General features: G+C 37.2%; 44 protein-coding genes and 1 tRNA gene (2 of these 45 cut by a window edge). 6 read left to right on the top strand and 39 right to left on the bottom strand.

Annotation, left to right across the window (positions count from 1 at the left end):
• The 11 genes from ACXAGJ_RS20075 to cyoE form a co-directional block, all read right to left on the bottom strand.
• Positions 1-525 carry the start of an ABC transporter permease gene (locus tag ACXAGJ_RS20075; protein WP_073315619.1) on the bottom strand. The gene continues 741 nt to the left of window position 1, outside the view, so only the first 525 of its 1,266 coding nucleotides appear in the window; it begins with the start codon at positions 523-525; the stop codon falls past the left edge of the window.
• 1 nt (position 526) lies between these two features.
• Entirely contained in the window at positions 527-1,774 is a 1,248-nt protein-coding gene (locus ACXAGJ_RS20070; protein ID WP_474842337.1) for an ABC transporter permease, read from the bottom strand.
• Positions 1,767-2,468 carry an ABC transporter ATP-binding protein gene (locus ACXAGJ_RS20065; protein ID WP_474842335.1) on the bottom strand — a complete coding sequence of 234 codons (702 nt, stop codon included), beginning with the start codon at positions 2,466-2,468 and terminating at the stop codon, positions 1,767-1,769. Before ACXAGJ_RS20065 ends, ACXAGJ_RS20070 begins: the two co-directional genes overlap by 8 nt.
• Positions 2,469-2,681: 213 nt before the next feature.
• A complete protein-coding gene (locus tag ACXAGJ_RS20060) occupies positions 2,682-2,912 on the bottom strand; it encodes a hypothetical protein (protein ID WP_073315622.1) in 231 nt (76 codons plus the stop codon).
• Between the two features lie 14 nt (positions 2,913-2,926).
• On the bottom strand, positions 2,927-3,469 hold the full coding sequence (locus tag ACXAGJ_RS20055) for a DUF420 domain-containing protein (protein WP_474842333.1): 543 nt from the start codon (positions 3,467-3,469) through the stop codon (positions 2,927-2,929).
• Complete coding sequence (locus ACXAGJ_RS20050; RefSeq protein ID WP_474842332.1) at positions 3,469-4,197, bottom strand: SCO family protein; 729 nt, start codon at positions 4,195-4,197, stop codon at positions 3,469-3,471. The genes ACXAGJ_RS20055 and ACXAGJ_RS20050 overlap by 1 nt, the downstream gene beginning before the upstream one ends.
• A 2-nt stretch (positions 4,198-4,199) precedes the next feature.
• Positions 4,200-4,853 carry a hypothetical protein gene (locus ACXAGJ_RS20045; RefSeq protein ID WP_474842330.1) on the bottom strand — a complete coding sequence of 218 codons (654 nt, stop codon included), beginning with the start codon at positions 4,851-4,853 and terminating at the stop codon, positions 4,200-4,202.
• A gap of 104 nt (positions 4,854-4,957) precedes the next feature.
• The gene (locus ACXAGJ_RS20040; protein ID WP_073315626.1) at positions 4,958-5,317 is read right to left on the bottom strand and encodes a cytochrome C oxidase subunit IV family protein; all 360 of its coding nucleotides are present in this window, start codon (positions 5,315-5,317) and stop codon (positions 4,958-4,960) included.
• Positions 5,318-5,340: 23 nt separating this feature from the next.
• Positions 5,341-6,324 (bottom strand): cytochrome c oxidase subunit 3, encoded by a 984-nt coding sequence (locus ACXAGJ_RS20035; protein ID WP_474842328.1) that lies wholly within the window; start codon positions 6,322-6,324, stop codon positions 5,341-5,343.
• Between the two features lie 139 nt (positions 6,325-6,463).
• Positions 6,464-7,045, bottom strand: a complete 582-nt coding sequence (locus tag ACXAGJ_RS20030; protein ID WP_073315628.1) for a cytochrome c oxidase subunit 3 — start codon at positions 7,043-7,045, stop codon at positions 6,464-6,466.
• Positions 7,036-7,938, bottom strand: coding sequence for a heme o synthase (cyoE, locus tag ACXAGJ_RS20025; protein WP_073315825.1), 903 nt, complete (start codon positions 7,936-7,938; stop codon positions 7,036-7,038). The genes ACXAGJ_RS20030 and cyoE overlap by 10 nt, the downstream gene beginning before the upstream one ends.
• Positions 7,939-8,143: 205 nt before the next feature.
• On the opposite strand from cyoE, the gene ACXAGJ_RS20020 reads away from it, so the two are divergent.
• Positions 8,144-9,013, top strand: a complete 870-nt coding sequence (locus ACXAGJ_RS20020; protein WP_474842326.1) for an MBL fold metallo-hydrolase — start codon at positions 8,144-8,146, stop codon at positions 9,011-9,013.
• 81 nt (positions 9,014-9,094) lie between these two features.
• Here ACXAGJ_RS20020 and ACXAGJ_RS20015 read toward each other — a convergent pair whose 3' ends face one another.
• The 10 genes from ACXAGJ_RS20015 to ACXAGJ_RS19970 all read right to left on the bottom strand — a co-directional run bounded on the left by ACXAGJ_RS20015 (position 9,095) and on the right by ACXAGJ_RS19970 (position 27,956).
• Positions 9,095-9,847 carry an energy transducer TonB gene (locus ACXAGJ_RS20015; protein WP_474842324.1) on the bottom strand — a complete coding sequence of 251 codons (753 nt, stop codon included), beginning with the start codon at positions 9,845-9,847 and terminating at the stop codon, positions 9,095-9,097.
• Positions 9,848-9,953: 106 nt separating this feature from the next.
• On the bottom strand, positions 9,954-10,679 hold the full coding sequence (locus ACXAGJ_RS20010; protein ID WP_473285335.1) for an energy transducer TonB: 726 nt from the start codon (positions 10,677-10,679) through the stop codon (positions 9,954-9,956).
• A gap of 154 nt (positions 10,680-10,833) precedes the next feature.
• On the bottom strand, positions 10,834-11,229 hold the full coding sequence (locus ACXAGJ_RS20005) for a VanZ family protein (RefSeq protein WP_170864575.1): 396 nt from the start codon (positions 11,227-11,229) through the stop codon (positions 10,834-10,836).
• Positions 11,219-11,599 (bottom strand): glycine cleavage system protein GcvH, encoded by a 381-nt coding sequence (gene gcvH / locus ACXAGJ_RS20000; protein ID WP_073315632.1) that lies wholly within the window; start codon positions 11,597-11,599, stop codon positions 11,219-11,221. The genes ACXAGJ_RS20005 and gcvH overlap by 11 nt, the downstream gene beginning before the upstream one ends.
• 132 nt (positions 11,600-11,731) lie before the next feature.
• Positions 11,732-18,898: a T9SS outer membrane translocon Sov/SprA gene (sov, locus tag ACXAGJ_RS19995; RefSeq protein WP_474842321.1), complete on the bottom strand. Its 7,167-nt coding sequence runs from the start codon at positions 18,896-18,898 to the stop codon at positions 11,732-11,734.
• Between the two features lie 56 nt (positions 18,899-18,954).
• Positions 18,955-19,536: a Holliday junction branch migration protein RuvA gene (ruvA, locus tag ACXAGJ_RS19990; protein ID WP_474842319.1), complete on the bottom strand. Its 582-nt coding sequence runs from the start codon at positions 19,534-19,536 to the stop codon at positions 18,955-18,957.
• Positions 19,537-19,652: 116 nt separating this feature from the next.
• Positions 19,653-21,977 (bottom strand): NADP-dependent malic enzyme, encoded by a 2,325-nt coding sequence (locus ACXAGJ_RS19985; protein WP_474842318.1) that lies wholly within the window; start codon positions 21,975-21,977, stop codon positions 19,653-19,655.
• Positions 21,978-22,127: 150 nt separating this feature from the next.
• On the bottom strand, positions 22,128-23,975 hold the full coding sequence (locus tag ACXAGJ_RS19980) for a trehalase family glycosidase (protein ID WP_474842316.1): 1,848 nt from the start codon (positions 23,973-23,975) through the stop codon (positions 22,128-22,130).
• A complete protein-coding gene (locus ACXAGJ_RS19975) occupies positions 23,965-25,185 on the bottom strand; it encodes an MFS transporter (protein WP_474842314.1) in 1,221 nt (406 codons plus the stop codon). Before ACXAGJ_RS19975 ends, ACXAGJ_RS19980 begins: the two co-directional genes overlap by 11 nt.
• A 140-nt stretch (positions 25,186-25,325) precedes the next feature.
• A complete protein-coding gene (locus ACXAGJ_RS19970) occupies positions 25,326-27,956 on the bottom strand; it encodes a TonB-dependent receptor (protein WP_474842312.1) in 2,631 nt (876 codons plus the stop codon).
• A 345-nt stretch (positions 27,957-28,301) separates the two neighbouring features.
• Here ACXAGJ_RS19970 and ACXAGJ_RS19965 point away from each other — a divergent pair, with 345 nt between their 5' ends.
• Positions 28,302-29,321 carry a LacI family DNA-binding transcriptional regulator gene (locus tag ACXAGJ_RS19965; protein WP_474842311.1) on the top strand — a complete coding sequence of 340 codons (1,020 nt, stop codon included), beginning with the start codon at positions 28,302-28,304 and terminating at the stop codon, positions 29,319-29,321.
• A gap of 2 nt (positions 29,322-29,323) precedes the next feature.
• On the opposite strand, the gene ACXAGJ_RS19960 is transcribed toward ACXAGJ_RS19965, so the two are convergent.
• The 13 genes from ACXAGJ_RS19960 to ACXAGJ_RS19900 all read right to left on the bottom strand — a co-directional run bounded on the left by ACXAGJ_RS19960 (position 29,324) and on the right by ACXAGJ_RS19900 (position 47,196).
• A complete protein-coding gene (locus ACXAGJ_RS19960) occupies positions 29,324-31,042 on the bottom strand; it encodes a sodium:solute symporter (RefSeq protein WP_474842309.1) in 1,719 nt (572 codons plus the stop codon).
• Between the two features lie 216 nt (positions 31,043-31,258).
• Positions 31,259-32,188, bottom strand: coding sequence for a tRNA epoxyqueuosine(34) reductase QueG (gene queG, locus ACXAGJ_RS19955; RefSeq protein ID WP_474842421.1), 930 nt, complete (start codon positions 32,186-32,188; stop codon positions 31,259-31,261).
• A gap of 341 nt (positions 32,189-32,529) precedes the next feature.
• Entirely contained in the window at positions 32,530-32,733 is a 204-nt protein-coding gene (locus ACXAGJ_RS19950; protein ID WP_474842307.1) for a hypothetical protein, read from the bottom strand.
• Positions 32,734-32,893: 160 nt separating this feature from the next.
• Entirely contained in the window at positions 32,894-34,228 is a 1,335-nt protein-coding gene (locus ACXAGJ_RS19945; protein WP_474842306.1) for a cytochrome P450, read from the bottom strand.
• A gap of 44 nt (positions 34,229-34,272) precedes the next feature.
• Positions 34,273-35,295, bottom strand: coding sequence for a Holliday junction branch migration DNA helicase RuvB (ruvB, locus tag ACXAGJ_RS19940; protein ID WP_474842304.1), 1,023 nt, complete (start codon positions 35,293-35,295; stop codon positions 34,273-34,275).
• A gap of 120 nt (positions 35,296-35,415) precedes the next feature.
• Complete coding sequence (locus ACXAGJ_RS19935; protein WP_474842302.1) at positions 35,416-37,227, bottom strand: cytochrome c oxidase subunit I; 1,812 nt, start codon at positions 37,225-37,227, stop codon at positions 35,416-35,418.
• A 45-nt stretch (positions 37,228-37,272) separates the two neighbouring features.
• Entirely contained in the window at positions 37,273-38,349 is a 1,077-nt protein-coding gene (locus ACXAGJ_RS19930; protein ID WP_474842300.1) for a cytochrome c oxidase subunit II, read from the bottom strand.
• A 33-nt stretch (positions 38,350-38,382) separates the two neighbouring features.
• Positions 38,383-39,699, bottom strand: coding sequence for a quinol:cytochrome C oxidoreductase (locus ACXAGJ_RS19925; RefSeq protein ID WP_473285305.1), 1,317 nt, complete (start codon positions 39,697-39,699; stop codon positions 38,383-38,385).
• Positions 39,700-39,735: 36 nt separating this feature from the next.
• The gene (locus ACXAGJ_RS19920) at positions 39,736-40,386 is read right to left on the bottom strand and encodes a c-type cytochrome (RefSeq protein ID WP_474842298.1); all 651 of its coding nucleotides are present in this window, start codon (positions 40,384-40,386) and stop codon (positions 39,736-39,738) included.
• A gap of 5 nt (positions 40,387-40,391) precedes the next feature.
• Positions 40,392-40,931: a DUF3341 domain-containing protein gene (locus ACXAGJ_RS19915; RefSeq protein WP_073315649.1), complete on the bottom strand. Its 540-nt coding sequence runs from the start codon at positions 40,929-40,931 to the stop codon at positions 40,392-40,394.
• Positions 40,932-40,935: 4 nt separating this feature from the next.
• Positions 40,936-42,666 carry an NrfD/PsrC family molybdoenzyme membrane anchor subunit gene (gene nrfD, locus ACXAGJ_RS19910; RefSeq protein WP_474842420.1) on the bottom strand — a complete coding sequence of 577 codons (1,731 nt, stop codon included), beginning with the start codon at positions 42,664-42,666 and terminating at the stop codon, positions 40,936-40,938.
• Positions 42,667-42,701: 35 nt separating this feature from the next.
• Positions 42,702-45,821: a TAT-variant-translocated molybdopterin oxidoreductase gene (locus ACXAGJ_RS19905; protein ID WP_474842296.1), complete on the bottom strand. Its 3,120-nt coding sequence runs from the start codon at positions 45,819-45,821 to the stop codon at positions 42,702-42,704.
• Positions 45,822-45,873: 52 nt separating this feature from the next.
• Positions 45,874-47,196: a c-type cytochrome gene (locus ACXAGJ_RS19900; protein WP_474842294.1), complete on the bottom strand. Its 1,323-nt coding sequence runs from the start codon at positions 47,194-47,196 to the stop codon at positions 45,874-45,876.
• Between the two features lie 224 nt (positions 47,197-47,420).
• Between ACXAGJ_RS19900 and ACXAGJ_RS19895 the strand changes: the two genes are divergently transcribed.
• A complete protein-coding gene (locus tag ACXAGJ_RS19895) occupies positions 47,421-47,903 on the top strand; it encodes an SPOR domain-containing protein (RefSeq protein ID WP_474842292.1) in 483 nt (160 codons plus the stop codon).
• A 74-nt stretch (positions 47,904-47,977) separates the two neighbouring features.
• Here the strand turns inward: ACXAGJ_RS19895 and infB are convergent, their stop codons facing one another.
• From infB to rimP, 3 genes are read right to left on the bottom strand one after another with little or no spacing between them, the layout of a single operon-like run.
• Complete coding sequence (gene infB, locus ACXAGJ_RS19890) at positions 47,978-50,746, bottom strand: translation initiation factor IF-2 (protein ID WP_474842290.1); 2,769 nt, start codon at positions 50,744-50,746, stop codon at positions 47,978-47,980.
• A gap of 44 nt (positions 50,747-50,790) precedes the next feature.
• Positions 50,791-52,023, bottom strand: a complete 1,233-nt coding sequence (gene nusA, locus ACXAGJ_RS19885) for a transcription termination factor NusA (protein WP_474842288.1) — start codon at positions 52,021-52,023, stop codon at positions 50,791-50,793.
• A gap of 13 nt (positions 52,024-52,036) precedes the next feature.
• Entirely contained in the window at positions 52,037-52,501 is a 465-nt protein-coding gene (gene rimP / locus ACXAGJ_RS19880) for a ribosome assembly cofactor RimP (protein WP_474842286.1), read from the bottom strand.
• A gap of 263 nt (positions 52,502-52,764) precedes the next feature.
• On the opposite strand from rimP, the gene ACXAGJ_RS19875 reads away from it, so the two are divergent.
• Both ACXAGJ_RS19875 and ACXAGJ_RS19870 read left to right on the top strand, forming a co-directional pair.
• The gene (locus ACXAGJ_RS19875) at positions 52,765-53,604 is read left to right on the top strand and encodes a universal stress protein (protein WP_474842284.1); all 840 of its coding nucleotides are present in this window, start codon (positions 52,765-52,767) and stop codon (positions 53,602-53,604) included.
• Positions 53,605-53,860: 256 nt separating this feature from the next.
• Entirely contained in the window at positions 53,861-55,237 is a 1,377-nt protein-coding gene (locus ACXAGJ_RS19870) for a DUF4230 domain-containing protein (protein WP_474842282.1), read from the top strand.
• An 81-nt stretch (positions 55,238-55,318) separates the two neighbouring features.
• On the opposite strand, the gene ACXAGJ_RS19865 is transcribed toward ACXAGJ_RS19870, so the two are convergent.
• Both ACXAGJ_RS19865 and ACXAGJ_RS19860 read right to left on the bottom strand, forming a co-directional pair.
• On the bottom strand, positions 55,319-55,522 hold the full coding sequence (locus tag ACXAGJ_RS19865) for a hypothetical protein (protein ID WP_474842280.1): 204 nt from the start codon (positions 55,520-55,522) through the stop codon (positions 55,319-55,321).
• A 265-nt stretch (positions 55,523-55,787) separates the two neighbouring features.
• Positions 55,788-55,860: transfer RNA gene (locus tag ACXAGJ_RS19860), tRNA-Gln, on the bottom strand.
• A gap of 200 nt (positions 55,861-56,060) precedes the next feature.
• Here ACXAGJ_RS19860 and ACXAGJ_RS19855 point away from each other — a divergent pair.
• Positions 56,061-57,671, top strand: the 5' portion of a protein-coding gene (locus ACXAGJ_RS19855; RefSeq protein WP_474842278.1) for a glycosyltransferase family 117 protein. 1,653 nt of this gene lie beyond the right edge of the window; only the first 1,611 of its 3,264 coding nucleotides appear in the window; it begins with the start codon at positions 56,061-56,063; its stop codon lies off the right edge, out of view.

The following is a 57,671-nucleotide window of genomic DNA, read 5'->3' as shown; positions in this document are numbered from 1 at the left end:
TTCGCCATCTGTAAACAATTCTTTCACTACTCCTCCTCCAATCACTGCTACTTTTCGTTTACTTTCTATATCTCCATAATTCACAAAGCGCCCAGAGGTGATGTTAATGGGGTCTTGCTTAATAATTTCTGGATAATCTCCATATACGTTAAAAGCTCCCGTATTTAACCCTCTAGTTACATTATTTGAACCTCTAAACCCTCCTAATTGATTTCTTGGAGAAATATATAATAGTCCTGGCACCTGATCCCTTATGGATTGTACATCCGATATTTTAAAGTTATATCTTCTCCCTTTTGGCAGTCCTTTATACGGTTTTGAAACCGTTTGTGTCCACATAAACATGGTATTGGTAGCAATATCTCCAAACCCTTGTTTAACTCCGTTTTCTAGTCCTTTTCCAGCGGCTAATAAAATAACCAGTATAAATATTCCCCAAAACACACCAAAAGCGGTTAATACGGTTCTAAACCAATTGGCTGTAAGTGCTTGAAGTATTTCGTCCCATCGATCTCTATTAAACATATTATTCGTCTCTAAGTGCTACAATAGGTTTTATTCTTACGGCTCTCCATGCAGGAAAAAAACCTGCAAGAGCTCCAGCAAAAATCAAAATAAAAACAGTGGTCAAGGCCACATTAAAATCTACCGAAGGGTTTAATATAAATTCGGTTTGTACCAATGGTCCCGCAAACTCTAAAAGTGCTAATCCCAAAATGAGTCCTACAAAACCGGCTAATGCGGTTACAAAAATAGCTTCTTGTAAAATAAGACCAATAATTGAAGCGGGTTGTGCCCCTATAGCTTTACGAATACCAATTTCTTTGGTACGTTCTTTTACAATAATCAACATAATATTGCTAACCCCTACAATTCCGGCAATGATGGTACATATTCCCACCCACCAGAAAAAGGCTTTGATCATAAAGATCAAATTATAAAAGCGTTTTGCATTTTCGAGATTGTTGTTAACCCCGATAGCACGATCATCCTCGGGAGCTATAATATGCTTTGCTTTGAGATAAGACGTCATAGCCTCCACAAATTGCTCTGATTTTTGAACTGCAGTATCAAAGTTTTCTTCGGGCTCCAAGGTAAAGGCTAAACCATTAATGTTGGTTCCTAATCCAAAAATTTGCTGTGCAATTGGAGAAGGAATAAACACTCGATCTTCTTCACGCTCTCCCGCCTTATCAGAATACACCCCTATCACTTTAAATGGAATTCCATTAATCTCGATATATTCTCCTACAGCTTCTTCATCCTTTTTGAATAAGTCTCTTTTAATTTTGTTTCCAATTACGGCAACTTTATTTTGCTCGTCGATATCACTTTGGTTTACAAACCGACCACTAATCATCTCTTCATTTTCGATAATCTGAAAATCAGGGTAAATCCCTTCGATACCATAACTACCAGATTCTTTACCATAGGTGACCAAAATACCCCAACGTCTAGCTCTAGAAGAACTATGCTCTAAAGTACTTGCATTACTTTTATTGATAAAAGCGTAGTCTTCGTTGGTAAGATTAATTCTTCTTCCTGGATTTAATCCTTTATATTCTACGGAAGTAGTACGTGTCCATACCCAGATACTACTGGATGCATCTCCTTCAAATTCTTTGGCAATTCCATTTTGCATACCCTGACCTACTCCCAATAAAAGAACAAGAATAAAAATCCCAGATGCAACAGATACTCCGGTAAGGAAGGTACGTAGTTTATTTTTGGAGATTGTTTCGAAAATTTCTTGCCATCGTTCTATACTAAACATGAGCTACGGCTTTTACCTGTTCTACTATAGTATCATCAATGATCACCCCATCTTTAAGATTAACAATCCGCTTGGTCATGTTGGCAATATCGGGTTCGTGTGTAACGATAAGAATTGTTTTACCTTCGTCGTTAATCCCTTGGATCAGCTCCATAACTTCATACGAGGTTTTGGTATCCAAAGCTCCTGTAGGCTCATCTGCCAACAGTACTTTTGGTTCTGATGCTAAAGCCCTGGCTATAGCGACTCTTTGCTTTTGACCCCCTGAAAGTTCATTAGGAAGGTGCGAGGCCCAATCTGCCAGTCCAACTTTTGAAAGATAATGTAAGGCTTTTTCTAAACGTTCTTTCCGTTTTACTCCTTGATAATACAAAGGCATGGCTACATTATCCAATGCGCTTTTGTAGGTAATAAGATTGAAGGACTGAAAAATAAATCCTAAAAACTTATTGCGGTATTTGGCCGCTACTTTTTCGTTTAAATTTTTGATGGGCATCCCATCGAGAAAATAGCTTCCACTATCTGCTTCATCCAACATTCCTAAAATATTAAGTAATGTGGACTTTCCGGAACCCGAAGATCCCATAATAGAAACCAGTTCTCCTTCTTTAACGCTAAAATCTATTCCTTTAAGTACGTGAAGCGAATTGCTCCCCATTTGGTAAGATTTATGCAAGTCTTTGATTTCAATCATAACTTTTCGCTTGATTAGATGAATGAATAGGGCACAAAAAATGTACCTTATTTTTGATTAAGACTCACAAAACAGTTTTATATGAAACTTTTTACAGCAAACAGCTAGTTTTCCCTGCTAGTAATTTGTTGATGGGTTAGTGTAGTCTTGTTACATAAGACTAGCTAGTTACGAGCTTTGTTACACTTATTCCTGTTATGAAAATGTTAAATATTAATTTTCGACAGGTTTTATTTTTTTCTTGTTTCGGAAAATAAAATATCCTACCACGCCTATCAAAACATAAGGAATGATCATCAAATACACTATCCCGTCATTGATTCCTTTTGCTGTTTCTTGCCCCTCTTCACTTTCCAAAACAGCTCTACACATTGAGCATTGTGCTTCTGTAGGAAGAGCAATTAAAAATAAAAGAATCGTTATATAGAAAATTTTTGTCTTCAAGGAAATTGTATTAGTTACGCATAATAAGGGGATATCATCAAATACACAATAACACCAGTTACTGCGACATATAACCAAATAGGAAACGTAATTCTTGCTATTTTTTTGTGACGATCGAATCGTTTTGCCAATGCACGAACATAGGTAACCAACACAAACGGAATAACTACAATAGATAATATGATGTGAGTAATTAAAATAAAGTAATACACATATTTTATAATTCCTTCTCCTCCAAATTTGGTAGAGTCACTAGTCATATGATAGGCTACATACATTCCCAGAAATAGCACAGAACAAACAATCGCAGTTTTCATCAAGCCCTCATGCAATTTGATGTTTTTATTCTTAATCGCCCAAAGTGCAGCTACCAACAAAATTGCAGTCAACCCATTGATCGAAGCATAAATTGGAGGCAAAAACGTAAGTGGCTCCACATCGTATCCCATTTTTCTAAGGTTTACTCCAAAAAGCCCAGCTACGACAACAGGTATCGCTATTGATAAAATAACAATCCACTTATTGTATTTCTTTTCTATGGCAGCGCTATCACTCATTATTCTTCTAATAATTTTTTAATATCTTCTAACAAAACAGTAATCTGCTCTTCTTCTCCATTTTCATCCATCTTTTCTTCAACTCCTATAGTACCTCTATAATAGATGATTGGATTTCCGGATTGATCATATCTTGAACGCATATACCCGTCTTTATCAATCAATGCAAAATATCCATTATGTTCAAATCCACCGGGAACTTCTGGGTTTTCTGCTGCATAAATATTAAATCCTGCATTGGCCAAATCGTATATATCCTCTCGATCTCCAGTTAGAAAATGCCAATCGGGATCAGTAACCTTGTAGTTCTCTGCATATTTCTTCAATCGGGTCGGTGTATCAAACTTTGGGTTAATGGTGAATGAAGCAATTCCAAAGTCGGGATACTCTTTCAACTCATTCTGAAGATAGACCAAATTGCGGTTCATTCTAGGACAGATCGTAGGACAACTGGTAAAGAAAAACTCGGCTACAAATACCTTCCCTTTATAATCATGATTGGTAATTAATATACTATCCTGATCAAGAAAAGCAAATTCAGGTACTTTCCTTGGTTCTCCATTAATTTTCAGATAAGCTAGCTTTTCATTTGCGTAGGGGTTATCAGCACTCATTCTATCATTCTTCACCACTGATGTATCTTTTACTCTATTTACAATTCTTGGAATAAATATGATCCCAAAAATTAAAACAATAAAGGAAATTCCTACGTAAGAATATTTTTTCATAGTTATTTGTCTTTACGGTCTGCCTTATACTTTTTTAATGCCAATCGATATTCTGCCAAAACCACTTTAATATCGTCTACCATTACATTAGACAAATCGGCCACAGAACTTGCATCATATCCATATACTGCGGGCTCATCTTTCTTGACACTTCCATCTCTCCCTCTAAGACTACTATCTTTATCAATGATATACACATAATTGGTTGCATAATTGGCATCGAGTTGGTGCGGTGTTTTTAAGGATGCAAACAAACTTTCTATTTGTTCTGGTGTGCCGAAAAGAAATTTCCACTGTACTACATCAGTAATAACGCCTAACTCTTCTAATAGTTTTTTTGCAGCCTGTTCACTACCATATGGCAATACCATAACAAACTGAAAGTCCCTAAAGCCGTAATTTTTTTTGTAAATCTTTTGATTAAGATTAAAAGCATTCCCCTGCTTATTGTGGATTTCCTTTCCTAAAAAACCGAGTACTGTAATTTTATCATCAAGAGTGATTTCTTCTGAAGTTAAAGGCTCAAAGTCTGTCAAAGTGCCGACTTCAGTATTTAAAACGGGGAGTTTTGCAAAATTATGTACTCCAGAAGCAAAAAATAGGTATGCCACCAACGGCAATACAAACAAAGTACCTAAAACTAGTATTTTCTTCATTTATGTAAATAGTAGATTATCTACCAAAATAGGTTGTGCAAAAATAAAAAAGACGGCTCAAAAAACCGTCTTTTTACAATGCTTTTAACTATATATTTTAGGATTTAGAAATCCCAGCTTTTGTGTCCTGCTTTGAAAACTTCATACACATAATCTCCTTCTGTCAATAGAATAAAGATCAGGTAACAAATCAAGAAAATAGCAGTCCATACTACAGATCTTCTAAGTCCTTTAGTTTCTCCTTCCATGTGCATAAAAGCCCATGTAATGTAGTATGCTTTCCAGATCGTAAGAATGATAAAGATCCAGTTTAACAACTTCATACTTATTAAAGTAGTTTCTATAAGAAACGGAGGCTTAATAATACCTAAAATAACTTCAACAATAGTAATCACAGAAAGTAGGAAAAACACTTTCCATATTCTTGATATATTTGATTCGTGATGTGCTGTATCGTGTGCCATATTATCTATCTACTATTTTTTTATTAAACCAGGTAAAAGAATGTAAATACAAATACCCAAACTAAATCTACAAAGTGCCAGTACAAACCGACTTTCTCTACCATCTCGTAATTCTTTCTTCTCTCATAAGTCCCTAGAATTACATTGATAAAAATGATGATATTGATAATCACCCCAGAAAATACGTGGAATCCGTGGAATCCTGTGATAAAGAAAAAGAAGTTTGCAAACAATGGAGTTCCATACTCATTATGGATAAGGTTTGCTCCTTCTACAATCCCAATAGCATCAGCTTGTAACCTTCTTAGGGATTCTTCTCTGGATAAAATTGTCTTTTCTCCTTCTTCGGTCAACACTTGAGTACGAATCAAAAGATCTTTTCTCTTTGCAAATCCAGCACGGATCTCATCGATCGTATAGGTTGGAAGGGCAGATTCTTTATCATACCATACACCCAATTTACTTTCGTGCTGTGTTCTTTCTTTATGAGTATCCAAAATAGCGATCTCTTTCAACCCTACGCGGTGACCTTCTGCATCAACAAATTGTAAAATTTGACCTCCTCTAGTTTCTACTGCTCCGTATTCTCCTTTGATGAAGTTTTTCCACTCCCAAGCCTGAGAACCTACGAAAATCAAACCACCAATAATGGTCAAGAACATGTAAAGAATTACCTTCTTCTGTTTCATGTGATGACCAGCATCTACAGCAAGTACCATAGTTACAGAAGAGAAAATTAATATAAAAGTCATTAACGCCACATAGTACATAGGAGCGTCTACTCCATGTAAAAATGGAAAGTGATTAAAAACTTCGTCGGCTATAGGCCAAGAATCTATAAACTTAAATCTTGAAAAACCATATGCGGCAAGAAAACCTGAGAATGTAAGTGCATCAGAAAGGATAAAAAACCACATCATCATCTTACCGTAACTCGCTTTCAGTGGCTCGTTACCACCTCCCCAGATTTTACCCTCTGTACCTGTTTTAGTAACAGCTGTTTCCATATAAAGAATTTGGTATTGTTAAATTTTCCACAAAAATAATCAATTTTATCATTTCACCTCCTTAAATCCATTTTTTAATTTGGTCAAATATCATCGTGTAAGATAATCTATTTTATTGGCGCAAAATCCGCATTATTACTTATTTCACGAAATACAAGAACAAGAAGAGATAAACCCACAGAAAATCAACAAAGTGCCAATACATTGCACCTAGTTCAAGCCCTAAAGTTTGTCCCTTTTTATACTTTTGTTTAAAATGATTATAAATTACAACCAAAAGAACCAGCAACCCTCCTACAATATGGGCTAAGTGCGTTACCACAATGATAAACATGAATGTAGACACAATATTAGAAGTTGGTCCTGTAAAATGATATCCTTGATTAATAATATCGTTAAAACCTTGAAATTGTAAGTTTACAAATAATGCTCCCAAACCTAAGGTAGCCAATAATAGTCCGGTAGCTAACCCCCTATTATTTTGATCTATTGCTTTTTTGACAAAATGAAAAGTAGCACTACTCAAAAGAATAACCAGAATACTAATCACAAAAGCCTGAGGGAACTCCAAATCTGTTGCCCAGTCCTTTCTAGATTTACTCACTACATAAGCACTGGTAAGTCCAGCAAAAACCATTGCCATACTGATCATGGCAAACCACATCATGGTCTTTTTGGATCTATTGATCTTTTCTTGCGTAGTTCCTTGGGTTAAATCCATACTCTAATAAATTTATCTGCCACATAAATGATTTGCAAAAGTGTAATATATAAAACACTCATTAGCATCAATTGCTTAGCAGTTTTGGCATCTCTATTTTTATATAATCGAATTGCTGATCTGAGTAAAACCAATCCTAATATCAGGATAATAACACCTGAAACCGGTGTAAGATAAAGCCTTCCTGTAACTCCAAAAACAGGTACGATAGATGTGACTACCGTCCATAGTGTGTAAATCACCACCTGAGTTGCTGTCCCTTTATCTCTCTTTCCTGTAGGAAGCATAAAAAACCCTCCTTTTTTATAATCATCAAACAAGAACCATCCTATCGCCCAGAAGTGCGGAAACTGCCAAAAAAACTGCACCATAAACAGTGTTCCTGGCTCAATCCCAAAATCATTGGTAGCAGCTACCCATCCTAGCATAAAAGGGATAGCACCAGGGATAGCACCTACAAAAACAGAAAGTGGTGTTTTTGTTTTCAAAGGAGTATATAAACTCACATAAAAAAAGATGGAAATTGCCCCAAACATTGCCGTTTGCGGATTGATTACATACAATACTGTAATTCCTGCTATAGTAAAAAGAGTAGCAATGGCTAAAGCGGTATTGACAGACATTCGACCAGATGGTACCGGACGATTTTTAGTACGATCCATTAATTTATCAAGATCTCTTTCTATAACTTGATTGAAAGCATTAGACGCTCCCACCATCAAATATCCACCGATCGCCAAAAGAATCAAAGTGGTCCATGAAACTGTCTCAACACCCAATAAATATCCGGCTACCGAAGAGAAAACCACACTTAATGCCAAACGCATTTTTGTTATCTCTTTAAAATCCTGAACAACAGAAACTTTAATTGTATCGACTTGGGTTACGCTCAAATCTTGCACGTTTTATATATCGCTTTTGTAAAAGTGGTGCAAAGATATATCTTAAAAGCCTTTTAGACAACTTATAACTCCTTATAATTCACCTTTTAACACCTGTTGATTACTTTACCCAAAGATTTTGAGCACCTTACACCCTTAGAAACGTAATTTTTACATCATCCTTGCGACCAACAGGGATAAATCATACTACAAACTTATGAAACGATTATTTCTACTCACTCAACTTTTAACGGCTTTACTCGTCAGTGCACAAAACAAAGAAGTCACTATAACTATTGATCCTGTAGCTCAAAATATCTATATGCTTACCGGACAAGGAGGGAACATCGGAGTATTTAAAAATGAAAAAGGCCTCTTTATTATCGATGATCAATTTGCGCGATTATCAGAAAAAATTTTTACAGGTCTTAAAACCATTAGTGATCAACCCGTAACTATGGTGATCAACACCCATTATCACGGAGATCATACCGGGGGTAACGAAAATATGGCAAAAAAAGGCGCTACGATCTTTGCTCAAAAAAATGTACGTTCTAGAATGGAACGTAATCAAAAGGAAAAAGGGAATGTAATAGCCAATTCATTACCAGTAATTACTTTTGATGAAGGGCTACAACTTTACTTTGACGCAGAAAGTATTCAAGCGTTTCATGTACACAACGCGCATACCGATGGTGACGCTTTGATTTATTTTGCCAAAGGAAATGTATTACACATGGGAGACACTTTTTTTAACGGTCGCTACCCCTACATTGATTTAAACTCCGGTGGAAGTATTAAAGGTTACATCAAAGCTTCTGAAAAAGCATTACTTCTCGCAAATGATGACACCAAAATTATTCCCGGGCATGGAGCTTTGGCTACCAAAAAAGACCTTCAAGATTTCTTGAAAATGCTAAAAGACATCACAGCAAACATCCAAAAAGAAATTGACGCTGGTAAATCTGAAGAGGATATTATAAAAAACGAAACATTAACTTCCAATTACGACAGCAAAGGCTACGGAAGTGGTTTTATCAACTCTGAACGTATGCGTAAAACTATTTATGTAAGTCTTACAAAGTAAACACAATCCCCATATTATGTACAAAAAGCCTGTTAGCATAGACGCTACAGGCTTTTTTAAACTATGTGATGTTCAAAAAGTTTAATTCTGAATTTTAAATTTTATTGGCAAACTATACCTAACCTTTACAGGAGTACCTCTTTGTTTTCCCGGAGTCATTTTTGGAAACAAATCAATCACTCTCTCTGTTTCTTCTTGCAATTTGGGATGTGGTGCACGAACCCTTACATTTTTAATAATCCCATCTACATCAATTTCAAACTGAGCATATATTCTTTGCTCCCCTTTTAACCCATATCTCTCACCAAGACCAGTATTAAATTTTTTAGAAACAATTCTTCTAATTTTTTTAGAAAAACATGCCGCCTTTTCTTCTTTCGTACCCAAAGTCTCACAACCAGGAAATATAGGAGCTTCTTCAACTGCAATAAAACTATGAATTACAATCTCCTCATCTTTATCCACATCATCAAAAGAATCAACAGTTGGAGCTCCTTTTGAAGCAGCCTCCGCAGAAGGCTCATTCACAAATTCTTTTTCAAATTTTTCTAGCACCTCATCATCTTTCTTTTGAATAAACTCTGTAGGAATGACCTTAGGCTTTACTTTGACCGCTAATTCTTTGGGAGCTGGCTTCTTTTCAATCACAAAAGTATCCATACTAAAATTAACCTCTTCAGGAAAATCATCAACAGGAGACTCTACCGCAACATCAGGTAGCGCTACGGTATACACTTCAAACATCACATAGGTAAATAATAGACTTGCTACAAGTCCAATCTGAAAATTGACAAACGTACTTTTTCGTACATTTACATCGTGCTTGTTACTCATAATATTTAGTTTTAACGTTACAATTAAAACCTGAATCAACAAGCATACCAAAAAAGAACCCCGTTACAGCTGTAACGGGGTTTTATATAACTAAAAAAGTATTTTCTTAATCTTGTACCTGGAATACAATCGGAAGTGAGTATAATACCCCTACTGCCTTTCCTCTCTGCTTACCAGGAGTCATTTTTGGCAATAACTTAATTACACGTCCAGCTTCTTTTTCTAATCTTGGGTGCGGCCCTCTAGCCTGTACACCTACGATGTTTCCAGATCTGTCGATCTTAAATCTTACGTAAATTCTATTTACTCCTGTAAGACCAAGCTCACTACCTAGTTCTGTATTAAACTTACGGTTAACAAATTTCTTAACCTTATCACTCATACACTTTTTCTTTGCAGCATTTCCTCCAGCATTTTCACATCCAGGGAAAATTGGCACGTTTTCAATCACTGCAAACGGTACGTCAGCGATTTCCTCTTCTTCTTCAACATCTTCTACCTCTTCTACTTCAACGATCTCTTCTTCCTGATTGGTTTCTGTAGATTCGATAATAGTTTCTTCTACCTCTTCTTCATCTTCTACTACGTCTATAACTTCTGGAGCTGGTGGTGGAGGTGGAGGTGGAGGTGGCGTGTTCAAGTTTTGTGTAATTGGCACATCCTCTTCTTCTAATTCATCAAGGTTTACCTGACCAATATCAATATTACTTCTATCATAAGTTTTCCACTCAATTGCTGCCCAAGTAAAAAACAGTACTGCAATCAGTCCTAGCTGAAGGAATAAAGTACTTTTTCTACTTAAATCTGCTTTAGGATTTTTCTTCGGTTCCATAATTATATCACGTTATAGGATTGCTAAAATAGCTATTTTCTTTTGTAATTTCCAACTAAAGATAAAAATGTAAATCAAAAAAGTAGATTTTTTAACTTTTATCTTGTTCTAAAACAAACACTAAATCATCTTTAGAAGGATTAGTGCTATCTTTTTAAGTTCTGCTTGATTTAAACTTAATCAATTTGTTTTCAAATACTTTCAATAAAATCACCACAAAAATTATACCGCTTGTATTGGCTAAAACATCTTTCCAATCAAAACTTCTATAATTGGTTAATGTAGCCTGAGCAATCTCCATCGCTAAACCATACAAAAAACAAATAAGTGACGATTTGATCAAACTCTGATTAAAACCTTCTGTTCTTTTTTGAGAAAAGAAGAAGAACAGAAACCAAATAAAGGCAAAAACAAAATAGGCACCAAAATGCGCAATTTTATCCGAGTCTTTTACATCTACTTGTATTGGATTAACAAATTTAGCTAATGAGGCCCAGGTGATCAACCCGGTATACAAAATTGCTTGTAGTAAAAGGTAGTTATGCCCCAATAATTTCCTTATAACCATCTGCCGATAAAAGATCATCGATTTGAGACGTATCAGAAATTTTGATTTTGATCATCCACCCTTCTCCATAAGGATCTGAATTCACTACTTCTGGGTCGCTTTCGAGAGCTTCATTGAACTCAACAATTTCGCCAGATAATGGCAAAAATAAGTCTGAAACCGTTTTTACAGCTTCTACAGTACCAAAAACTTCCTCTCTATCCAGTTCCTCATCAAGAGTTTCAACTTCTACATATACGATATCCCCAAGTTCGCCTTGTGCAAAATCTGTGATACCTACTGTAGCAATATCGCCATCAATTTTTACCCATTCGTGGTCTTTTGTGTATTTTAATTCTGAAGGAATGTTCATCCGAAAAGTATTTACGAGTTTTTACTATTTGCGACGAAAATAATTCTAATTTATTAGATTTTAGAAAAACCTATGTAAAAATTATCAAAAAACAATTGTCAATAACCTTTTCCCCGTAAAAGTTCATTTTTCTTAATTCCCAAAATTATATCTCAACGTAAAACCACCCCTGATGGTTGTCTGCGGAAAAGCTGTAGAAATTGAATACTCAGAAAACGTATGATCATAGAAAAACAACGCAGTTAGATTCTTACTTAACGCATAATCTGCAGTAAGTTTAAAACCATAAATATCTTGTCCTGCGGTTACTTGAGTATTATCCAGATCCAAATAACGTATCAAAGTTTCATTTTGACGTAAAGACAAATCTGCCCTGATATTCAAATCACTTTTAATTACTTGCTTTCTTCCTGAAATCCTTGTAGCAAAGCTTAGGTCTTGTAATCGATACCCCAGACCAATAATATATTCGTTTCCTTGGATTTCGGTAAGTAAATTATTATCAAAACTTAATGATAACGCTCTATCTTTTTTCCACTCGGCCAAAATCTTGACAGAGTTCTTCATCTCCATATCTAATCTGAAAAGCGGGCTAAATTGTTCTGTAAGATTAATATTTGAATACAATATTGGGTTTCTGAAATTCCCTGCCTGATCTACGTCATTAGCATTATTAAACTCCAGATTGGTTCTAAATTGATTAATCGTATAATTAGCTCGATACCCATGAGCTACCGAAAAACGTTTAAATCGTTTCTTGAACCACTTCAAATTCATCAAACCGGTGTATTTTACATCCCAATTTGGAAGAGGCACATCTCTGAATGCTCCTTTTTGCACTTTATCAGGATTAGATCCCGAATAGGCCGACAAAAAGGCTGGCAACAACACCGCTTGATTTGTTCTACCAAAACCAACAGGATAACGATACCCATTAGGTTCTTCTTCTGTGCTTCTCGGAAAAGAAGTTGTACCGTAGAATTCTGTTGCCAAACGATCTGCGATGATCTCTCTATTCTGCCTAAAGTCATCAAAAGCTTTTGAATTAAATTCATCACTTTTTTGAAATGAAGTTTTAATTAACAAGGTAGAAATTGTAAAATTACCAAAGACATTTGGTGATAATGAAGAGTATGGATTATCTGTATCGATATTACCATCGGTATCCAGGTTCACTCTAAAGTTCTCTGTATAAGTTTCAGAAAAGTTTCTGTTTGCACTAATATCCACCTTAAGATCCTTAAGCAATCCTAATGACGCCTGTACATTAAGCTGACGGCCTTCTACTTCTTGATACTGTTGGTTAAAATCCTGAAAAAGAGTCAGCCACCCATTACGCGCAGCAATATCTCTAATTTCAGATTGGCTACCAAAGGTAAATCCTACAGTAGGTTTTAAGGTCCCCACAAAACCGGGCTCTCGAACATATCCCGGAAGAAATATTCCATTATCTTGTTGATAATTTACATTGATCTTTTTCACCGCAGTAACCAAACCAATTAAGGTGTTATATGCCTTATCTCCAACAGTAAGTTTAGTTTTTGTTGGTTTTACCTTTTTCTTTTTCTTTCCATCCTTACCTTCTAGCGCTGGTCCTTCTTGATCTTTTGGCCCTCTCTTTAAAGTGGATGATTTCTTCTTTTTCCCTGGCTTTATCTTTGTCAACCCTACATATTTATATAGAGTATTCATATCTAATGAACCATTCAGAGTATGCACATTGGCATTTTGTACGGTATTACCCAGATCAGGAATACCTTCTAAGGTTTTTAAAGCTTCACTTCCTTTTACCCATTGGAAGTCTGCATTATAGGTATATGTACCTCGCATAAACTTCAACAGCGGAATTTTCTTGAAAGGTATTTCGTAATTTACCTGTAGTTGTTGGCTATGTGTATTCGCATCACCAATATCAAAGAAACCACTCCAAACACCTATCGTATTATCCACCTCATTATTCTCATCAATAAAATTCTTTACGATTCTATTGTTGGCCGAAGTAAAACTAAAATTCAAAGACTTGGTAATTTGATGGTTAATCCCATATTGCCAATCAAAAAGGAAATTTCTTTGAAACAGTGCAGGAAGCCTAATATCATCCGGCCCGAGGGTAATATCCCTAAACACCTGTTCATTATACTGACGATTGATATTAGAATTCACAGAAATACTTGTTGGCAAAGGATTGAAATTAAAATCTTTTAATAGATCAAAATATCTGCTTTTACCCAGAAACTTTATTTTCTTGAAAGGCTCAATCTCTTTTGGCTTAAAGCTAAAGTCATAGGTAGCTCCTACCCTTACATTCTGGTCAAGGGATTTCTCTATCTCAAAATCCCGATGATCTGTTTGATTATAAGTTCCTGAAAAAGTAAAATTCTCTACATCATAAGGCATCGGTTTTTTACCCCCGGTGCGTTCTTTACGAAGCCCAATTACATTAAAACTTTGTCGTTTGGTATAATCAGTAGATTGTCGTTCTACTCGTTCTTTTTCCTCGGGATCGGTAATATTATCTAATCGATCCTGCAACTCCAAATCTTGAAACTCTGGATCAAACTGAGGAGTAATCAATTCTTCACCTCTACTATAGTTAAACGGGATTTGAACTCCCCATTTTTTTGGTAAAAGTTGTCCAAGATTTACATTTGTAGTAAGGTCATATTGTCTAAAATCCTCCTGGCTTCTTTCGTTAGGCCCTTGCTCAATACCCCCAAAACCAATAGTGCTAATTCTACCAGAAGCACTGATGTTTGCAAAATCAGCAATATTAGCATCCATATTTGCCACAGCTGCCCAACCTCCTCTGTTTTTAAGATCAGAAAGTCGCATTTCATTAAACCAAACAAAACCAGATTGAGTACTTCCACTATCATTCTTTACCCCTACCATCATGAACCTTACATCACCAAAGTTTGGATTTCCTTTGATTCCTACTCGTAAATTATTAGGCCCATCAAAGAAATTAAGATCATTAACACTAAGAGCATCATTACCCAATACGGTAGATTTTATTTCCTGTAGAAACTCCAACGGAAGGCTTAACCGGTTAGCAGAAGGCCAAACACCTTCTGGCGAACTATCTCCTAGATCGGAGACTTCTAAGGGTAATTCTATTTGATAGAAATTATTTGTAAAATCATTACCCATTCTAATGAATGCCTTCAGTTCTCCATCTTCCAAAGAGGTGTTTCCTGGTAAGTTTTCTGCATGTAAGAACATTTCGAGGTTTTCATACTGCCTCATATCCACATTAAAGTTCTTATAAACACCGCGCGCATCACCCGATTGTAGATCTGTCACCCCCAAGGCGAGGGACCTTTCATCTTCACGAATGATATTGTTATTATTATTTAACTGCTCTCGCACTACTCCAGGAGGCGTGGTATAGTTATTAGTTTCCTCAGCACTTACCGAAGTTACAATCACTTCGCTATCCCCAAATACGTTAAGACCACTGGTTGGGTCATTGGTTTCATTACCTTCAACAATATATCTTCTATAGTCACCTCTTACCAGATCCATGGTTCCAAAACGTAATAATGCAGGCTGGTCAAAATCGGTAAGGTACATTCGCATAAAGCGAATAGACCTAAAGTCGCTAATATTAATAGCATTGGTAGGTTCGTAAATAGGCACTTTAAATCGCACCCATCTGGTCTCGATAATGCGGCCTCCTACTTCAGACTCCACAATATCAGGAACATCAGAAATATATCCTGTATTACCGTCATTCCCTATATCCATCCCTTCAAAAATCGGAATCTCATACTCAAAATAACTATTAATGGTATTCATTGTATTATCCCGATTCACATCCTCTGCAGTAGGAAAAGTAGTATTTCCTCGATCTGTGTTACCTACGTCGGTTGGTGAGTTTCCTTGAGTACCATTATAATTTCGATAACGCTCAACGATACCTCCTTCTCCTTGTAAGAAAAATCTATAGTTATCCCCTGACGGATCATCAAGAGATTGGAATAAAGCAAACTCTGGTTTTGCCCTCTCTTCGGCATCACTCAATCCATCAAAACCTGTATCCTGATCTACTCTAGCTTGCCCTTCGGTATCAAAAGCATAAATCAACGATTGATTTACTGGTACTCTCGCATATTCTGTCTCTACAGTTGCTCCATCGGTTCCTTGAGCGGGAAGTCCATTTTCGTACTGTTTTCTTCCATCCTTAAGTACGTCTTCACTAATGTTACCCAGATTAAAAACAATAGTACCATTTGTAGTTTCTGTCAAAGGCTCTTGTGTTCCATTAGTTCCTCTGAAAAAAGGATCCATCAACCAAAACTCTATGAATTCTACGTTGGACTGTTCAAAGTTAGTAGAGGTTAATTGCCTCGTAATTCCACCAAAGTTTTCTTCAGGATCTGGTGCTGGTAAAGTACTGCCCGGAGCATAAGCAGGGTTGAAATTATACTGTCCTCTAACTCCTGGTTCGTAGTTTAAATCCAGTGTAAAAAGTGCCAATGATTGTCCTTGCGGAATATCAGTATTTGGAAAAATCTCATCGATAAAAGTTCTTCTGGTTCTATTAGATGCCAGATCTTCGTCAGTAATCCCACTAGGTCGGCTAGCACTATAGAAGATAGGGTCTATCGAGTACCAGGACAACTTTGCTCGCTTGTACCCAGACTCCAAACCATCGACTACAATTTGACTTGTTGGATTATTCGGATCCCCAAAACCAATCGGCACACTCGATAGCTCCCAAGACAACGGAGAAGACACATCGATTCGAGTTTGCGCCCCTTCAAAGTCATCGATATATGTAGTCACTCTACCGTCAAAATCAGCTCCTTTTGGTGCTCCTGCAATTAAATATGCCCCTTCGGCTCTTACGGATACATTTGATGGTACATCGGTGTCGATATTAGGTAATTTATTTACTAATCTGGTTAACAAAGGAACTTCTGTAGAATAGCTAAGATTGAATCCTAAAATTGTGTTATTAATGGGTTCAAAATCATAGCTCGATTTTTGTGTAATCGGTCGTTCATTCAAATTCAAAAACGTACCTCCAACAATGAAATCATCATTAAACTTATGTTCAACATTAATCCCTGTAAATCGTTTTGTCTGCTGACCAAACACCGCATTATTTTCTGTTGAAACCTGAATTGGGGTATTCGATGATAACAAAGCTTCGTCTAAAATGTTCACCCTTCCCAACTGGTAATTTACGGTATAATCCACACCTTCCTGAAGCACTCTACCCCCAGCGGTCACTGTAACTGATCCTTGCGGGACATTAAATGCTCCCAAAGGAATACCATCCTGACCAGAAGATTTGTACCGTCCTTTCAACTGAAAATAATTTCTATCTGCAGACTGCTGTTCTGCAACCACTTTGGTCTGCGTATACAGATCTCTAAATACATATTCTGCCTGGTTTGGATTATAAGTAGTTGGATCTATATAATTAGCTCCCGCAGGACCATTGTCTAATTTATCAAAGAGATGCTCTCCGAAAGGTTCAATTGTGGTAAAAATAATTCTTCCATTTTCTGTATCCACCGTTATTCCAGGGACATAGTCAAAGAAACCATCTCCTCCCGACACCGGGTCATTGTTAGGATTCAAACGATCCATATTGAACACCTGCAATAAGGTAGTTTGTTCTACATCGTCCGGTAGAGGTACTGCAGAACCTTCGGCTGCTACAATATAATTTAAGGGTGATGGGTTGGTATATAATATGTTTAATCTGAAATCATTTTGCTCTAATCGAAATGCACCTGTGCTATAGATATTCTTCATCATCAGGTCCCATATCGGAAGGTTTACATTAGTAATTGGGCTTTTCAACATTTTAACTACTAAACTCTGACTAGAACCAACTTCTACTCCTGTACCTGTCCCCGTATCTACATTATCACCTATGGTAGCATCTACGCCATCATTAGCAAACTCACCAACCTGGAAAACTCGACCTCCAACGGTATATTGAAAGGCTACAGCGAGCACCTCATCGTTATTTAACCGCTGATTTAAGGAGATATATCCTAATTGTGTGTTTAAGGTATATTCTGATGGCAATAATTTTCTAGCATTTTCCAAAATGGCGTAATCGAAACCTTCTGCAAAATTCGAGATTGGGCCAATAAAACCTTGTTGAACAGTAGGTATTTGCCGTACCGCATCCGTAATTGGCCCTGCAGGTCCAATAGCTGTTGGATCCAAATCATTATTTGGGTTATCCGGAAATGCTCCTGGGCCTGTATTAAATAGTGTTCCGGGAATAGTAAAGTTTCCAGGGTCTGGAGCTTCTCCCAAATCCTGAAGCGCAACAATATTACGTGCATTGGTTAGGGTTTGAGCACTAGTAGCTCTGTTTGTTACCCAAACCTCAAGTCGAGTGATCTGAACATTGTTATTGATAAACGGATAATTAGTTAATGCTGCGTCATAATTATCCCTGAAATAGTGCGCCAAGAAAAAGTGGCGATTTTCGTCATAATCCCATGCAAAAAGTTCGAAGTCCTCTACAGTTCCCCCTCCTTGCACATTTACAGATCTAGTTTCTGATCTTTGCTCAGAGAACACTCCAGTAATGGTTGTTCGTCCAAATTGCAGCCCCATCTTTACTCCAAAAAGACTTTGCGCTCCCTGAATCAATGAACTATTAAGAGGCATACTCACATTACCCACTTCTATACTTTGAATAATATCATCTTCTGTAGGTGTATATTCTAATTTTAACTGGTTCTGGAAATCAAAAGTAGATTCGGTGTCGTAATTAGCTGTTATTTGTAATCGCGTACCGATTTTACCTAAAAGACTTAGGCTAATACGCTGATCAAAATCAAACGTAAAATTGCTCCGGTTACGTGGAGAAAAAGCCGGATTATCTTGTTTTGTATACAATAACCCGAGGTCCATTTCTACAGATCCTTGTGGGATAATCTCAATTTCATTTCCTCCAAATACGGACTCAAAAAAGCTCGAATTCACATAGAAAATAGGTAGTAAGTTCTTACGCTTTTCTTCACTTCCATCTTTCTTACCACTAAACGCTTCGATTTTTTCCTTAAAATATGCTCTCCGTTGCTCTTCTGCTACCAAAGCTTCATACTCCTCCGGAGTCAAAAAAAGTGGATATCTCACATTAAAATCACCCAGCATCTCTCGATAAATATATCTATTGGTAATGGGATCATATTCATATTTTGCAACAATGCTGTTAGGATCTGGTAGTGAGAGTTCCCCTAAAGAATATGTAGTACTGGTAGAATCGCGTACGGTCTCATTTTCCTGTCCGTACAACACCCCACTATAAAGTGTTATCAAACATACTAGTATTCTAAAAAAATTAAAGCGTAAGTAATATAACGAACTCAAAGTTTTTATAAATTTTTTAGTGCTTGTTTAATAATATTTTCAACTGTTTCGTTTGGGGTGTTTTTAAGAATTCTATCAACAACTTTGGTGGCGAGCTTTCGATTAAATCCTAGGGTTTCTAATGCAGATAACGCTTCATCCTTGTTCGTATTGCTTTGAGACACCGAAACTTCATCAATATTATAAACTTTAAGAATTTTGTCTTTTAGGTCGATAATAACCCTTTGCGCGGTTTTGGCTCCAATACCTTTTATGGACTGAATGGTAGCCACATCATTTGATGCGATTGCTTCTTTAATTTGATCCGGGTGCAATGATGACAACATGGTCCGAGCGGTACTTGCTCCAATTCCAGAAACTGAAATTAGTAGTCTAAAAATTTCTCGCTCTGATTTTTCAACAAAACCAAATAGGGTATGCGAATCTTCTTTAACCTGCAAATGTGTATAAAGCTGTAGTACTTCTTCATCGGGTAGTAATGAAAAAGTATGTAATGAAATATGTAACAAATACCCTACTCCACCACAATCTATTACTACATCAGTTGGATTTTTTTCAACAAGCCTCCCCTTGATATGTGTGATCATGTGTTAAGTTGATGTTAAGCAACCAAATGTAATAAAATTATACTACATAAAATGCTAAAAAAATAAGCTTTAAAAAATTCAATTTTTAAAGCTTATCTATTCTTGTTTTTTTAGGTTTACTTCAACTCTTCCAGCACTCCTTTTGCAATACTGGATAAATCTCGATCTCTCTTTTCTTTCTCTTGCGCATCAATCACGGCAACTGCAGCCATATTGATCATCTCATCAACACTTGCTCCAAGTTGTAGAATATGTACAGGCTTATTCATTCCCATCATAATAGGTCCAATCGACTCTGCACTATTTAACTCACTCAAAAGCTTGTAGTTACTATTGGCAGAATCCAAACTAGGAAATACCAATGTATTTACTTTTTCGCCATTAATTTTGGAGAAAGGAAACTTATCTTTTCGCATTTTTCTATTGAGTGCAAAATTCATTTGCAGTCCTCCATCCACAATCAGGCTAGGATAATAACGATGCAGATACGCCACTGCATCTTGAACTTTTTCTGCACTTGGGTGATTCGACGATCCGAAATTGGCATATGAAATCATTGCCACAACAGGTTTTACGCCAAACATTTCTACCGTTCTTGCGGTCATTTGAGCAATTTTGGCTAGTTCTTTTGATGTAGGATCAATGTTAATAGAGGTATCACTGATAAACAATGGCCCTTTATTGGTCATCATTACATTCATAGTGGCAATACGCGCGGCTCCCTTTGCCAAACCAATAAGGTCTAACATCGGTTTCACCACTGTAGGATAACTACGAGAGTACCCAGAAAGTAACGCATCTGCATCACCTTCGTTAACCATCATTGCTGCAAAGTAATTTCGTTCTCTTAATAATCTTTGCGCATCATATAAGGTAATTCCTTTGCGCTTATTTGCCTCCCAATATTTACGAGCGTAGTGATTCTTACGCTCTATTTCTTCATCTGCTTTGGGATCTATGATATCGATTCCTTCAGGGTCAAAATCAATCTCATTCATCAGTTCGATGATAATATCTTTACGTCCTAATAAAATAGGATAAGCAATTCTTTCCTCTTTAACAGCCTGAGCAGCTTTCAGCACATCCAAGTGATCTGCTTCAGCAAAAACAACACGCTTAGGATTGGTTCTAGCGCGATCCAAAAGCAACCTAACTAACTTATTATCATTACCCATGCGTTCTAACAATTCGTCCTCGTACTTTTGCCAGTCGGTTATAGGCGCTGTAGCAATTCCACTATCCATCGCGGCTTTTGCCACTGCAGGAGGTACTTTTGCGATCAACCTTGGATCAAAAGGTTTTGGAATGATATATTCTTTACCAAAATTAAGCCGTGTTTCTCCATAAGCAATATTTACCTGTTCAGGAACTGGTTCTTTGGCCAACTCTGCCAAAGCTTTTACCGCTGCCATTTTCATTTCTTCATTAATTCCCGTAGCACGCACATCCATCGCACCTCTAAAGATAAATGGAAATCCTAATACATTATTTACCTGGTTAGGATGATCGCTTCTCCCTGTAGCCATAATCACATCCTCCCTTGTTTTGATCGCTAGATCATAGCTAATTTCAGGATCTGGATTTGCCATAGCGAATACGATTGGATCATCATTCATAGACAACAACATCTCTGGTGTCACCAAATTTGCCATAGACAATCCTATAAATACATCTGCGCCTTCCATGGCATCTTTAAGTTCGTGCAAATCTCGATCTGTAGCAAACTCTGCCTTTTCTTTGGTGAGATTATCTCTATCCTTTCTTATAACTCCTTTACTATCTGTCATAACGATATTTTCGGATCTGGCACCAAAGGCTTTGTATAGCCTTGTACAGGAAACAGCTGCTGCTCCTGCTCCACTAACTACTATTTTGACATCTTCAATATTTTTCTCTGCTATTTCGAGTGCATTTAATAAGGCCGCTGCAGAAATGATTGCTGTTCCGTGTTGATCGTCGTGCATCACGGGGATATCCAGTTCTTCCTTTAATCGTCTTTCGATCTCAAAAGCTTCTGGCGCTTTAATATCTTCTAAATTGATCCCTCCAAAAGTGGGAGCAATATTTTTTACCGTCTCGATAAAAGCATCTACATCTTTGGTATCTACTTCGATATCAAATACATCTATTCCTGCAAAAATCTTAAACAGCAGTCCTTTCCCTTCCATAACCGGTTTGGATGCCTCGGGTCCAATATCCCCAAGACCTAGTACTGCTGTTCCATTGGATATTACCGCCACCAAATTTCCTTTGGCTGTATATTTGTATACGTTAAAAACATCCTTTTCTATTTCTAAACAAGGCTCAGCAACTCCTGGAGAGTACGCTAAAGACAGGTCTCTCTGAGTATTATATTTCTTGGTAGGTACTACTTTGATTTTACCGGGGGTGGGCTTGGCATGATAAATTAATGCCTCTCTTCTTTTACTTTCGATACTCATACTAAATCAAGATAAATGTGAGAATACTAAGTATACAAAGGTACAAGTCTGTATGAGATGCTAAAATTTAAACCGGGTAATCTTTGAAAAAATAGAGATAACTAAAAACAATGATATTTTTTAACAGTTTGTTTGACAATTTATCATATATCAAGTTTGTTTACTGAAAATATCGTCAGGATCAATCAATTGATCTAATTGCATTCTGAATTCTTTATTCAATATTGATAATCCTAATTGATATGAAGCATTCATCCAACCAAAACCGCTTGAGGTAATATAGTCAAACTGGGTCCCAACATTACCATACTCTGCATACACCTTATGCGTGCACGCTACAACATCATATTTTTCTGGGATTGTACCATTATAATTCACCGCATTTTTGGTGATCATCCATAACCACCGGTATACCAATTCTTGTGCTTCTTTTTGATAACCATAGTTCTGTAATCCTCTCCAAATTAGCATCTGGTGAGGTGCCCAACCATTTGGATAATCCCATTGTCGTTGAGGAGCATCGTGCTCTACTTCTGTAATATTAGAAGTACCTGCTACCCCACCATTTTGCACCAAACGCTCGTATAGCTTTCTTACTAGCTTACCTGCTTGCTCTTCATTACAAAGACCTGCCCAAAGTGGGTAAAAATTAGTAGCTGAATCTACAAGATGTGGTTTTTTAGACACAAAATTGTAGTCGTAAAAAGACGCTTCTTTGTCATTCCATAGATATTTGTTAACCAAAGCCTTTCTTATGGTTGCCTTATCCAACCAAAAAGCCGAGTTATATCCTTCAAAAGAATCATTGAATATGTTCTCTATCAAATAGGCAATATCTATTTCATATTTATACAACAGACTATTTAGGCCAACCGTATTAAGATTTGCGCAAATATCATCTAGTCGATTTGAGGTATCATGACCACTTTCCCGAAGGGAGCGATCATGCATAAAATAAGCATCTAATTCTGGATCTTTCAAAGTACCGTCATCATAAGCCCTAATAAAAGCTTTCAAACTCAGTCCATGCTTTTTTGCAAACCGATGCAACACAAAATCAAAATGCCCTTCTTCAGTTTCTGGGGGGATTCCTATTCCTTCTCCCAAAAAACGATTAAGGCCTGTTTCGGTTAATCGCACACCTTTTTGCATCCATACTCTTTCGTACTCCTTAATCACCATTTTCAGGTTTCGACTCATCCAATCTTTAGAAACTTCAGGATCATATTGATAAATTTCTTTTAACAACGAACTAAAAAACGGAGGTTGAGTTCTGGTTAGGAAATAACTTCTATTTGCGTTCAGAATCTTACCATAATATCGAATTTGATAGGCAAAATTATCGGCCATGGCCATGGCCAAGTCTAATCTATTATCGATAAGCAATCCTACAGATTCGAAATAACTATCCCAGCCATACATCTCATTAAACCGCCCCCCTGGAACTACAAATGGTACTCCACTCCCATCTTTGAGTGCTAATGACAATAAGCCAGGTTGCTTGTTGATCGATTTCACATATGTTGGCGTAATTTGTTCTGGCAATATTTGAATCTCCAAAGCTGGCAACTCCTTCTTTAGGGTTTTATAATATTTAATCCCTTCCAGATCTTTCTCGGGCACATAAATCCTTTGTATCGTATCCTGAATTTTTTCATCCCCAAGAATTCGATGCAACCCTTTCTTATCTATAGTACGCGTTAAGTCATTCCAGAAGTAATCCCTAATCATTCTAGAAATTCGATAAGAGGGTAACTCTTCTATTTTCTCGACAGGGATTTCGGCTGTTGTTTTTCCTAATTGACGTTCAAGAGCTAGTTCCTGTAATAGGTTACTCAGGTGATATGTTCCTTTTACCTCATATGTACTTCCCTGAACACATTTCAGCTTAAAATGCTTAGGTCCCTTATCCTCAATAGTGATTTTATTATCTGCATCAGTATCTTCCTGTTGCAATAATGCTTGTAACGTTTCTGAAATTGGTAGTTTAAAGTGCATTTTTTGAAGTAACTTTTCTTAAGATGAAGTAAGAAATCAATAACAATCCCATAGGTATCAAGGTGTAATAAAACGCATTTTCAGGTCCTTGGTTTTTAAACAACCAACCTATTATTCTAGATCCAAAAGTCCCTCCTAGTGCAGAAAACACCACAATCAGTCCTGTCATTGGACTATGCAATTTTTCTGGAAGTGCGCTAAGCACAACGGAGTTGAGCAAAGGATAAATTGGCGCAATAAATAAGCCTACGATAGGAAAAGCAAAACCAATAAGCGGGATATCTGTAATAGCAGCAATTTCTCCCACATTGGCATTTATCGTTTTGGGGAGGATAAAAATCACTAACAACATTGCAATTATTGTACATCCAGAGAGCACCCACAACCAGTTGATTTTTTGCGTAATGATTCCCGCCAAAATTCTCCCTATTGCCAGACAAATAGCCAAAACGCTAGCCATCATGATACTCACATTTTCTGGTAGTTGCAATACTTTATCATTAAATGATGGCAACCAAGTCATTATCCCTTGTTCTATCATCACAAACAAAAAAGCACTAATTACAAAAACAATAATCAAGAGCCTGGCTAACAACCTAAACATTTCTGCAAAATCTTGTGCCAGATTCGCTCCGGGTATTTCTGGTTCCTTTTCAAATTTTGTAAACAAGAGAAATAAAAATGAAAGCAAGGACATTCCTGCCAGTAACCAATACACATTGAGCCATGAATCAGGTTTTTCTTCTATATTAAAAGCCGGAAAAAGGAAATACGCCAAGGCAATCCCAATCATAAATACTCCCTCTATAGAACTCATCAAACTATTGTGTTCCTTTTCTCCCTGGGTCACCATTCCAATCATAGAATATACAGAAACCTTAATCAATGCAAAGGAGACTCCAACGGTAGCAAATAAAATCTTTGCAGAAGCAAAAGAATTCCCATAATACATAGAAATACAAGCTACAGACACCAAGACCAATCCGATTAACATTGCTTTTTTATATCCTATTCTGGGTAGAAAAGAAGCTAAAAAGAAAGAAACAATGGCAATTGGCAAATCCTTAAAAGCCTCTAGTATACTTGCTTGAACTTCATCAACACCATAGTTATTTTGAGATTTTAGTATTACAATTCCTACACTATTCAACAAGATGGCAAAAACGAAGTAATTGAGATATAATGAAATTTTAACAGAAAGGTTTTTCATTAGAGAACAAGAGATATTAAGTAAAGAATCAATGGTTTAGTGCTTATATAAATGTAAGAAAATTTTAGCATTGCAAGCAATATATCCCCTACCTTCATCCAATCAAAGCAGGGGATATATACTACGCTAACACAAAAAAATTAGAAATCAAGAGCGACAGACATACGCACCGCTCTTCCCAAAATCGGTCTTGCCAAAAACACATCGTCATTGGCACTGGTTGTTCCTCTTGGGTTTCCTTCTGTAAGTCCTATTTCATTGAATAGATTTGAGGCATCTACTCCAAATCTAAGATTATCTATTTTATAAAAAGCTCCGGCATTAAATACATTGAAAGATGGAAGTTCGATGGTATTTGCCTCATCCTGGTATTTTTTTCCAAAGTGTGACCATTGTGCATAAATCCCCAGATCTTTGATCACCTCTACCTGTGGTCTTAGGGTAAAGTATACATTAGGAATTCTACGAGCAGTATTGCCTTCAAAATCAAAAGTAGAACCATCAGCATTAGATCCTGAAAAATTATCATACTCTGGTCGTTGCACCGTGATATTAGCTTCAATATCAAAAACCCCATACTTGGCATTGGCCTCTAGCTCTAGTCCTATATTATTTACATCGGCAAATCTATTTTCTGAAGTACCGTCGGCAAGGATATCAGTAAACGCGATGTTATCCATATTCATATAGAAAAGATTGGCATAGATCCCGATATTGGAGGTAGAATATTTAAATCCTAATTCGGTCTGATCCACTTCTGTGATTTCAATTCCACTTAGGTCCGTGGCATTGTCATAATACGATTCTTCTATTGGTGATCTAAATCCATGACTATGTCTGGCATACATCGCCATATTATCACTGAACTTATAATTTAATGCCGTGGTATACGACAGTTCTTCCACATCATAATCCCAATAGGTATATGGATTACCATCTACCACGGTGATGGCATCATCTGCGGTGTTATTTGGGAGTAATCCTAAATCTGTTGAGAAAAAACGTGCATTATCTCTAAATCCTGAATATTGATCATCATCGTATCGTAATCCAAAATTGGCAGTTAGTTTTTCTGTGATATCTACTTCAGCATCCAGATATATCGCATTAAGCAATCCTTTGGTTTGCGCATCGCGTTCTAACCAGGTTATTCTTTCGATACCATTGTAGGTTCTTGACACCCCGGTACTGGTATCTACCAAGTTAACCAGACGAGGATCATCTGACACATCTACCAGATAATTACTCCAGTTCCAATATTGATTAGATTTCCAATTGGAGTAATAATATCCAAGGGTAAGATTGACATTTTCAAAATTGAAAGAGAAAGCTAGATTATTTGCAAAATTAGTCATGTCTTTATCTATTGCCCAATGATCGGCTCGCATTACCAAGGTATTGGGATCCAAGGTTTCTCCTGTGTCTACATAGGTATATTCGGCATTGGCCGCATCATCCAAGGGAAACTGTGTGGTACCTGTAGCAAAATCCGCTTGTGTATTTGGGCCTCCAGTACTAAAAATCGCATTGTAGTTTAGGTCAATTGCAGTATTTCTAAAGGAGTTTTTTACCGACACTTTATCCGAAATGTCATACTTAAATTCACCTCCAATAGCATCTACATTAGGATTAACCCCATCTTCAAGATCTCTTTCGAAGAAACCTCCTCCCACTTGCGGCACTCTTAGTCTGCTGAAATTTCTGGAAGTTAAGGTTCCGAAATTAGCGTCGAAACCTTCGAACTCCTCTGGATTACCATCGCTGTCTCCACGTAAAGGGATAGGTAATAAAAACAGGTTTCGATCTTCTAGTTTTTTGAAATACACACGCGCATATCCCTTATCGAATTTGTAGGTAAGGTTAAATTTCATTTGGCCTCCGTTATTTGCAGCAAATCCAGGATCTCTAATCCCCTGATCCACTCGATAGAAACCTCCGATATTAAAGAACAATTTATCTTCGACAACTGCTCCACTGATATTAAGGTCTGTTCTAAACAAGCCATAATCTCCTACACTCAATTTGGCTCTACCCATCAACTCATTTTGTCCTGTTTTAGAAATAAAATTGATAATTCCTCCTGGAGCATTTGTAGCAAAAATAGAAGCCGATCCCCCACGAATCGCCTCCATATTTTTTACGGTTTCATCTAACCTATAGAAAGCATCTGCATTTGCGAACTGTAGTGCTCCATCTTCAAAAACTGGTAATCCATCCTCCTGGATTTGCACAAATTCGTATGCTCCGGCAGAAGGAATTCCTCGGGCAAATAAGTTGTTTCCTACTTCACCTCCTGAGGTCTCCACCAAAAATCCCGGTACAGATTGCAATATATCTGCTGTGCTTTGTGGTGCTTTTTGCTCTATTTCTTTTGCTCCCATTGTAGTGATCGCAACACTGGATTCTAATTTAGTTCTAGGATTAGAAGTTCCTGTGACTACAATTTCATCTAGCGAGAGCAAATCCTCTTGCAGAACAATATCTTTGGTAATATTTCCCGTTACTGTAATAGTTTCTCTTACGGTTTTAAAACCGATAGACGATACAACTATGGTATAATCCACTCCACTCTCTAGATTATCTATATTATATTTTCCGTCAAAATCTGTAGTAGCCCCCCGATTTGTTCCTTCCAAAAGTACATTTACTCCCAAGACCGGAATATTTTGAGCATCCGTAATCGTTCCCGAAATACTTCCACTTTCCTGAGCATGTGAGTAAACTACTCCCATAAGAAGCAATGCCATAAAAATTAATCGTAATTGTTTCATTTTCTGTAGTTATTTAATTCACTGCAATTTCTCAATTGTTTCATCTAGCTTACATCAAAAGTGTTTTCAAGAAGCGATCGAAAACGATTTCGAAAAAATCGAAAACGATTTCGAAACTTATTTTTTTCAGGAAATCAATCGATTATGATTTTAAATATGTAGTACAGACAAAACCAATTAAAAATCAGCAGTTTCAGAAGAAAGAAGTACATTATTAGAAATAGAAAACCATGGAAAATACCATAAAAAATTCCCTCTAAATGCATTTTTTACCATTAAAAATTTAGGACGGATTTATCAGTATACTTCAGCATTAATTGTATCTTGATATTGAAAATTGTACTCATGGAAATTACCACACTCAAGGACATTGCTAGTAAACTTGGTATTTCGGTAGCTACGGTATCAAAAGCGTTAAAAGATTATCCCGATGTGAACAAAGACACCAAAAAAAAGGTGCTTCATATGGCTAACAAGTTGAACTACACCCCAAATCAACTAGCCGTTAACCTGAGAACCAAACAAACCAAAACCATAGGAGTTATCATACCTACTACGGTACATCATTTTTTCTCAAAAGTAATTGATGGAGTAATTGCTGAAGCAGAAAAAAAAGGATACCTGGTTATCATTCTACAGTCTGACGAGAAGTTATTTCTTGAAAAGCTGCATGTCAATCTACTTATTGATAAACGCGTAGACGGAATCCTAATGTCCTTATCCAATAAAACCAATGAGTTTGTGCATCTAAAAAAAATAATCAGCAGAAACATCCCTTTGGTTCTTTTTGATAAAGTAGAACCTAGTATTGCTTGTTCAAAGGTGCGAATAGATGACCAAAAAGCGGCCTATGATGCAGTTTCACATTTGATAAAAAAAGGATACCGAAAGATTGCCCATTTCCGAGGAGATCTAAACCCAAAAATTTCGAATGACCGTTTTGAAGGGTATCGAACCGCTTTATTAGATCATCAGATTCCCTATGATCCTTCTTTGGTGTATATCTGCAATAACAATAAGGATTTTGAAGATGGTTATCACAATGCACAAAAGCTGATCAAAGAGCATAAGGATGTCGATGCAATTTTTGCAATAACCGATCTGGTTGCCGTAGGGATTATTAAATATTTTAATGAACTAAGCATCAAAATACCTGATGATATCGCTGTAGTTGGATTCAGCAACTGGTTTATGTCGTCGGTAGTAACTCCAACACTTACCACGGTAGATCAACCCGCCTACAAAATTGGTAAAACTGCTACAGAAATCCTCTTGGAAGAAATCGAACTACAACATCAAGAACAACCTATTACTCATAAAGAAGTAATTCTACCTACACATCTCATTTTAAGAGAATCGAGCTAATCTTACCAGAAAAAGCCTACTATTATTGACGTGATGAACAACAAAATCATCGAAAGCACTCTATAATTTTTATACCATGCTAATCCCACTAATTCTTTGGATTCTTGGGCGAACATTTCTTTTTTGTAGGTGTACTCCGAAACTTGCTCTATCGACTGAGGTTTTGTTATTAAACTAATGATCACGTGTACAATCAGACTGATTACAAAAAGTATATTGGCTTTAGCCAAAAAGTGCAGTTCATTAAGATCCGGAGCAATTTCATATTTAAGAGATAGAATCATAAATAAAGCTACCGCACCACCTATCAATAAACTAATAAATGCACCGTTACCATTTGCTCTTTTCCAAAACATACCCAGTATAAATACAGCAACTACTGGTGGGCAAGTAAATGCGATTACCAGTTGTAGGTAACTCCATAGAGAATCGCTTACCTTTTCTATTACCGGAACCCACAACGAAGCTAAAATCACTAAGATTAAGGTAGCAATTTGACCAGCTCGAACTAGTTGTTTACTGGTCATATCAGGTTTTAGCTGTTTTACAAAATCCATGGTAATTAATGTTGACGCAGAATTAAATGTAGCAGAAACCGAAGACATCATAGCTGCCATAAGCCCGGCAACTACCAATCCTAAAACACCTACTGGAAGTAGTTGAAACAACAATACCGGATAGGTAAGATTTGGACAATCCGAAAGATTTTGACACATTGTTCCATCTGCCAAAGGGTAATTTAACCCTGAGATATCAAGCGTACTAAACAGTAACAAGGCCAATACTCCTGGTACTACCATAATAAAAATCACTGGCAGTTTAAGAAATCCAGCAAATAGTGCTCCCCATCGGCCATGATTCAGGCTTTTCGCTCCCAAAACTCTTTGCACCATAAATTGATTATTAGCCCAGAAATAGAATCCTAAAAGCGGAACTCCGCTAAGTAACCCCCACCAAGGCATGAATTCGTCATTGTTTGGTCTCACCAAACTAAACACTTCTTCAGAATTAGCTGGAATAAAATTTCCCTCGGCTGCTCGATCTCCAAAATCTACATCTCCTGCAGCTAACATACCATCCAGTTTTGTCATCATATCCGACCATCCACCTCCTAGCCGATCAAATGCAAAATAGGTAAGCAAACAGGATCCTAAAATTAATAAAATTGCCTGGATTACTTCAGTTTGAATTACTGAGTTAAGTCCTCCAGGAATGGTATATGCTGCCGCTGCTATTGCCAAACCAATAATAATGATTGTTGAGGAAGTTTCTGGAAACAACAACTTGAGAACTATACTTCCTACATATAAACCTGCAGCAGTATCGACCATAACATTGCCAATCACAGTAATCAATGAAAAGTAATAACGAGATCTTTTATCATAACGTCTTTCTAAGAACTCGGGCATGGTATATACTCCGGAGCGCAGATAAAAGGGTAGAAAAAAGATCGCAAAGAAAATTAATACCACTACCGCGTACCATTCGTAATTATATACATTGATATTAGTCTGATACGCATCTGAAGCCAACCCTACCAATGTAGAACTAGAAATATTTGCAGAAAACAGGGCAATCCCTACAATGGGCCAGGTCATGGTTCGACCGCCTAGAAAATAATCCTCAGAGCTTCCTCTTTTTGACTTTGATATTCCATAAATAATAATTCCGATTAGGTAAACTACAATGACACCAATGTCAATATATGATAACTCATTCATATGCGAAGTGATTTGTGCTATGTACAACTTACTGCTTAATTATTATAGATTAGGGGAAGACAAAAGCAATAAAGTCGTAACTTTTTATAAATATACCTGATGAATATACAAGATTATTGCAAAAAGATTATGAATTTTTTATTCAAAATTCTACTTAGAAGTTATGCAAACGTTTGTATTATGAAAATTGCAATAAAGCATCCTTAATTTCGATATTTACTTTTCTTTTAGGAACTGAATATTTCTTTGCAATCCAGAAAATTTAGTTCTTTTGACGGCAGATTTCTGAAAGACCTTAGAAAACACTTCCTGAGTAATTTCTTCCCAATCCTTTTTGGTCATTTCTAACAATTCGGGCTTAGGATTAAACAACGGTTCATTATGTGGTTTTGAAAAGCGATTCCAGGGACAAACATCCTGGCAAACATCGCAACCAAACATCCAATCATCAAAACTACCTCTAAAACTCTCCGGTATTTGATCCTTGAGTTCTATCGTAAAATACGAAATGCATCTACTTCCATCTACTACATAGGGCTCTACAATGGCTTGAGTAGGGCAAGCATCAATACAAGCGGTACAGGTACCACAATGATCGGTAACCGGAGTATCATAATCTAACTCAAGATCGATGATTAGTTCTGCTATAAAATAAAAAGACCCTACCTGTTGGGTAAGCAGATTGCTATTTTTACCAATCCATCCCAAGCCACTTTTGGCTGCCCAGGCCTTATCCAATACTGGAGCCGAATCAACAAAAGCGCGACCATGAACATCTCCAATTTCTTCTTGAATAAAGTGGAGCAACTGCTTCAGCTTATCTTTGATCACAAAATGGTAATCTGCTCCATAAGCATACTTCGAAATTTTTGGGGCTTCAGGATCTGTTTGAGATGTTGATGGGAAATAATTGAGTAATAGCGAAACCATGGTTTTGGATCCCTCAACAAGCTTGGTAGGATCGAGTCTTTTGTCAAAATGGTTTTCCATATACTTCATCTCTCCGTGCATCTCTTTCTTCAACCAGGATTCTAGTCTTGGTGCTTCTTCTTCCAAAAAAGCTGCTTTAGAAATACCGCAAGACAAGAACCCAAGCCGTTTCGCTTCGGTTTTGATAAGATTCGTGTATTTGGTTTTTTGACTCAACAGAAAGTTTATGATTTCAAAACTCAAAAGTAATCCATATTAAGGGCATAAAAAAACCAGAACACTATTGTGTTCTGGCTTGTAGCTCAATAATCATTTTAAAAATAATTAGCTACCCCAAATAATTATAAACTCAACTTATAATTCACATATTTCCACGCACAAATTGGCAGGATACCCTGAGTTCACACATTTTTTATAACAAAAAATAGGATTATCCCAGGGATTGCCTCTTTGTCCACCAGTTATCAGCTTTTGTGCAGTGTTACTAATTGTTTTTATTCCTTTGATGTTCGTGGTTTTCATTGGTATTGGTTTGATGATATGATCTTGCACGTAGGTTAAAGTTCGAAGGGCTTATTTAGACATTCGATACACCAGGCCAACATTCCATTGGGTCTGCGGCAAGAAGGTTTTGTACAATCGACTGGTCTTGGGGGATAACATTCGGGTCTGTCATCACAAACTTGCTGCAACCCTCCATTAATCAATTTTTGAGTTTCACGATTTATTAGCGTTGCTCCTTTCACATTTAGAATTTTCATAATCATGGTTTTTAGCATATAATTCCCTGAACATTTCAAAACACCTAGAAATATGTCTTTTTGATATTATTGGTGAAAGTATAGTTTAGAGCAAAAAGAAGAGTGTCATATTCTTGAAATTCAAAAATATGGCACTAATTAGCCTCTTAAACAAAACAGCTTACCTCGAGGCAAAGGTTAGATACGCATTTTGTGGTTTAAGAGTGATCAGAGGTTTAATCTCTATATGATCAAAAGCAGGTGTAATTTTGTAAGTGCGTACAAGGTCACTTATTGCTAAAACCATTTCATACATGGCAAAATTATTTCCGATACACATTCGAGGTCCAGCTCCAAATGGGAAGTATTGATTAGCATATTCCTTTTTATCCAAAGTAGGATCAAATCGCTCTGGTTTAAACTGTTCTGGTTTTTCCCAAAAATCTTTATGCTTATGAATTTCGTAAAATGAGATTAATACCGTTGTCCCTTTCGGCAAATCCAAATCTTTATATTGATCATCATCGATTACCAGGCGATCAGAAAAATACGCCGGGGGAAATAATCGCATGGTTTCTTCTATACACTGTTTGGTATACTGATATTTCGCAATTTCTTGTAGAGGATCCAAATTGATTGTATCCCCTCCTGCTACTTCTTCATATACTTTATCTTGTATTTTGGGGTGTTTCCCCAGTAGCATTAGTGCAAACGTAAGTGCATTCGATGTGGTTTCGTGACCTGCGGTAAAAAGTATCAGAATTTCATCGATCAACTGTTCATTATCCATAGCACTTCCATCCTCATAGCGGGCATCCAACAACATATCCAGTAAATCATCATACCGTTGTTTGTCTTTTTTACGTTCTTCGATCAGTGAGTTAAGAATATCTCTTGCCTCTTGAGTTAGGGTTAATGTCTTTTTTACCTCTCCGGTAAGATGAAACCACCAACGCTTATAAGGTTGTCGTATCTCTTTGATTAAAAACTTTTGTGCAGTTTCTGTAATATGTTGCAATCGTGAAATTGCATCGGTTGTGCCAGAATAGCTAAACAAGGATTTAGCTACCACCTTAAATGCCAAATCATTCATCAAAGGAAAAATGTCAATAGTCGTGTTGGGTTTGATCCTGGACAATTCTTCTCCAACTACTTCTTTTATGGTGACTACTAATTTTTCTAGTTTCTTTTTGTGAAAAGCGGGTTGAATGAGTCGGCGTTGTTTCAGCCATTTTTCACCATTTGCAGTTAGCAACCCCTCACCAATATATTTTGCCAGGTCTTTTGACTGTAGCTCTGACTTATGATATTTGCGATGGTGTTTTTGAAGCATATGTCTGGCAAAGGCTGCATCTCTGGTAAACAACACATAGTTACCAAAACCCAGGCTCACTCTAAATACATCTCCGTATTTCTCAAAATTCTCGTTATGAAAAGGAAGAGGGTTCTTAAGAATACGACTCGCATTCCTGATTACTTTAAAAAAAGAAACTGTTTCAATGTTGTTATCCTTCATAGTGACGTTCTAGTCAAAATATCGGTATATGTTTAAAAGTATTTTCAGAACAATCCTCCTTGGATTCCACCTGGAGTTCTCCCCAGATGCTTATACGCCGCTTCGGTTACTTCTCTTCCTCTAGATGTTCTAATGATAAAACCTTGTTGTATCAAAAAAGGTTCATATACTTCTTCTATGGTTTCGGCACTTTCACTAACTGCAGTAGCTAATGTTGTAATTCCAACCGGGCCTCCTTTGAATTTATCTATTAAGGTGGTCAAAATCTTGTTATCCATTTCATCCAATCCATTCGCATCCACATTAAGCGCTTTAAGGGCAAATTTTGAGATTTCTATATCAATCTTACCATTACCCTTGATTTGTGCAAAATCACGTACTCTACGTAGCAATGCGTTCGCTATACGAGGTGTTCCTCTACTTCTACTTGCAATTTCGATAGCTGCCTCCATAGAAATAGGAACATTTAGAATATGAGCACTTCGTTGTACGATGGTAGACAATAATTCTGTAGTATAATATTGCAATCTAGATTGTATACCGAAACGTGCTCTCATCGGTGCAGTAAGTAAACCAGATCGTGTTGTGGCGCCAACCAATGTAAACGGATTCAAGTTAATCTGTACTGTTCTGGCATTGGGTCCACTCTCGATCATGATATCTATTTTATAGTCTTCCATAGCGGAGTACAAATATTCCTCTACGATTGGACTTAAACGATGTATCTCGTCTATAAACAACACATCTCTATCATCAAGGTTCGTAAGCAGTCCAGCCAAATCTCCAGGTTTATCCAATACTGGTCCCGAAGTAACTTTGATCCCTACTCCCAATTCATTCGCCAAAATATGGGCCAATGTAGTTTTTCCTAAGCCCGGAGGGCCATGAAACAAGGTGTGATCCAAAGCTTCGTTGCGCATGTTGGCCGCTTGTACAAAAATCTGTAAATTCTCCAACACTTGATCCTGACCTGTAAAATCTTCAAAAGCCAGCGGCCTTAAGGCTCTTTCGATATCCAAGTCTTCATTAGAAAAGTTTTCGTTTGTTGGGTCCAGGTTTTCGTTCATCTACTCTTATGCTTTAACAGAACATCTAGGAGTTCTTCATCACGTTTGAAACAAATATACTAGAAAAAGAAAAAGCCTTTTCATAAAAACGAAAAGGCTTTTCAATATTTTTAAACATCATTAATGATGTAATTCTTCTTCTCCTTCTTGTAATGGTATCGTTTGCGGAGCAAAATCCTGTCCTGCGATTACATACTCTCCGTTTTCGTTAGTCTTACTATAGTCGTAAGGCCATCTGTATACGTGAGGAATCTCTCCTGGCCAGTTACCATGCATATGCTCTACAGGAGTTGTCCATTCTAGAGTATTCGATTTCCATGGATTTTGAACCGCTTTCTTACCATAGAACATAGAACTTATAAAGTTGTATAAGAACACTAATTGAGCTGCCGCCGTGATGATGGCAAATACAGTGATCAATACATTGGTATCTGCTAAATCGTCAAAATATGGGAAGTTTGAGTTGGTATAATATCTACGAGGTAAACCTGCCATACCTATAAAGTGCATTGGGAAGAATACTCCGTAAGCACCAATAGCCGTTACCCAAAAGTGTACATATCCTAGATTTTTATTCATCATTCTACCGTACATCTTTGGGAACCAATGATACACTCCCGCAAATAAACCATATAATGCAGAAATACCCATTACCAAGTGAAAGTGTGCTACCACAAAGTATGTATCGTGAACGTTAATATCTAATGTACTGTCTCCTAAAATAATCCCTGTAAGTCCTCCAGTAATAAAGGTAGAAACCAATCCTATTGAGAACAACATTGCTGGGTTGAGTTGCAGATTACCTTTCCATAAGGTGGTTATATAGTTAAATGCTTTTACCGCAGATGGAATTGCAATTAATAAAGTTGTAAATGTAAATACAGATCCTAAGAATGGATTCATTCCTGAGATAAACATGTGGTGACCCCATACAATTGTTGATAAAAATGCAATTGCCAAAATCGAAGCTACCATCGCTCTATATCCGAAAATCGGCTTACGAGCATTTGTTGCAATAATCTCTGAAGTAATTCCTAATGCAGGTAATAATACAATATATACCTCTGGGTGTCCTAAGAACCAGAATAAATGCTCAAATAAAACTGGTGACCCACCCTGATTATGTAAAACCTCTCCTTGTATATAAATGTCACTTAGGTAGAACGAAGTACCAAAACTTCTATCCATAATAAGCAACAATGCTGCAGATAATAACACAGGGAATGATACAATACCAATAATAGCGGTTACAAAGAACGCCCAAATTGTTAGAGGCATTCTAGTCATCGACATTCCTTTTGTTCTTAAGTTAATTACTGTAACTACATAATTTAATGACCCAAGAAGTGAAGAAGCAATAAATATTGCCATAGATACTAACCATAAGGTCATCCCCATTCCAGATCCACCAATAGCTTGTGGTAAGGCACTAAGTGGAGGGTAGATTGTCCATCCTGCAGATGCTGGTCCAGCCTCTGCAAATAATGACAACACCATGATTACACTACTCAAGAAGAACAACCAATACGAAATCATATTCAAGAAACCAGATGCCATATCTCTCGCTCCAATCTGTAACGGAATCAAAAGGTTACTGAAAGTACCACTTAAACCGGCGGTAAGAACGAAGAATACCATAATAGTACCATGTATCGTTACCAAAGCAAGGTAAATACTAGGGTCCATTACTCCGTCTTGTCCGAATTTTCCAAGGAATATTTCGTAGATAGTAAATTGATGATCAGGCCATGCTAATTGCATTCTAAATAATAGAGACATAGCAATCCCTATAATTCCCATAATTAAACCAGTAACCAAGTACTGCTTAGAGATCATTTTATGATCCTGACTAAATATATATTTAGTGATAAATGTCTCTTTATGGTGGTGTCCGTGATCGTGATCGTGGTTATCTCCGTGTGTTGCTGACATAACGCTGTGTGTTTTTAAAAACTATATAATTTTTCTTTTTCTCTCTTAGTTACTTGCTTGTGCAGACAATTGCTCTCCAAAAGTCTGTTGTGTTGCTAGCCAAGCATTAAAATCCTCTTCAGATTCTACTACCATCTTCATTTGCATATTGTAATGCGAAGCACCACAAATCTTATTACACAATAAATAGTAATCGAATTCGTATTGTTCTAACGCTTCTTCACCAGCTGCTACAAGTTTCTTGCTCTTTTCTCTTCTGATTTTATTTATCGTAGCCACTTTTTCTACCATAAATTCGCTATTCCTCATTTCCTCCGATGTCATCGTTGGTGTGTAAGAAAATTCAGTGATCATACCAGGAACTACATTCATTTGTGCTCTAAAGAATGGCATATATGCTGAATGTAAGATATCTTGAGATCTCATTTTGAAGATCACCTTTCTGTTAACAGGTAAGTGCAGTTCGTTGGTAATCTTATCGTCTTTACCATAGTTATCGGAAACATCTACACCAAGTGTATTTACTCCTTCGATAAAACGAACATTTGCCTTTCCTAAAACATTATCTTCTCCAGAATATCTTGCTCTCCAGTCAAATTGATATGCATACAATTCAATGATTAACGGATCACCCTCTTTCTCGTCGATATTCATGATATCTGTCCAAGTAAATAATCCATAAATAATTAAACCAGCCAATACAATTACTGGAATAATTGTCCAGATGAACTCTAACTTATCGTTATCAGCAAAAAACAATGCCTTGTTTCCTTCTTTACCTCTGTATTTATATGCAAAATAATGCAATAAACCTTGAGTAATGATTTGTACAAACATAATCAACACCATAGAAATCAACATCAATTGATCATAAGCTATTCCATGCTCAGATGCCGACTCAGGTAAGAAGAACGTATGGTATTTTACAAAACAAAATATGGTTAGTAAGTAGATGAATATAACAAAACCAAGCATCAGCTTACCTTGCATATTATTGTCCTTATCATTAGCCACTTGAGAATTGTCTGCGCCTTTAAGTTGTGACAATTTCAAGATTTTCGACATTTGCCACAAAGTGATTCCGAAAAGCGCTATAACTATTATGGTTAAGAATACAGTCATTTTTATCTATCTTCTTTTTATAAATTCTAAATTTTAATAATGGAAGTGTTTACTTTCCTCTAAATACGGGTTTCCTTTTGCCAATAAAGGTGCTTTGGTAAGTGCTCTGAATACAACAAACAAGAACAATCCTAAGAACAATAACACTGCACTAATTTCGCTGATTCCTATAAACCAAGACTCACCTACTGTTGCTGGCATTACCATGTTAAACACATCAATATAGTGACCACAAAGGATTACAATACCCGCCATTACTACAAACCAGTTTACTCGTTTGAAATCGCTATTCATTAACACCAATAATGGGAAAATAAAGTTCATCACCAGCATTCCGAAGAATGGTAATTTATAGTCCTCTATTCGAGTAATAAAGTAAGTTACCTCTTCCGGAATATTTGAATACCATATCAACATGAACTGAGAGAACCAAAGGTAAGTCCAGAAAATACTGATACCGAACATAAACTTAGCCAAATCATGAATATGACTATCGTTTACGAACTCTAAGTACCCTTTAGATTTCAAATAAATGGTGATTAATGCTATTGTTGTAATTCCAGAAACGAATAAACTCGCGAATACGTACCACCCAAATAGTGTACTGAACCAGTGTGGATCAAAACTCATAATCCAATCCCAAGACATCATAGATTCTGTGTAGATAAAGAACACTAAGAATCCAGCAGAGATCTTGAAACTTTTCTTATACCATTTGTTACCAGTACTATCCTCATCTTGCTTTCTTGAGTATTTTACAGCAAAGTGACGGTATAACAACCACCCTCCTAAAAATATAGCAGCTCTAATGATAAAACCTGTACCATTTAACCATCCAGCTTTACCTTGGATAAGTTTATCATGAGCTACAACTTCTGGGTCTGCCCAAACAAACAAGTGGTTTACATGGAATCCTGATAGCGCTAAAATCACAAATAGAATAATCCCTCCAGGCACTAGATAAGCGGTAATCGCTTCCATTACCCTGAACAATACTGGAGACCATCCAGCCTGAGCAGCAAATTGTATGGCATAAAAAGCCAACACTCCTAAAGCAATCATGAAAAAGAAGAATGCCGCTACATATAATGCAGCCCAAGGTTTGTTTTGTAATTGGTGCAAAACATGCTCGTAGTGAGCATCACCACCGTGAGCATCGTCAGCGTGTTCGTTACCGTGATCCTGAGCAGCAGCTCCGTGACCTTCGCCATGCGCATCGTGCGCTGCCATCATTTCTTTTACCTCTTCTATAGATTTTGGTGTTGATAAAAAACCAGAAATCAATCCGATTCCTCCAACAATCATCAGGATGAAAGAAAATAATCTTAATCTATTTGATAGCGTATACATATCTTATATCGTTATTCTTAACTTTAAATAATAGCACTAGTGTGCTGCGTTGTGTTCTTCTGTTGATTCGTGAGCTTCTTCTACAGCAACTGGAGTAGCTTCAGCAACATCTGCATCAATACGAGCTGTTTTCCCTTCTAAATCGGCTTTAAGCTTCTCTACGTATTGAACAATCTGCCATCTCTCATGTTCACTAGTCTGAGATGCATAAGATCCCATAGAATTAATTCCGTAATACATTACGTGATAGATACTACCTTCGGTAATCGCTCTTCCTGCATCATCATAACTTGGAACCCCAAGTATTTTTTCTCTTTGTACCAGAATTCCTTTTCCGTCACCTTTCTTACCATGACAAACTGCACAATAAATATCATACAACTCTTTTCCTTTTTCCTGATTTTCTACCGTATAACGGATAGGATTCTTCAAGGAATCTTTAGCCATTTGATAACCAGCATTAGAATTCTCTAGCTCGTAAGGCATCCATCCTCTTGGCACAGATCCTTCTGCAGGTAACATCGCTTCCTGTTCTCCAGGGAACACCTTGTATTCTCCATAGGTTTCATAACCTACAGACTCATACATATTCGGCATATACTGATAATTAGGTCTGGAGTCTTTTTGGCAAGACACAACACTAATCACTGTTGCTACTGCTACTAATATTTTTATAGTATTCTTCATTAGTATTAATGGTTATCTTCTTCCTTATCAATTACTTTAATTTCTACCGCTCCAGTATCTGTCAATAAGCTGGTCAATGCATTCACATCATGATGTCCTGCATCTACTTCCATCAAGAAATGGTCGTCTGTAGTTCTTACATCAGGATTTTCTGCTTCTTTAAATGGCCATAACTTACTTCTCATATAAAAAGTAATTACCATTAAGTGAGCTGCAAAAAATACGGTAAGCTCAAACATAATTGGAACAAAAGCAGGCATGTTCTCGATAAAACTAAAACTAGGCTTACCTCCAATATTTTGTGGCCAATCTTCGATCATGATATAATTCATCATCGTAATTGCAACTGTTAATCCCACACAACCATACATAAATGCAGTAATGGCTAAACGTGTATGAGGTAGTCCCATTGCTTTATCCAACCCGTGAACTGGAAAAGGGCAATACACCTCTTCAATATGATAATGCTCTGAACGAACTTTTTTTACAGCGTCCATTAGGACATCATCATCTGTATATAATGCATGTATAACTTTTGATGCCATACTTCTAGTTATTTTTAAGTTTTGCGGCCTGACCTGCCCAATCGTCGCGTTGTGCTCTTCCTGGGAAAGACCCTGTAATACTATCTAATAAATCATATTCGGTAGCGGTCATTTTACTAACCTGATCGAATGTAAAGATCCCTATTTGGTTAAGTTTCTTTTCCATTACGGGTCCGATACCATTTACTTTTTTAAGATCGTCTGCTTGTTGAGTCTCCGGGTCAAAAGTACCAAGATTGCTCAATAAACTATTAATATCTTCTTCGCTAGCTTCAACCTTTTCTGTTGTAGCCTCTACTTTTTCTTCAGTTACTGTAGCTTTTACTTTAGGAAGCTCATCTCTGTGATCAATTCCTGCTTCTCTTAACTTCTTATATTTCTCTCCAGAAGATTTCAATATTGTTTTTACCTCTGCCTGTGCAATAACTGGGAATGTACGTGCATACAACAAGAACAATACAAAGAAGAATCCAATAGTACCAATAAAGATTCCAATATCTACAAACGTTGGAGAGAACATTGTCCAAGATGATGGTAAGTAATCTCTGTGTAGAGAAGTTACAATAATCACAAAACGCTCAAACCACATTCCTATATTTACAACAATAGAGATAATGAAAGAGAACATGATACTTCTTCTCAATTTTGGGAACCACATGAACTGTGGAGAGAATACGTTACAACTCATCATTGCCCAATACGCCCACCAGTAAGGACCCGTTGCTCTATTCAAGAATGCATACTGTTCGTATTCTACACCAGAATACCAAGCAATAAATAGCTCTGTAATATATGCCACACCTACGATGGAACCTGTAATCATAATTACAATGTTCATCAACTCGATGTGCTGGATAGTAATATAGTCTTCTAGGTTAGACACTTTTCTCATGATGATAAGAAGTGTATTTACCATTGCGAATCCTGAGAAAATCGCTCCCGCAACGAAATAAGGCGGGAAGATCGTGGTATGCCAACCAGGAATTACCGAAGTAGCAAAGTCAAAAGATACAATCGTGTGTACAGAAAGTACAAGTGGTGTTGCCAAACCTGCAAGTACCAATGATACTTCTTCAAAACGTTGCCAGTCTTTTGCTCTTCCACTCCATCCGAATGACAATAATCCGTATATCTTTTTATTAAAAGGAGTGATTGCTCTATCTCTAATCATTGCGAAGTCAGGTAACAATCCTGTCCACCAGAATACCAATGATACAGAAAGGTAAGTAGAAATCGCAAATACATCCCAAAGTAGCGGAGAGTTAAAGTTTACCCATAGTGATCCAAATTGGTTAGGAATAGGTAATACCCAATATGCTAACCATGGACGTCCCATGTGAATGATTGGGAATAAACCTGCCTGAATTACCGAGAAGATCGTCATCGCTTCTGCAGAACGGTTAATCGCCATTCTCCATTTCTGGCGGAACAACAATAATACTGCCGAGATCAGGGTTCCTGCGTGACCAATACCTACCCACCAAACGAAGTTGGTAATATCCCAGGCCCATCCTACGGTTTTGTTTAATCCCCAGACTCCAATACCTGTGGATATGGTATAAATTATACAACCTATTCCCCAAAGGAAAGCAAAAAGAGCGATCGAAAACACGATCCACCAAGATTTGTTTGCTTTACCTTCAACTGGTGCAGCCACATCTACAGTTACATCGTGATATGTTTTATCACCAGTTACTAAAGGTTTTCTTATAGGTGCTTCGTAATGAGACATAATCCTTTATAATTGAATTGATTCTTTATTTTAATTAATTAGGCTTCAGTAGTATTTCTTACTTTCGTTTGATACATCACGTTAGGTTTTGTACCTACATGCTCAAGTAAGTGATACATACGATTATCTTCTTTAAGTTTAGCTACTTTACTATCCTTATCGTTGATATCTCCAAATACCATTGCTCCAGAAGAACAAGCCGCAGAACATGCAGTTTGGAATTCTCCATCCTTCACCATTCTACCTTCTCTCTTGGCATCCAAAATAGTCTTCTGTGTCATTTGAATACACATAGAACATTTTTCCATAACCCCTCTGGAACGTACTGTTACATCTGGGTTAATCACCATTCTTCCTAAGTCATTATTCATATTGTAGTCAAACTCGTCGTTGTTGTTATACAAGAACCAGTTGAATCTACGCACTTTGTATGGACAGTTATTTGCACAATATCTTGTTCCTACACAACGGTTATACGCCATATGGTTCTGACCTTGTCTACCGTGAGAAGTTGCCGCTACCGGACATACAGTCTCACAAGGAGCATGATTACAGTGCTGACACATTACTGGTTGGAATACTACCTGAGGATTATCTGAAGCACTTTCCATTTCTCCAAACTCAGACAATGAACTTCCTAGACCAGCGATATTATCTTTCTTCTCATTATCACTCTCGAAGCTATCTTGAGAAGAATAATAACGGTCGATACGTAACCAGTGCATATCACGAGATCTGCGCACTTCTGACTTCCCTACTACAGGAACGTTGTTTTCTGCATGACAAGCAATCACACAAGCTCCACAACCTGTACAAGCATTTAAGTCTATTGAAAGATTAAAATGATGTCCTACAGAACGATCAAACTCATCCCAAAGATCTACTTCTGGAGAAGTCACTTCGTACTCGATGTGATTTTTACTTACTTCAGGAATCGCATTCCAAACATGCTTATCCTTAGTATTGAATATTTCTAAAGTCGTTTCTTTTACAATATCTCCACGGCCCATTAGTGTATTATGCAACTGTACACAAGCAAACTCGTGCACACCTTCTGCAGCAACTACAGATACTTCTTGTACAGCGTTAAGGTTTTGATAGAAAGGATATGCATTTACTCCTACCATCATTTCTTCCTTAAGGCCTTTAGTTTTTCCGTATCCTAACGCTAATCCAACAGAACCTTTTGCCTGACCAGGTTGAATGATCACTGGCACAACAGCCTCTGCTCCACCAACAGTTACTTTTGCATAACTTCCGTTTAAGGCTCCGTTAGCTTCGTTTTCGTTGGTCAATCCTAATTGCTCAGCATCTGCACGAGAAACCGTTAAATAGTTATCCCAAGATGCTCTTGTAATTGGATCTGGCATTTCCTGCAACCATGGGTTACTCGCTTGCTGCCCATCTCCCATTGCAGTTTTGGTATACAAAGTAAGCTCCATACCGTTAGCTTTTGCTATCGACAATCTTCTTGCCGCAGCACCAACGTCTGGCCCAGTAGTTACTGGTGCTTCTTCACCTTCTACCACATCTCCTTCTGGAGCTGCAATAGCATCTACCAATTCTTGTTTTGGAAGTGCTGGTGCAACCAACACTCCATCATGCAATGCCTGACTCCAAGAGCTTCCTCCCAAAATACCAGTCCATGCACTTTTGATATAATCATGGTAAGAAGCTGTATTCCCTGTCCACTTCAATAAAGTTTCCTGGAACTGTCTAGTATCAAACAACGGTCTGATCGTTGGTTGTGTTAGACTATAGCTTCCTTTTTTCATTTCTACATCTCCCCAAGACTCTAAGTAATGAGGGGTGGTAGCTATATATGTACATAATGAAGCTGTTTCATCATCGTGCATGCTAAATCCTACTGAAAGATCTACCTTCTCTAGACCTGATTTAAACTCAGCTGCATTAGGTAACGTATATGCTGGATTAACTCCTGCTATTAAAAGTGCTCCAACACGACCTGCGTTCATATCTTTTACCAACTGCGAAACCGCCTTGGCATTACCTTGACGTATCGTACGCGGAGTACTCTCATTAAACGCTTTGCTATTAATTGCTTTGTTGATCGCTAAAACAACTAATTGTGCATCCACGTCCTGGATACCACTGACTACAACTGCATTTCTTCCCGCTTTTTGAATACTCTTTGCAGCTTTTACTACTTGAGCATCCAAATCAGCATCTAATGAGCTTTTTGAACCTGAACCAGTCACATAAGCATACAATGCCGATAGCACTTGCTTTTGTTGTGATGGAGTAACAGGAACTCTTTTATCTGCATTTGCACCAGTAAGCGACATGTTTGATTCGAACTGGATATGCTTAGACATTTTCCCGTTTTTAGGAACACGCCCATGGGCATAACCACTATCATAACCACCACCTTGCCAATCTCCAAGGAAATCAGCACCAACACTTACTATAGTATCTACTTTACCAAAATCGTAATCTGCCAATGCTCTTTCTCCATACATCATTTGATACGCATCCAAAGCCTCGCTTTCTGATACTGCATCATACACTACATGATTAACATTTTGGTATTTTGCTTTAAATTCTGAAATTAACTTTGAAGTAGAAGGACTTGCAAAAGTTTGCGTAAGCAGTACAATTTGTTTACCACCTAACGAATTCAACTTTGCTCCAACTTCTTTATCCAAAGTTTCCCAGCTAATATCTTCTCCACCTTTCTTAGGCCCCTGAAGACGAGAACTATCATACAACGATAACACCGAAGCATTTACCCTCGCATTTGCATCTCCGTTTGAAGCAGCAAGATTATTGTTCTCTACTTTAATAGGTCTACCTTCTCTGGTTTTGATCAAAACACTAGCAAAATCAAAACCATCTGCAATTGTAGTTGCATAGTAGTTCGCAACACCAGGAACGATTCGTTCTGGCTGCACTACGTAAGGAATTGATTTTTTTACAGGTCCCTCACACGCAGCCAAAGTAGCAGCCGCGGTACTGAACCCTACATATTTAAGAAAGTCACGACGTGTAGTCGAAGAACTCTCTAAAGATGATTTATCTCCTAAAAACTCATCCGTAGGGATTTCCTGTACGAATTCGTTTTGTTGTAGCGTCTCAACAATAGAGCTATTTTCGTTTAGCTCTTCAACACTTTTCCAGTATTTCTTGTTTGATGACATATATAATTGATATTAGCTTCTTACTTAATTCGGTATTTACCCGACTCTTTTTTTAATAGTGACATTTACCACATTCTAAACCTCCCATTTGTGCAGCTGTTAACTTGTCTACACCATACTTCTTAGAAAGTTCTTTGTGGATCTTTTCATAGTACTTATTATCTGCCACTTGTACATTAGTTTCTCTGTGACAATTGATACACCATCCCATGGTTAGCGGAGCATGCTGATACATAATCTCCATTTCTTCTACAGGACCGTGACAGGTCTGACATTCTACACCAGCAACGCTTACGTGTTGTGAATGATTGAAATATGCAAAATCCGGAAGGTTATGAATACGAACCCATTTTACAGGTTCTGTTTTACCAGTATATGATTGACTAGCTTCATCCCATCCTACAGCTTTGTAAAGCTTCTTGATTTCACCGTCATAGAATTCTTTTGAATAATCTTCAGTAGCTGTAGTCTCTGCAACCTCACTAATCGACTTGTGACAGTTCATACAAACATTTAGCGAAGGAATTCCTGAATGCTTAGACACTCTAGCAGAAGAGTGACAATACTTACACTCTATTTGGTTTTCTCCAGCATGGATTCTATGCGAATAATGGATAGGTTGTATCGGAGCATATCCTTGATCTATACCTACCTGCATAAAGTATCCATACACAAAGTATCCACTTGCCAACAATAAGAAGATTGCAGTAACCAATACTAAGAATTGATTTTGAATAAAAGCTTTCCATATTGGAGTTCTTGGCTCACTAACTACAAGCTCCACATTATTCGCTTCAGCAAAACTTCTTAAGGTCTTATTTACCAGGTAAAGCACTACCATTAGCATTGCAAATACCAATGCCAAAATACCAAGTATAACATCTGTAGACACTCCTGCACCTCCAGCATTAGCAGCGGTAGTTCCCGTACCAGCAACAGGGGCCGGTGGATCAGCCTTTGGCACCATTACATAGGCCAAAATGTTATCGATATCAGTATTCGACAACTGCGGGAAAGCGTTCATCGCAGTCTTATTATACTCTTCATAAATAGCTACCGCTTGTGGATCACCTGCCGCGATCATAGCTGCACTATTTTTTACCCAAGAATAAATCCATTCTCTGTCATACTTATCCGCAACTCCAAAAAGAGCAGGACCCGTCATTTTCTTATATCTTTTATGACATGCTGCACATAAAGATTTAAACAACTCTTCTCCTTTGGCTACATCTCCTCCAGACGCAGCTTCAGTGGCAGCAGCAGTATCAGCCGCAGCTTCATCCTGTCCAAATACAGGATTCAAAAAAGTAAATAAAAAAACAGTTCCTAGGATTAGGATTTTAGAGGCTGAATTTCGGTGTTTCACCTGTTTCATATTATCAAGTAGAATTATCGTCGTAATTTTGGTATGGTTTTTTCTCTAGTATCTTTAAAAAAATACACAAAACCTCCATTTTTAATTCGACGACAAAAGTACTATATTAAGTCGATTTTGGAAATGTTAGAGAAGCGTTAACTACTAATTTATAATAATTCTAAATAATATTTTTTGACAATTTTGAGTTATTAAACTTTACCTTTGTACTAAATTAATTTGTAATGAGAATGTTAAACCTAAAACGTTGTAGTTTTTTAATCAGTTTTCATCTAATTGGGATATCAACTTTGATGGCTCAAAACGACCCAAATCCAACCGTTGAAAACCAAAATAATGGTGATTTTGTACAAGTAGGTATCACAGAACAACCAGAAGCTACAGTTACCATTAATCAAGATCCTAAAATCCAAACCCTTTTGGCTATCAAATCCAAAATGGAGAAAGATGGTGATTTTAGTGACAGATATAAAGTACAGCTATATAATGGCAATCTGAACAAAGCCAATGAAATTCTAAGAAAAGCCAAAGAGACCTTCCCACAATGGGACGCATCTATTCGTTGGGAGACTCCAAACTACAAAGTTTGGATTGGTAATTATAAAACCAAACTAGAAAAAGACAAAGCACTACGGGAAATCAGAAAAGAGTTCCCTAGCGCCTTTGAGTTTATTCCCGGAAAGCAAAAAGCTCCTGTCAACAAATAAATTCAAAATACCATATAATAAAAAAAACCTCTGTTTTCACAGAGGTTTTTTTTATTATGTATTGTTATCGTTCCTTACAACTTCTTCTTCACGGCAACTTCTTGATATGCCTCAATCACATCACCGATCTTAATATCATTGTAATTCTTCACCTGTAATCCACAATCATACCCTTTACCTACCTCTTTTACGTCATCTTTGAAACGTTTTAACGAAGCAAGCTCTCCAGTGTATACCACTACACCTTCACGGATTAATCGAATTCCAGAATTGCGATAGATTTTACCATTCTGCACCATACATCCTGCAATGGTACCTACTTTAGAAATCTTGAAGGTTTCTCGAATCTCTGCTGTACCCGTAACTTCTTCTTTCATTACAGGAGACAACATTCCTTCCATCGCATCCTTAAGATCATTAATCGCATCATAGATGATCGAATACGTTCGGATATCGATTTCTTCTTTATCAGCAACTGTTCTTGCATTACCGGCAGGTCTCACATTAAATCCGATAATAATCGCATCTGAAGCCGAAGCAAGAAGTACATCACTTTCTGTAATCGCTCCAACGGCTTTATGTATAATGTTTACATGAATCTCTTCTGTAGATAATTTCTGGAACGAATCTGTAAGTGCTTCTACAGAACCATCCACATCTCCTTTCAAGATAATGTTTAGCTCTTTAAAGTCTCCTAACGCGATTCGTCTTCCGATCTCATCAAGCGTAATATGACGTTGCGTTCTTACTGATTGCTCTCTGTGCAACTGAGCACGTTTTGCAGCAATATCTTTGGCTTCGCGCTCATCTTCTAATACATTGAACTTATCTCCCGCCTGCGGCGCGCCGTCCAGACCTAAAATAGATACTGGCGTCGATGGCCCTGCTGCTTTAACAGCATTACCTCGCTCATCATGCATTGCTTTTACTTTACCACTATTCTTTCCAGCCAAAACGTAGTCTCCAACTTTCAACGTACCGTTTTGCACCAAGATAGTAGACACATATCCTCTACCTTTATCCAGGAATGCCTCAACCACCGTACCTGTAGCTAATCGGTTAGGATTTGCTTTTAGCTCTAGTATCTCAGCTTCTAGCAATACCTTTTCCAATAATTCATTAACACCTAGCCCTGTTTTTGCTGAAATATCATGGGATTGAATTTTTCCTCCCCAGTCCTCAACCAGCAAATTCATACTAGCCAGCGCCTCTTTAATCTTATCAGGGTTCGCAGTTGGCTTATCTACCTTATTAATTGCAAATACAATAGGTACTCCTGCCGCTTGCGCGTGACTAATAGCTTCTTTGGTTTGTGGCATCACATCATCATCGGCAGCAATTACAATAATCGCTAAATCCGTTACCTGTGCACCACGAGCACGCATCGCCGTAAAGGCTTCGTGACCCGGTGTATCCAAAAACGCAATCTTTTGCCCGCTCTCAAGCTGTACCCCATAAGCACCAATGTGCTGTGTGATACCTCCACTTTCTCCGGCGATTACATTTTCTTTCCGAACATAATCCAGTAAAGATGTCTTACCATGATCTACGTGACCCATTACTGTTACAATCGGCGCACGATTCAAAAGATCTTCTGGTTTGTCCTCTATCTCTTCTATCGCCTCTTCGATATCAGCGGTTACGAAGTTTACTTCATATCCAAACTCGTCTGCTACTATCGATAGCGTTTCTGCATCAAGACGCTGGTTCATGGTAACCATGATACCTAAAGCCATACAAGCAGAAATCACCTCGGTTGTAGACACATTCATCATCGTTGCCACTTCAGAAACAGTAACAAACTCGGTTACCTTAAGCACTTTGCTTTCCTGCTCCTGTTGCGCTACATTATCCTCAGCTTTCTGACGATGCTGATCTCTTTTATCTCTACGATATTTTGCCGCTTTAGACTTGTTAGATTTCCCTTGTAGTTTCTCCAAGGTTTCTCTAACCTGCTTTTGCACTTCTTCTTCACTAGGCTCTTCTTTAACAATAGGAGGTCTTTTGGCTTTTCCACGCCCTCTGTTATTGTTATTTCTTCCACCACCTTGCTGGTTTCCGCCTTTTCCGCCGTTGTTCTGAAATCCGCCTCCTTCTTTACTAATTCTCCTTCTGCGTTTCTTTTGATCTCCGGCGTTATCTTTTTGATTTTTATCCTCTTTCTTTTTCGCAGGTTTTTTAAACTGTGTTAAGTCGATTTTCTGACCTGTAAAATTAGGTCCATCTAACTTTTTATACTGCGTTTTCACCTTTTCTGGTGCTCCAGAGGTTTCGGTTTTTGCTTCAACCTCAGGCTTCTTTTCTTCCACCACTTTTGCTGGCTTTGCTTCCTCTACCTTTTCTTTGGGTTTTGGAGGCGCCTGCTTCATGATTTTTATCCCCTTTTTCTCGGGTCTATTTGAAACCTTTTCTGGTTTTGAAGGCTTAACTTCTTCTTTTTTAGGAGCCTCTTCCACCTTCTTCTCGGGCTGTGGTGTTTCGGCTTTTTTATTCCCTAATTCGATTTTCCCTACTTGTTTAGGGCCGCTAATTTGAGCTTTGGCTTTTACAACTTCGCGCGCTTCTGCAAGCTTACGTTTTTCTTCCTGCTCATTTTCAATCTGCACACGTAACGCCTCTTTCTCTTTTCTTTTTTCTTCTCCTACTTCTTTTGAAGCCACCTTTTTACTCTTGTCTGTTTGAAATTCATCAAACAGAAGTTGGTAAATATCCGGAGAAATTTTTGTGGTAGGACGCGCATCTATCTCGTGACCTTTTGAATTCAAAAAGTCAACAGCCCGATCAAGCGAGATATTGAATTCGCGTAGTACCTTATTTAACCTCATTGTTTTTGCTTCAGCCATAAATGCCTTTTATTTTATGCTCAAATATAAATTAATTGTGTTTATTAATCCTCAAATTCTGATTTTAATATTCTAATCACTTCACTTACAGTCTCTTCCTCTAAGTCAGTACGTTTCACAAGATCTGATATATCTTGTTCTAAGATACTTTTTGCAGTATCTAATCCGATTTTAGAAAATTCTTCAATAATCCAAGAATCAATTTCGTCAGAAAATTCAGTAAGCTCTACATCCTCTTCTACACCTTCTCTAAACACATCTATTTCAAAACCTGTTAATTGACCAGCCAAGCGGATATTATGACCACCTCTACCGATAGCCTTAGACACCTCTTCTGGTCTTAGCATCACCTCGGCTCTATTAGTTTCTTCATCAATTTTGATCGAAGTAACTCTTGCCGGACTTAATGCTCTTGTAATAAATAGTTGTAAATTATTTGTATAATTAATTACATCTATATTTTCATTTCCTAGTTCTCTTACAATCCCATGTATTCTGGATCCTTTCATCCCCACACATGCTCCAACAGGGTCAATTCTGTCATCATAAGAATCTACAGCAACCTTAGCTTTCTCTCCAGGAATTCTTACTACTTTCTTTACCGTAATCAAACCATCAAATACCTCTGGAATTTCTGATTCGAAAAGCTTTTCAAGAAACAAAGGAGATGTTCTTGACATGATGATCGCAGGCTTATTTCCTTTCAACTCTACAGACTCTATTACTCCTCTTACATTTTCTCCTTTTCTGAAAAAATCAGAAGGAATCTGTCTGTCTTTTGGTAAAATAATTTCATTTCCTTCGTCGTCTAACATAATAATTGCTCTATGACGAATATGATGAACCTCTGCCGTATAAATTTCTCCTTCTAATTCTTTGAACTGCTTATATACATTAGTATTATCGTGCTCATGGATTTTGGAAATCAAATTTTGACGTAATGCCAAAATAGAACGCCTTCCTAAATCGATTAACTTCACTTCTTCAGACACATCTTCTCCCACTTCAAAATCTGGCTCGATTTTTCTAGCCTCGGTTAAAGATATTTCCTGATTACCATCTTCTACTTCTCCATCTCCAACCACGATTCGGTTTCTCCAAATCTCTAAATCCCCTTTATCGGGATTAATAATGATATCGAAATTGTCATCACTACCAAACTTCTTCTTTAAGGCATTTCTAAACACATCTTCTAAGATCGCCATTAGCGTAACACGATCTATAAGTTTATCATCTTTAAATTCTGAAAATGATTCTATTAATGCGATATTTTCCATATCAATATTATAATTAAAATGTTATCATAACTTTTGCTTCTACAATCTCTTGGTAGGCTATATCAGCCTCTTTGGTTACCGTTACTTTACCTTTACCAACAGGTTTAGGCTCCCTGGTTTTCCAGGTAAGCTTTATAGCATTCTCGGTAGCTGAAATCAATTCTCCCTCTACGGTTTGATTTTCGGTTTTAACTTTGAGTTTTCTCCCCACATTCTTTTTGTACTGACGAATGTGTTTCAAAGATTCTGAAACTCCGGCAGACATCACCTGAAGAGAAAAATCTTCTTCTTCCCTATCAAGATTATGTTCAATCGCACGACTAATAGTAATACAATCTTCTACCTTAACCCCTTGATCTCCATCGATAATAATTTCAATACTATTATCAGGATGAATTTTGCAATCGATCAAAAACAGAGACGCATGTTCTTTCAACGCCTCTTCTAACAAACTATGAACCTTGTCTTTTAATGACATAAATAGATAAAAAGAGGGGACTTTTCGTCCCCTCAACCTGGTTTTTTAATTTCAACGGTGCAAAGATAGCAATAATATCTTAGATACAAAATATGTCAAACAATGAATTTATTCGTAAATTTAAGATATCCAATTACCTATATCATGCCCCAAGGTTTAATCAATTAAATCCTGTCTACCCCACAAAAGGAGTATCAAAAAAATGATTCATCATTTTTGATGTTTAGAAAGTAACGATAACACATTTCAAAAAACGCTGTATTATGATCAAAAATATACTTGTACCCACAGATTTTTCGAGCCAGGCAGAGAGTGCACTCAAGGTAGCTGCACAAATTGCTAAAAAGAATAATGCTTCTATCTACCTCCTACACATACTTGAACTCCCGATGCATCTTACAGACTTGATGTCTACAGGAGCACCGGCCGCTGCTCCTGAGGCAGTTTTTTTCATGAAACAGGCACATAGCAAGTTTGAAGAGCTAATGGAAAAAGAATACCTAAAAGACATAGAAGTAATCGAAACGGTAAGTTTTGAAGACATCCATACCGGCATTAATGAAGCCAGCGAGAAAAACAATGTAGATATCATCGTTATGGGATCTCACGGATCTACCGGTTTCGAAGAACTATTTATTGGCTCTAATGCCGAAAAGGTAGTTAGAACTTCAAAAAAACCTGTTTTGGTAATCAAAGAAGAGTGTCAATTATTTGATATTAATGATTTTGTATACGCCACAAACTTTGATGACGAGGACAGAGATTGCTTGGTTGCAGCCAACGATTTTGCAAAATCTATAGCTGCTAATTTACATTTGGTATGGGTAAATACCGCCAATGGTTTTAAAACCACCTATGAAACTGAAGAAAAAATGAACAAAATGATCGCTGGTCTTGGGATCGAAAATTACACCCTCAATATATACAATGACATCACAGTAGAAAAAGGAATATTCAATTTTGCTGGCTCTGTTAATGCTGGTATGATTGGTATTAGCACGCATGGCCGAAAAGGACTTTCTCACTTTATTAATGGCAGCCTAGGTGAAGATGTAGTGAATCATGCCAAAAGACCTGTGATTACTTTCAAAATTCTACCTTAACAAACAACCTCCATAGTATGCACAAAATAAAATGTTCAATTTGCACAAATTAAACTGGATGATTTAGCAAAACCAGATTCAAATAAACAACGAACTCCAATCTTATTTTATTTTTTGTTAAAAAACTGATTGCCAGTTGATAAACCAAAATATAAACTTACCTTTATATAACACATCAATAAGTAACAACCCCTACTCTGGTATTACTATACCTAGAGCTTGGGGTTATTTTTTTTCACAGCTAAATGATACAACAATGGGGAAAGTGGTATTTGATAAAACAGAATTGGTCGGGGGAATAGTTGCAGTGATATTAATTTTAACAATTGGATTCTCAATAACCTATCAACAGGTAGCAGAAAACTCATTTGAAACCGGATACAGAAAAGGGAATAATGTTGGTTTCCTAAAAGGAAATAACAACGGGTTTGAACGTGGCCAAATGTTTGGTGATACTTTGGGATACAGAAGAGGTGATAGTATAGGTTTTGCCAGAGGTTTCGACTCTAAGCATGAAGATATACTAAAAATAGAAGAGGTATTCAAAAAGCTGAAATACGAATTTGAACCTCAAATTCATTATGCCCGAATTATAAATAATGTTGCCTCTGTTGGCTTCTCAGACTCTGGAGGAAATTACAAAGAATTTTCTACCATAATGAATTCTATTAATACAGAGCTACTTACTTTCCTATCCGATAACTTTGAATTGGAAAAGAAAGATAGAAATTACATACTAGCTTTATATCGCAAGGAAAGTCAGAAGATGAATCATTCTGCATATACACAACTGACCCATCTTAACAAACAAACCAACCTGGAGAAAGAAAAAACCATTTTTTCGAAAAGAAATATACAAGGGTTAAACAATTTTGACGCAGTTCTTGGGGGACAAATTTGTGATTTGGTTAACATTTTTATGAAAGGAATGGTAGAAAATCCGTACTCTGCTTTCTTCATGAAAGCTGGGGCAAAGGAGATTTGCCCATATGTGGCGTCTTATGCAATAAGACCTTACCTCATCAAACTGAAAGAAAAAGGCCTGATAGAGGACTACGAACTCTCTGAAATCAGAATCAAACAGCAAGTAAGTAATCAAATAGCAGAATTTGCAACCGCCGAAGTAAAAACAACAGCATCAAATCAATATAGTATAGAAAAGAAAATCTGGGTAGGAACATCTACCGCAACCGTAATAACTGATTCGAAAGCTACCACTAAAGCAGGATTCGATTTAATGAAACGGTTTGAATTAAAGATAGATCATTCGAATCATGAAATCACTGTACATTTCCCTACACCGCAAATAACATCACATGAGGTAAGCACACAATTTAGAGATATTGACAATGGTTGGTTTGTTGAAATGGGGCCTGATCAATTGAACTATGTAAATTATAGAATTAAAGAAAACATGAGAAATCAGGCAATAAATGACACTTATTTATTTAGCAATGCTATTTCAAACGCAGAAGAGCTTTTGCGAATAATTTTTGGCCCTATATCCACTTCAATGCCCTATCCCTACTCAGTCAAAGTGAAATTCGGTTACGGCAGAGAAAGAATCTTGATAGACCATTCAGACCTACCACCTATCAAAAGTGTATTAAATGCATCGACATTTAAAAGCTGACAATTTTCGGTTAGAGAACATTTTTGTCTACAATTCGATAAAACTGATGACACCCCATCCTTAACCTAAAACAAAAAGGAATTACCTTATTAAGACAATTCCTTTTTGTTGTTGATCTACTAAGAATCCCTTCAGCTTAAGCTCAGGGTAAACTTCTCTCCCAAAAGCTTTAAAAAAAGAAGGAATCAGATCAAATCCAATTCCTTCAAATTTTGTTGGTCTACTAGGGTTCACCTCAATTCGTTCCTCATTCGGCATAAACTTCTCGCAGTATATTTTTAGCATAAAATAAAAAAAGAACTACTTGATCAAGCAGTTCTTTTTGTTGTTGGCCTACTAGGGCTCCCTTCAGCTGATGCTCAGGGTAAACTTCTCGCCCAAAAGCTTTTCAAAAAAAAAGAAGGAATTAGATTTAATCTAATTCCTTCAAATTTTAGTTGGTCTACTAGGGCTCACCTCAATTCGTTCCTCATTCGGCATAAACTTCTCGCAGTATATTTTTAGCATAAAATAAAAAAAGAACTACTTGATCAAGTAGTTCTTTTTGTTGTTGGTCTACTAGGGCTCGAACCTAGACTCTTCTGAACCAAAATCAGACGTGTTGCCAGTTACACCATAGACCAATACCGTGATTGCGGGTGCAAATTTAATACATTCTTTTTCCTCTGCAAATATTTTTATCAAAAAAATTAAAGTAATGTCACTTTTTATTTCCATCCACGTCTTTAAAAATATAAACTTCTGTTAAGCGTTTACTAAAAAAAACAAGGGGAAAGTATTTTTATTACTAAATTCGCCACACGTTACATAACCATACAATCATATGAACAATTTCAACTTTAAAAAGTGGAATAAAATAGTGGGATGGGCCATTTTTGCCATTGCTCTATGCGTCTATTCGCTAACCGTAGAGCCAACCGCTAGTTTTTGGGATGCGGGAGAATATATTGCCACCTCCTCAAAATTACAAGTAGGGCACCCGCCAGGAGCACCTTTATTTCAAATGATTGGAGCTTTTGCAAGTATTTTTGCTTCAGATGTAACGCAAATCGCTTTAATGGTAAACCTCACCTCTGCTTTCGCAAGTGCTTTTACCATTTTATTTATGTTTTGGTCAATTACTATCCTTGTTAAAAAGATTGTTGTAAAAGACGAAGAATTTACCAAAAGCAAGGCCCTTGCTGTATTAGGTAGCGGTATTGTAGGATCTCTGGCATTTACATTTACCGATAGTTTCTGGTTTAATGCCGTTGAAGCCGAGGTATACGCCATGGCCACCTGTATTTTAGCTGTTCTATTTTACTTGGGGTTATTATGGGAACGAGATATGCATCAGCCTAGAGGAGACAAATGGTTAATACTCATTTCTTTTATTGTTGGATTATCCTTTGGAGTGCACTTTATGGGACTGTTATCAATTCCAGCCATAGGCTTGTTGTACTATTTCAAAAACTATAAAGAAATTACGATCAAAAACTTTGTGATCGCCAATGTAGCAGTAGTCGCTATTCTTTTATTCATATTTAAATTATTACTTCCTTCGACACTGAAGTTCTTTGGTGCGGCCGAAGTGTTTTTTGTAAACTCAATTGGATTGCCCTTCAACTCTGGAACAATAATAGCTGGACTAGTCATTATTGCAGCATTCTACTATGGCATTCGATATACTCGTAAAAAAGCGTATACACAATTAAACACTTTATTACTGTGTGTAGTGTTCATTTTGGTTGGATTCTCAAGTTGGATCATGCTACCTATTCGTGCCAATGCAGGAACAGTGATCAACGAAAACAACCCTAATAATGCCAGAGAGCTTCTGGCATACTATAACCTAGAGCAATATCCTGAAACACATCTCTTTTATGGACCGCAGTTTTCTGAAATCTACGCACAACTGGACGAAGATAATCCATATGAAGACGACAAACCGAAATATGAAAAAGATCTAAAATCTGGAAAATACATTATCGTAAACGACTGGAAAAATGCCAAGCAAAACCTGGACGATGCTCACAAATCCATCTTACCACGAATGTGGAGCACCGAGCATATTGCAAATTACATGGACTTTACAGGACCATTACGTTTTACAATAAAACCCGAGTATCAAGATGAAGATGAATTACTCAATGCCGTTACCAAATTTAGAAGAGATTATGCCCAGGGGAAATTAGACAATGAAGACTACAATAAATTTTTACAATCGTTTGGTAATTATATTGACGTAGAAAAACCAGGTTTTTGGGACAATGTATACTATATGTTCGATTACCAAATGGGATATATGTACTGGCGATATTTTATGTGGAATTTTGTTGGAAGACAAGATGACAATCAAGGTAACCTAACCAATTTGGAAGGAAACTGGCTTAGTGGTATCAAATTTATAGACGAGATGCATCTAGGATCACAGGATAACTTGCCTACGGATACA

Source organism: Aquimarina sp. AWH4_224, assembly GCF_056160245.1.
This window is presented reverse-complemented; position numbering and strand designations above follow the sequence as displayed.

Excerpts from the sequence above, each read along its gene's own strand:
- ACXAGJ_RS20070 (WP_474842337.1), bottom strand. The coding sequence starts at position 1,774 with ATGTTTAGTATAGAACGATGGCAAGAAATTTTCGAAACAATCTCCAAA.
- ACXAGJ_RS20065 (WP_474842335.1), bottom strand. The coding sequence starts at position 2,468 with ATGATTGAAATCAAAGACTTGCATAAATCTTACCAAATGGGGAGCAAT.
- ACXAGJ_RS20055 (WP_474842333.1), bottom strand. The coding sequence starts at position 3,469 with ATGAGTGATAGCGCTGCCATAGAAAAGAAATACAATAAGTGGATTGTT.
- ACXAGJ_RS20050 (WP_474842332.1), bottom strand. The coding sequence starts at position 4,197 with ATGAAAAAATATTCTTACGTAGGAATTTCCTTTATTGTTTTAATTTTT.
- ACXAGJ_RS20045 (WP_474842330.1), bottom strand. The coding sequence starts at position 4,853 with ATGAAGAAAATACTAGTTTTAGGTACTTTGTTTGTATTGCCGTTGGTG.
- ACXAGJ_RS20040 (WP_073315626.1), bottom strand. The coding sequence starts at position 5,317 with ATGGCACACGATACAGCACATCACGAATCAAATATATCAAGAATATGG.
- ACXAGJ_RS20035 (WP_474842328.1), bottom strand. The coding sequence starts at position 6,324 with ATGGAAACAGCTGTTACTAAAACAGGTACAGAGGGTAAAATCTGGGGA.
- ACXAGJ_RS20030 (WP_073315628.1), bottom strand. The coding sequence starts at position 7,045 with ATGGATTTAACCCAAGGAACTACGCAAGAAAAGATCAATAGATCCAAA.
- ACXAGJ_RS20020 (WP_474842326.1), top strand. The coding sequence starts at position 8,144 with ATGAAACGATTATTTCTACTCACTCAACTTTTAACGGCTTTACTCGTC.
- ACXAGJ_RS20015 (WP_474842324.1), bottom strand. The coding sequence starts at position 9,847 with ATGAGTAACAAGCACGATGTAAATGTACGAAAAAGTACGTTTGTCAAT.
- ACXAGJ_RS20010 (WP_473285335.1), bottom strand. The coding sequence starts at position 10,679 with ATGGAACCGAAGAAAAATCCTAAAGCAGATTTAAGTAGAAAAAGTACT.
- gcvH (WP_073315632.1), bottom strand. The coding sequence starts at position 11,599 with ATGAACATTCCTTCAGAATTAAAATACACAAAAGACCACGAATGGGTA.
- ruvA (WP_474842319.1), bottom strand. The coding sequence starts at position 19,536 with ATGATCACACATATCAAGGGGAGGCTTGTTGAAAAAAATCCAACTGAT.
- ACXAGJ_RS19985 (WP_474842318.1), bottom strand. The coding sequence starts at position 21,977 with ATGAGTATCGAAAGTAAAAGAAGAGAGGCATTAATTTATCATGCCAAG.
- ACXAGJ_RS19980 (WP_474842316.1), bottom strand. The coding sequence starts at position 23,975 with ATGCACTTTAAACTACCAATTTCAGAAACGTTACAAGCATTATTGCAA.
- ACXAGJ_RS19975 (WP_474842314.1), bottom strand. The coding sequence starts at position 25,185 with ATGAAAAACCTTTCTGTTAAAATTTCATTATATCTCAATTACTTCGTT.
- ACXAGJ_RS19970 (WP_474842312.1), bottom strand. The coding sequence starts at position 27,956 with ATGAAACAATTACGATTAATTTTTATGGCATTGCTTCTTATGGGAGTA.
- ACXAGJ_RS19965 (WP_474842311.1), top strand. The coding sequence starts at position 28,302 with ATGGAAATTACCACACTCAAGGACATTGCTAGTAAACTTGGTATTTCG.
- ACXAGJ_RS19960 (WP_474842309.1), bottom strand. The coding sequence starts at position 31,042 with ATGAATGAGTTATCATATATTGACATTGGTGTCATTGTAGTTTACCTA.
- ACXAGJ_RS19950 (WP_474842307.1), bottom strand. The coding sequence starts at position 32,733 with ATGAAAATTCTAAATGTGAAAGGAGCAACGCTAATAAATCGTGAAACT.
- ACXAGJ_RS19945 (WP_474842306.1), bottom strand. The coding sequence starts at position 34,228 with ATGAAGGATAACAACATTGAAACAGTTTCTTTTTTTAAAGTAATCAGG.
- ruvB (WP_474842304.1), bottom strand. The coding sequence starts at position 35,295 with ATGAACGAAAACCTGGACCCAACAAACGAAAACTTTTCTAATGAAGAC.
- ACXAGJ_RS19935 (WP_474842302.1), bottom strand. The coding sequence starts at position 37,227 with ATGTCAGCAACACACGGAGATAACCACGATCACGATCACGGACACCAC.
- ACXAGJ_RS19930 (WP_474842300.1), bottom strand. The coding sequence starts at position 38,349 with ATGACTGTATTCTTAACCATAATAGTTATAGCGCTTTTCGGAATCACT.
- ACXAGJ_RS19925 (WP_473285305.1), bottom strand. The coding sequence starts at position 39,699 with ATGTATACGCTATCAAATAGATTAAGATTATTTTCTTTCATCCTGATG.
- ACXAGJ_RS19920 (WP_474842298.1), bottom strand. The coding sequence starts at position 40,386 with ATGAAGAATACTATAAAAATATTAGTAGCAGTAGCAACAGTGATTAGT.
- ACXAGJ_RS19915 (WP_073315649.1), bottom strand. The coding sequence starts at position 40,931 with ATGGCATCAAAAGTTATACATGCATTATATACAGATGATGATGTCCTA.
- ACXAGJ_RS19905 (WP_474842296.1), bottom strand. The coding sequence starts at position 45,821 with ATGTCATCAAACAAGAAATACTGGAAAAGTGTTGAAGAGCTAAACGAA.
- ACXAGJ_RS19900 (WP_474842294.1), bottom strand. The coding sequence starts at position 47,196 with ATGAAACAGGTGAAACACCGAAATTCAGCCTCTAAAATCCTAATCCTA.
- ACXAGJ_RS19895 (WP_474842292.1), top strand. The coding sequence starts at position 47,421 with ATGAGAATGTTAAACCTAAAACGTTGTAGTTTTTTAATCAGTTTTCAT.
- infB (WP_474842290.1), bottom strand. The coding sequence starts at position 50,746 with ATGGCTGAAGCAAAAACAATGAGGTTAAATAAGGTACTACGCGAATTC.
- nusA (WP_474842288.1), bottom strand. The coding sequence starts at position 52,023 with ATGGAAAATATCGCATTAATAGAATCATTTTCAGAATTTAAAGATGAT.
- rimP (WP_474842286.1), bottom strand. The coding sequence starts at position 52,501 with ATGTCATTAAAAGACAAGGTTCATAGTTTGTTAGAAGAGGCGTTGAAA.
- ACXAGJ_RS19875 (WP_474842284.1), top strand. The coding sequence starts at position 52,765 with ATGATCAAAAATATACTTGTACCCACAGATTTTTCGAGCCAGGCAGAG.
- ACXAGJ_RS19870 (WP_474842282.1), top strand. The coding sequence starts at position 53,861 with ATGGGGAAAGTGGTATTTGATAAAACAGAATTGGTCGGGGGAATAGTT.
- ACXAGJ_RS19865 (WP_474842280.1), bottom strand. The coding sequence starts at position 55,522 with ATGCTAAAAATATACTGCGAGAAGTTTATGCCGAATGAGGAACGAATT.